Source organism: Rhizobium sp. BR 314 (genome assembly GCF_047445805.1).
Lineage (GTDB): Bacteria > Pseudomonadota > Alphaproteobacteria > Rhizobiales > Rhizobiaceae > Rhizobium > Rhizobium lusitanum_B.
The window spans coordinates 112,949-170,619 of the sequence record NZ_JARWLA010000010.1 but is presented as its reverse complement, the minus strand read 5'-3'; the positions used below and the strand labels follow the sequence as shown (position 1 = coordinate 170,619).

General features: G+C 59.4%; 52 protein-coding genes (2 of these 52 running past the window's edge). 24 read left to right on the top strand and 28 right to left on the bottom strand.

The features are described from left to right. The 4 genes from QD461_RS15865 to QD461_RS15850 form a co-directional block, all read right to left on the bottom strand. Positions 1-879: the 5' portion of a glycosyltransferase family 87 protein gene (locus QD461_RS15865; protein WP_414088572.1), read on the bottom strand. Its footprint begins 336 nt before the window's first position; only the first 879 of its 1,215 coding nucleotides appear in the window; it begins with the start codon at positions 877-879; its stop codon lies beyond the left edge, outside the window. A 40-nt stretch (positions 880-919) separates the two neighbouring features. Then, complete coding sequence (locus tag QD461_RS15860; protein ID WP_414088571.1) at positions 920-1,528, bottom strand: alpha-ketoglutarate-dependent dioxygenase AlkB family protein; 609 nt, start codon at positions 1,526-1,528, stop codon at positions 920-922. Between the two features lie 283 nt (positions 1,529-1,811). After that, positions 1,812-2,246 carry an alternative ribosome rescue aminoacyl-tRNA hydrolase ArfB gene (gene arfB, locus QD461_RS15855; protein WP_184704982.1) on the bottom strand — a complete coding sequence of 145 codons (435 nt, stop codon included), beginning with the start codon at positions 2,244-2,246 and terminating at the stop codon, positions 1,812-1,814. A gap of 216 nt (positions 2,247-2,462) precedes the next feature. After that, positions 2,463-4,073 (bottom strand): phosphoenolpyruvate carboxykinase, encoded by a 1,611-nt coding sequence (locus tag QD461_RS15850; RefSeq protein WP_414088570.1) that lies wholly within the window; start codon positions 4,071-4,073, stop codon positions 2,463-2,465. A 350-nt stretch (positions 4,074-4,423) separates the two neighbouring features. Between QD461_RS15850 and QD461_RS15845 the strand changes: the two genes are divergently transcribed. The 12 genes from QD461_RS15845 (at position 4,424) to trxA (ending at position 22,284) form a co-directional block, all read left to right on the top strand. Continuing rightward, on the top strand, positions 4,424-5,155 hold the full coding sequence (locus tag QD461_RS15845) for a response regulator transcription factor (RefSeq protein WP_414088594.1): 732 nt from the start codon (positions 4,424-4,426) through the stop codon (positions 5,153-5,155). An 84-nt stretch (positions 5,156-5,239) separates the two neighbouring features. Next, entirely contained in the window at positions 5,240-7,033 is a 1,794-nt protein-coding gene (locus QD461_RS15840; RefSeq protein ID WP_414088593.1) for a stimulus-sensing domain-containing protein, read from the top strand. 8 nt (positions 7,034-7,041) lie between these two features. After that, complete coding sequence (locus QD461_RS15835; RefSeq protein WP_414088568.1) at positions 7,042-7,491, top strand: HPr kinase/phosphorylase; 450 nt, start codon at positions 7,042-7,044, stop codon at positions 7,489-7,491. A gap of 153 nt (positions 7,492-7,644) precedes the next feature. Next, entirely contained in the window at positions 7,645-8,046 is a 402-nt protein-coding gene (locus tag QD461_RS15830) for a PTS sugar transporter subunit IIA (protein WP_004127534.1), read from the top strand. Positions 8,047-8,065: 19 nt separating this feature from the next. Then, the gene (locus QD461_RS15825) at positions 8,066-8,341 is read left to right on the top strand and encodes an HPr family phosphocarrier protein (protein WP_199087120.1); all 276 of its coding nucleotides are present in this window, start codon (positions 8,066-8,068) and stop codon (positions 8,339-8,341) included. Positions 8,342-8,520: 179 nt separating this feature from the next. Next, positions 8,521-9,921, top strand: coding sequence for an adenosylhomocysteinase (ahcY, locus tag QD461_RS15820; RefSeq protein WP_184704974.1), 1,401 nt, complete (start codon positions 8,521-8,523; stop codon positions 9,919-9,921). A 449-nt stretch (positions 9,922-10,370) separates the two neighbouring features. After that, complete coding sequence (locus QD461_RS15815) at positions 10,371-12,818, top strand: ATP-binding protein (protein ID WP_414088592.1); 2,448 nt, start codon at positions 10,371-10,373, stop codon at positions 12,816-12,818. Next, the gene (tsaE, locus tag QD461_RS15810; RefSeq protein ID WP_414088567.1) at positions 12,815-14,326 is read left to right on the top strand and encodes a tRNA (adenosine(37)-N6)-threonylcarbamoyltransferase complex ATPase subunit type 1 TsaE; all 1,512 of its coding nucleotides are present in this window, start codon (positions 12,815-12,817) and stop codon (positions 14,324-14,326) included. The genes QD461_RS15815 and tsaE overlap by 4 nt, the downstream gene beginning before the upstream one ends. A gap of 75 nt (positions 14,327-14,401) precedes the next feature. Beyond that, on the top strand, positions 14,402-15,133 hold the full coding sequence (locus QD461_RS15805; protein ID WP_414088566.1) for a nucleotidyltransferase family protein: 732 nt from the start codon (positions 14,402-14,404) through the stop codon (positions 15,131-15,133). A 4-nt stretch (positions 15,134-15,137) separates the two neighbouring features. Next, the gene (gene addB, locus QD461_RS15800) at positions 15,138-18,329 is read left to right on the top strand and encodes a double-strand break repair protein AddB (RefSeq protein ID WP_414088565.1); all 3,192 of its coding nucleotides are present in this window, start codon (positions 15,138-15,140) and stop codon (positions 18,327-18,329) included. Next, positions 18,322-21,888 carry a double-strand break repair helicase AddA gene (gene addA, locus QD461_RS15795; protein ID WP_414088564.1) on the top strand — a complete coding sequence of 1,189 codons (3,567 nt, stop codon included), beginning with the start codon at positions 18,322-18,324 and terminating at the stop codon, positions 21,886-21,888. Before addB ends, addA begins: the two co-directional genes overlap by 8 nt. Positions 21,889-21,963: 75 nt before the next feature. Beyond that, the gene (gene trxA / locus QD461_RS15790) at positions 21,964-22,284 is read left to right on the top strand and encodes a thioredoxin (protein WP_047633967.1); all 321 of its coding nucleotides are present in this window, start codon (positions 21,964-21,966) and stop codon (positions 22,282-22,284) included. Between the two features lie 65 nt (positions 22,285-22,349). On the opposite strand, the gene QD461_RS15785 is transcribed toward trxA, so the two are convergent. From QD461_RS15785 to QD461_RS15735, 11 genes are all read right to left on the bottom strand, one after another. Further along, positions 22,350-23,702, bottom strand: a complete 1,353-nt coding sequence (locus QD461_RS15785; protein ID WP_414088563.1) for a bifunctional folylpolyglutamate synthase/dihydrofolate synthase — start codon at positions 23,700-23,702, stop codon at positions 22,350-22,352. Between the two features lie 132 nt (positions 23,703-23,834). Further along, on the bottom strand, positions 23,835-24,746 hold the full coding sequence (gene accD, locus QD461_RS15780; RefSeq protein WP_414088562.1) for an acetyl-CoA carboxylase, carboxyltransferase subunit beta: 912 nt from the start codon (positions 24,744-24,746) through the stop codon (positions 23,835-23,837). A 108-nt stretch (positions 24,747-24,854) separates the two neighbouring features. Further along, the gene (gene trpA, locus QD461_RS15775; protein ID WP_414088561.1) at positions 24,855-25,694 is read right to left on the bottom strand and encodes a tryptophan synthase subunit alpha; all 840 of its coding nucleotides are present in this window, start codon (positions 25,692-25,694) and stop codon (positions 24,855-24,857) included. Positions 25,695-25,704: 10 nt separating this feature from the next. After that, positions 25,705-26,919: a tryptophan synthase subunit beta gene (gene trpB, locus QD461_RS15770; RefSeq protein ID WP_414088560.1), complete on the bottom strand. Its 1,215-nt coding sequence runs from the start codon at positions 26,917-26,919 to the stop codon at positions 25,705-25,707. Then, complete coding sequence (locus QD461_RS15765) at positions 26,916-27,590, bottom strand: phosphoribosylanthranilate isomerase (protein WP_414088559.1); 675 nt, start codon at positions 27,588-27,590, stop codon at positions 26,916-26,918. The genes trpB and QD461_RS15765 overlap by 4 nt, the downstream gene beginning before the upstream one ends. A 296-nt stretch (positions 27,591-27,886) precedes the next feature. Further along, entirely contained in the window at positions 27,887-28,648 is a 762-nt protein-coding gene (locus QD461_RS15760) for a M48 family metallopeptidase (protein ID WP_414088558.1), read from the bottom strand. Between the two features lie 100 nt (positions 28,649-28,748). Continuing rightward, complete coding sequence (locus QD461_RS15755; protein ID WP_414088557.1) at positions 28,749-29,186, bottom strand: DUF2852 domain-containing protein; 438 nt, start codon at positions 29,184-29,186, stop codon at positions 28,749-28,751. A 318-nt stretch (positions 29,187-29,504) separates the two neighbouring features. Next, positions 29,505-30,782 carry a polyhydroxyalkanoate depolymerase gene (locus QD461_RS15750; RefSeq protein WP_414088555.1) on the bottom strand — a complete coding sequence of 426 codons (1,278 nt, stop codon included), beginning with the start codon at positions 30,780-30,782 and terminating at the stop codon, positions 29,505-29,507. Positions 30,783-31,085: 303 nt separating this feature from the next. Continuing rightward, entirely contained in the window at positions 31,086-31,928 is an 843-nt protein-coding gene (locus tag QD461_RS15745; RefSeq protein WP_414088554.1) for a fumarylacetoacetate hydrolase family protein, read from the bottom strand. A 150-nt stretch (positions 31,929-32,078) separates the two neighbouring features. After that, complete coding sequence (locus tag QD461_RS15740; RefSeq protein WP_414088553.1) at positions 32,079-33,497, bottom strand: pyridoxal phosphate-dependent decarboxylase family protein; 1,419 nt, start codon at positions 33,495-33,497, stop codon at positions 32,079-32,081. Between the two features lie 65 nt (positions 33,498-33,562). After that, the gene (locus tag QD461_RS15735) at positions 33,563-34,516 is read right to left on the bottom strand and encodes a glutathione S-transferase family protein (RefSeq protein WP_414088552.1); all 954 of its coding nucleotides are present in this window, start codon (positions 34,514-34,516) and stop codon (positions 33,563-33,565) included. Positions 34,517-34,676: 160 nt separating this feature from the next. Here QD461_RS15735 and QD461_RS15730 point away from each other — a divergent pair, with 160 nt between their 5' ends. Beyond that, positions 34,677-34,976, top strand: a complete 300-nt coding sequence (locus QD461_RS15730) for a DUF2218 domain-containing protein (protein WP_414088551.1) — start codon at positions 34,677-34,679, stop codon at positions 34,974-34,976. A 156-nt stretch (positions 34,977-35,132) separates the two neighbouring features. After that, positions 35,133-35,732, top strand: coding sequence for a nitroreductase family protein (locus QD461_RS15725; protein WP_414088550.1), 600 nt, complete (start codon positions 35,133-35,135; stop codon positions 35,730-35,732). Between the two features lie 82 nt (positions 35,733-35,814). Here the strand turns inward: QD461_RS15725 and gyrB are convergent, their stop codons facing one another. From gyrB to QD461_RS15700, 5 genes are all read right to left on the bottom strand, one after another. Beyond that, the gene (gene gyrB, locus QD461_RS15720; RefSeq protein WP_414088549.1) at positions 35,815-38,244 is read right to left on the bottom strand and encodes a DNA topoisomerase (ATP-hydrolyzing) subunit B; all 2,430 of its coding nucleotides are present in this window, start codon (positions 38,242-38,244) and stop codon (positions 35,815-35,817) included. A 147-nt stretch (positions 38,245-38,391) separates the two neighbouring features. Continuing rightward, positions 38,392-38,757 carry a helix-turn-helix domain-containing protein gene (locus tag QD461_RS15715; protein ID WP_414088548.1) on the bottom strand — a complete coding sequence of 122 codons (366 nt, stop codon included), beginning with the start codon at positions 38,755-38,757 and terminating at the stop codon, positions 38,392-38,394. Further along, positions 38,754-39,338 (bottom strand): Smr/MutS family protein, encoded by a 585-nt coding sequence (locus tag QD461_RS15710; RefSeq protein ID WP_414088547.1) that lies wholly within the window; start codon positions 39,336-39,338, stop codon positions 38,754-38,756. The genes QD461_RS15715 and QD461_RS15710 overlap by 4 nt, the downstream gene beginning before the upstream one ends. Continuing rightward, positions 39,338-40,456: a murein transglycosylase A gene (locus QD461_RS15705; protein ID WP_414088546.1), complete on the bottom strand. Its 1,119-nt coding sequence runs from the start codon at positions 40,454-40,456 to the stop codon at positions 39,338-39,340. Before QD461_RS15705 ends, QD461_RS15710 begins: the two co-directional genes overlap by 1 nt. Beyond that, positions 40,453-41,154 carry a Tim44/TimA family putative adaptor protein gene (locus tag QD461_RS15700; protein ID WP_414088545.1) on the bottom strand — a complete coding sequence of 234 codons (702 nt, stop codon included), beginning with the start codon at positions 41,152-41,154 and terminating at the stop codon, positions 40,453-40,455. The genes QD461_RS15705 and QD461_RS15700 overlap by 4 nt, the downstream gene beginning before the upstream one ends. A gap of 146 nt (positions 41,155-41,300) precedes the next feature. Between QD461_RS15700 and QD461_RS15695 the strand changes: the two genes are divergently transcribed. Together QD461_RS15695 and secB are read left to right on the top strand one after the other, a co-directional pair. Next, complete coding sequence (locus tag QD461_RS15695) at positions 41,301-41,819, top strand: FxsA family protein (RefSeq protein WP_414088544.1); 519 nt, start codon at positions 41,301-41,303, stop codon at positions 41,817-41,819. 94 nt (positions 41,820-41,913) lie between these two features. Continuing rightward, the gene (gene secB / locus QD461_RS15690; protein ID WP_112339883.1) at positions 41,914-42,396 is read left to right on the top strand and encodes a protein-export chaperone SecB; all 483 of its coding nucleotides are present in this window, start codon (positions 41,914-41,916) and stop codon (positions 42,394-42,396) included. A gap of 81 nt (positions 42,397-42,477) precedes the next feature. Here the strand turns inward: secB and dnaQ are convergent, their stop codons facing one another. The 5 genes from dnaQ to QD461_RS15665 are packed head-to-tail and all read right to left on the bottom strand — an operon-like array spanning position 42,478 to position 46,109. Next, positions 42,478-43,188 (bottom strand): DNA polymerase III subunit epsilon, encoded by a 711-nt coding sequence (gene dnaQ / locus QD461_RS15685; RefSeq protein ID WP_414088543.1) that lies wholly within the window; start codon positions 43,186-43,188, stop codon positions 42,478-42,480. A 17-nt stretch (positions 43,189-43,205) separates the two neighbouring features. After that, a complete protein-coding gene (gene coaE / locus QD461_RS15680) occupies positions 43,206-43,805 on the bottom strand; it encodes a dephospho-CoA kinase (RefSeq protein ID WP_414088542.1) in 600 nt (199 codons plus the stop codon). Further along, positions 43,802-44,662 carry a shikimate dehydrogenase gene (locus tag QD461_RS15675; RefSeq protein WP_414088541.1) on the bottom strand — a complete coding sequence of 287 codons (861 nt, stop codon included), beginning with the start codon at positions 44,660-44,662 and terminating at the stop codon, positions 43,802-43,804. The genes coaE and QD461_RS15675 overlap by 4 nt, the downstream gene beginning before the upstream one ends. Next, positions 44,655-45,254 carry a Maf-like protein gene (locus tag QD461_RS15670; protein WP_414088540.1) on the bottom strand — a complete coding sequence of 200 codons (600 nt, stop codon included), beginning with the start codon at positions 45,252-45,254 and terminating at the stop codon, positions 44,655-44,657. Before QD461_RS15670 ends, QD461_RS15675 begins: the two co-directional genes overlap by 8 nt. Positions 45,255-45,287: 33 nt before the next feature. Beyond that, positions 45,288-46,109 carry a pyruvate, water dikinase regulatory protein gene (locus QD461_RS15665; RefSeq protein ID WP_414088539.1) on the bottom strand — a complete coding sequence of 274 codons (822 nt, stop codon included), beginning with the start codon at positions 46,107-46,109 and terminating at the stop codon, positions 45,288-45,290. 400 nt (positions 46,110-46,509) lie between these two features. Here QD461_RS15665 and hemE point away from each other — a divergent pair, with 400 nt between their 5' ends. From hemE to QD461_RS15625, 8 genes are all read left to right on the top strand, one after another. Beyond that, entirely contained in the window at positions 46,510-47,544 is a 1,035-nt protein-coding gene (hemE, locus tag QD461_RS15660; RefSeq protein ID WP_414088538.1) for a uroporphyrinogen decarboxylase, read from the top strand. Further along, the gene (hemJ, locus tag QD461_RS15655) at positions 47,544-48,089 is read left to right on the top strand and encodes a protoporphyrinogen oxidase HemJ (RefSeq protein ID WP_414088537.1); all 546 of its coding nucleotides are present in this window, start codon (positions 47,544-47,546) and stop codon (positions 48,087-48,089) included. The genes hemE and hemJ overlap by 1 nt, the downstream gene beginning before the upstream one ends. Positions 48,090-48,288: 199 nt before the next feature. Next, entirely contained in the window at positions 48,289-49,554 is a 1,266-nt protein-coding gene (gene rho, locus QD461_RS15650) for a transcription termination factor Rho (protein ID WP_004127423.1), read from the top strand. A gap of 251 nt (positions 49,555-49,805) precedes the next feature. Further along, positions 49,806-51,125, top strand: coding sequence for a tRNA uridine-5-carboxymethylaminomethyl(34) synthesis GTPase MnmE (gene mnmE, locus QD461_RS15645; RefSeq protein ID WP_414088536.1), 1,320 nt, complete (start codon positions 49,806-49,808; stop codon positions 51,123-51,125). 109 nt (positions 51,126-51,234) lie between these two features. Then, the gene (mnmG, locus tag QD461_RS15640) at positions 51,235-53,115 is read left to right on the top strand and encodes a tRNA uridine-5-carboxymethylaminomethyl(34) synthesis enzyme MnmG (protein WP_414088535.1); all 1,881 of its coding nucleotides are present in this window, start codon (positions 51,235-51,237) and stop codon (positions 53,113-53,115) included. 27 nt (positions 53,116-53,142) lie between these two features. Next, on the top strand, positions 53,143-53,760 hold the full coding sequence (gene rsmG / locus QD461_RS15635; protein ID WP_414088534.1) for a 16S rRNA (guanine(527)-N(7))-methyltransferase RsmG: 618 nt from the start codon (positions 53,143-53,145) through the stop codon (positions 53,758-53,760). A 21-nt stretch (positions 53,761-53,781) separates the two neighbouring features. Further along, positions 53,782-54,579 (top strand): ParA family protein, encoded by a 798-nt coding sequence (locus tag QD461_RS15630; protein ID WP_184704904.1) that lies wholly within the window; start codon positions 53,782-53,784, stop codon positions 54,577-54,579. 30 nt (positions 54,580-54,609) lie between these two features. Further along, positions 54,610-55,494, top strand: coding sequence for a ParB/RepB/Spo0J family partition protein (locus QD461_RS15625; protein WP_414088533.1), 885 nt, complete (start codon positions 54,610-54,612; stop codon positions 55,492-55,494). Between the two features lie 30 nt (positions 55,495-55,524). Here QD461_RS15625 and holA read toward each other — a convergent pair whose 3' ends face one another. The 3 genes in view from holA to leuS are tightly spaced (at most 13 nt apart) and all read right to left on the bottom strand, a layout consistent with a single transcriptional unit that may run on beyond the window. Continuing rightward, positions 55,525-56,562: a DNA polymerase III subunit delta gene (gene holA, locus QD461_RS15620; protein ID WP_414088532.1), complete on the bottom strand. Its 1,038-nt coding sequence runs from the start codon at positions 56,560-56,562 to the stop codon at positions 55,525-55,527. A 13-nt stretch (positions 56,563-56,575) separates the two neighbouring features. Beyond that, positions 56,576-57,097 carry a hypothetical protein gene (locus QD461_RS15615; RefSeq protein WP_414088531.1) on the bottom strand — a complete coding sequence of 174 codons (522 nt, stop codon included), beginning with the start codon at positions 57,095-57,097 and terminating at the stop codon, positions 56,576-56,578. Beyond that, positions 57,087-57,671, bottom strand: partial view of a leucine--tRNA ligase gene (gene leuS, locus QD461_RS15610; protein WP_414088530.1) — the 3' portion only. Its footprint extends 2,046 nt past the window's final position; only the last 585 of its 2,631 coding nucleotides appear in the window; the start codon falls outside the window, past its right edge; its stop codon occupies positions 57,087-57,089. The genes QD461_RS15615 and leuS overlap by 11 nt, the downstream gene beginning before the upstream one ends.

The window sequence follows — 57,671 nt, the reverse complement described above, 5'->3', positions numbered from 1 at the left end:
CCAGAGCCACATAGTCGCAACAATGGCCGCCACGGAAGCGATCAGCTGAAATGAGTAGGATGCGGCAAGGCCTAGTCCGAATGACCGCGCGAGCATGAAGATTGTCGCCGCATTCATCTGATAGGCCTGTGGAAACGGAGCTTCCAGGATCGCCGTCATCAGTGGCCTCGTCTCCGTCACGAACAACCACCAGACCTCGAAACCGAACAACAGACCTGTCGTGACCACTAGAAAAACTGCGGTTGCAGCAGTGGAGAGAATGGCGCGGTAGTTGCCGCTGGCAAGCAGACAAAAGGGCACCAGCACCCCCAATTGCGGCTTGACCGTCAGCAGACCAAACAAGATGCCTGCAATGATTGGTCGGCTCGGAGCAAGAAGCAATCCGGATAGCAGCAGGGCCGTGGTCAAGGCGCCATTTTGTCCGAAGATGACGTTTAGGATGGCCGCCGGCGAGGCTATGAGAAGAATACGTAGCCACCAAGCCAGATCGAGCGGTTTTGTTGCCAAGAACAGCAGGAGGAGCGTCGCCGAAGTCCAGACAGCGTATGCGGCGAAAATCGGCAGCCCCGCCAAGGGAATGCCGATCAGTAGCATGGAGGGCGGATAGCTCCATTCCTGGTCGGGCAGTAGGGGCGACAGGATCAGTCGAAGTTCCCGCCGATACGCCTCGGCATCGAACAGATAAGCGACGTTTCCCTTCTCGGCCATCAGCGTGCCACCCCAGAGATTGGTGAAATCCCAATAGGGCAATCGATCGGAAAGGCTGGAGAATCCATCCGGTGTCAGGGTCCACAGACACTTTAGGAGATAGAGGCCGCATGCCAGTCCCAAGGCACCGATCAAAGCCGCAAAAAACTGTTCCGCCCTCGGTCTTGCCACGATGGTCCCTAACGTCCCCGTCTCCGGTCTATTGATCTATTTATGAGGTTACCCGTCTTAAAGTCAGGTTTATCCGGCCGCCGTTCTTCAGCAATGTCGATGTCGCCGGATAGATGCGGTCGACGCCGTGGAAGCAGAGTCTGCCTTCGCCACCTAGGACGATGATGTCGCCGCTCGTGAGCTTGAGGGACAGCGTGCGATCATTGCGGTTGAGACCGCCAACCCGAAAGAGGCAGGTGTTGCCGAGCGAAATCGACAACACGGGCGCATTGAGATCCTGCTCGTCCTTATCCTGATGCAGGCCCATGCGGGCATCGTCGGCATAGAAATTCACAAGACAAGCCTGCGGCGGATTTTCATAGCCTGCTATATCTCTCCAGAGATCGAGCAGTTGCGGCGGCAGGGCCGGCCAAGGTCTGTTGGTGACGGGATGAATCGGTTGATACCGATAACCGCGCTGCTTGTCCGTGACCCAGCCAAGCCCGCCACAATTGGTCATGCGTACCGACATTTCCTTGCCGGTGCCGGGCATGACCGGCGTGAACAGCGGCGCCTGCGTCACGACGGAGCGAACGGCCTCGACGAGCGCCTCCTGTGCAGGGCGATCGAGATATCCGGGCAGGTGGCGAATTCCGTTCGGAAGCAGCATTTGTGTTTTCCTGATGTTGCCAGCCAGGCGAATATGCCGATGCCGCACCTTTGTGCTTGGCCCCTCATCCCAACTCTCTCTGCTGGCGGAGAGAGGGAGCTTATCTTAGCCGAAGCCAGCTTACTGCAAGTGGGAACTTTACTGTCTCGCTCGGTCGTCCCTTCTCCTCCGCATCGTGGGGAGAAGGCTGGGATGAGAGGCCGGGCACAGAGCTGCCGCAACGCAAGACCCGCCTGACAACCACTATCTTTACCCAACCAAACCAAAATCGCAGCCCGAAAACTTAGTCGCCACCGACCTTGCCGCGCATCTTCTTCACTTCCGATCGCCCGGATTTCTCCTTCAGCCGGCGCTCGATGGAGCCCTTGGTCGGCTTTGTCTTCTTGCGCGGCGGCGGTGGCGGGGCTGCGGCCTCGAGGATCAGCTCCTTCAACCGCTCACGTGCATCCTCGCGATTGCGGTCCTGGCTGCGGAAACGGCTGGCCTCGATCATCAGGACGCCGTCCTTGGAGACGCGCCGCCCGGCAAGTCTGGTGGCGTTCGCCTTCACTCGATCGGTCAACGACGGCGAGTTCTGGACGTTGAAGAAGAGCTGGACTGCCGTCGCTACCTTGTTGACGTTCTGACCGCCGGGGCCGCCTGCTAGAACGAATTGCTCCGTCAGCTCCCAGCCGGCGATGGTAATCCGGTCGTTGATGTAAAGCGCTTCGCTGGCCATGGTTTTCTCCGCGACTGCAGAGGTCGAAGAATATCCGGTCGAAGCCGCCTCCCCGCTCTATCGGCAATCTAAGCATTTCCGGGCGGAAAACCGCTGAGCACTTTTCCTGAAATCGCTCTATTCCACATTGCAAAGCGCTTGAAAACATCAGGCGAAACGAAAAACCCGGCGGAATGCCCGCCGGGTTTCACGTGAGTCACTGCTGTTGCGAAAAGTCTACTCCGCCGCAACCCGCATTCCCGGTGCCGCATCGCGGACATTGCCGTCCACATGCGCCTCGAACTTGGCGAAGTTGGTGACGAACATCTGCACCAGCTTCGCGGCCTGGGCATCATAGGCTTCGCCATCGGCCCAGGTCGAACGCGGATCAAGGATGGCGCTCTCGACGCCTTCGACGGCAACGGGCACTGCGAAGCCGAAGTTTGGATCGATACGGAACTCGACATTGTCGAGGTCGCCGTTCAGAGCTGCAGCCAGAAGCGCGCGTGTTGCCTTGATCGGCATGCGACGGCCGATTCCGTAAGCGCCGCCGGTCCAACCGGTGTTGACCAGCCAGCAGCTGGCGCCATGACGGGCAATCTGTTCCTTCAGCAGATTGCCGTACTCTGTCGGGTGACGCGGCATGAATGGCGCACCGAAGCAGGTCGAGAACGTGGCTTCCGGCTCGACAACGCCCTTTTCCGTGCCCGCGACCTTGGCGGTGTAACCCGAAAGGAAGTGGTACATCGCCTGATCCGGTGTCAGCTTGGCGATCGGCGGCATGACGCCGAAAGCGTCGGCTGTCAGCATGATGATCGTCTCGGGGTGGCCGGTAATACCGGATTCCGAAGCGTTCGGGATGAAGTGTAGCGGATAGGCGCTGCGGGTATTCTCTGTCAGCGAACCATCGTCGAGGTCCGGCCGGCCATGCTCGTCGAGCACAACATTTTCGAGCACAGTGCCGAAACGACGCGTCGTTGCGTAGATTTCCGGCTCGGCTTCGGCCGACAGACGGATAGTCTTGGCGTAGCAGCCGCCTTCGAAATTGAAGATGCCGTTTTCACCCCAGCCATGCTCGTCGTCGCCGATGAGCGTGCGGGTCGGATCGGCTGAAAGCGTCGTCTTGCCCGTGCCGGACAGGCCGAAGAAGATCGCTGCATCACCATCCGGGCCGACATTGGCCGAGCAGTGCATCGGCATGACGCCGCGTTCGGGCAGCAGATAGTTCAGCGCCGTGAAGACCGATTTCTTCATTTCGCCAGCATAGGAGGTGCCGCCGATCAGAACGATGCCGTTGACGAAATCGCAGGCGATGACCGTCTCGCTGCGGCAGCCATAGCGCTCGGGATCGGCCCTGAAGCTCGGCAGGTCGATGATCGTCAGCTTCGGCACGAAGCTTTCCAGCGCCGAGCGCTCAGGACGGATCAGCAGATTGCGGATGAACAGCGAGTGCCAGGCGAATTCGGTGATGACGCGTGTCGGTAGAGCATATTCGCGGTCGGCGCCGCCGATGAGATCCTGGACGAACAGGTCCTTGCCGCGCGCATGGGCCAGCATGTCTTCATGCAGCAGCGCAAAGTGTTCCGGCGACATCGGCTTGTTGTTGTCCCACCAGATCTGGTCTTCGGTCGTGGCATCGCGCACGACGAACTTGTCCTTCGGGGAACGGCCGGTGTGCTGGCCGGTGATCGCCCTCAGTGCGCCGTCGGCCGTCAGGTCGGCTTCGCGGCGGCGAATCGCCTCCTCATAAAGGTGAGCCTCCATGAGGTTATAGCGCACGCTGGCGGCGGCTCCCAGGCCGATCGATCCCAGTTCAGTCGCGGGATTACGGACGCCGAATTGCTCCATCACTTTTTTCCTCTGCAAGGGCTTGGACGTTAGAATTGTCTAAAGCGTAGATGTGTCTTTTTAAAAGCACAAGAGCAGAAAGCGAAAAATATTTAATGATATCAGATATTTAATCGATTTAAATAATACGAAGCAATTTTAAATCGTTTGAATGACGGGCATCGGGACGTTTCGTCGCACAACCCTTGAGCAAGCGAATTGCTCCGCGACAATCCTCCCCTTTATCTTTGCCACAATTTGTTCCACCTTTATCCTCATAAGCGCGCCAGGTTATCGCCAACCGAGCTGGCAGACCGCCTGGGCTGGATTCCAAATCCGGGAGACGCGCACTGATGACGGAGACGAACACCATGTTGACAATCGCGCTCGTTGACGACGACCGCAATATCCTGACTTCCGTATCGATTGCCTTGGAAGCAGAGGGATATAAGGTAGAGACTTATACGGACGGAGCTTCGGCGCTTGACGGCCTGCTGGCACGGCCGCCGCAACTGGCGATTTTCGATATCAAGATGCCGCGCATGGACGGCATGGAGCTGCTGCGCCGCCTGCGCCAGAAGTCGGATCTGCCCGTGATCTTCCTGACCTCCAAGGATGAGGAGATCGATGAACTTTTCGGCCTGAAGATGGGCGCCGACGACTTCATCACCAAGCCGTTCTCGCAGCGCCTGCTGGTCGAACGCGTCAAGGCGGTGCTTCGCCGCGCTTCGGCCCGCGAAGCCGCAAACGCTGCCGGCGGCGCCACCGCGGCCAAGCCCGGCGCGGCGCAACAGGCCCGTTCGCTGGAGCGCGGCCAGCTTGTCATGGACCAGGAGCGCCATACCTGCACCTGGAAGGGCGAGCCGGTGACGCTGACCGTGACCGAGTTCCTGATCCTGCATTCGTTGGCCCAGCGCCCAGGCGTGGTCAAGAGCCGCGACGCCCTGATGGACGCCGCCTATGACGAGCAGGTCTATGTCGACGACCGCACGATCGACAGCCACATCAAGCGGCTGCGCAAGAAATTCAAGATGGTCGACCTCGATTTTGATATGATCGAGACACTGTATGGCGTTGGCTATCGCTTCCGCGAAGCTGCCTAATAGTTAACTGGACCATACGGCGCCCAATGGAATAAGAGCATGCGGACGGGATCGCCGATCCCGTTCTTTGAAAGGGCCGTAGGCTTGGCACAGCTGGTGCAGGACAGGGATATAGACGACTCGGAAAGCCCGAGCGGCGCTCGAATCGCGCGCCGCCGATGGACTCATCCGTTCGTTCTGATCCGCCGGATCTTCGGCAATGCCGTCTTTTCCAGCCTGACGCGGCGAATCCTGTTCTTCAATCTCGCCGCCCTCGTCGTGCTTGTCGGCGGCATTCTCTACCTCAACCAGTTTCGCGAAGGCCTGATCGACGCTCGCGTCGAAAGCCTGCTGACACAGGGCGAGATCATCGCCGGCGCGGTCTCTGCATCGGCATCGGTCGACACGAACTCCATCACCATCGACCCGCAGAAGCTTCTGGAACTGCAGGCGGGCCAGAGCATCACGCCCGTTCCGAACGACGAGGATCTGGAATTCCCGATTGACCCGGAAAAGGTCGCTCCGGTGCTGACGCGGCTGATCTCGCCGACGCGCACCCGCGCGCGCATCTTCGATGCCGATGCGAACCTGCTGCTCGACAGCCGCCATCTCTATTCCCGCGGGCAAGTGCTGCGCTACGACCTGCCGCCCGTCGATGACGAGAAGCAGAGCTGGTCCGACTGGTTCAGCGGGTTGCTCAACAAGATGCTGCAGCCGGGCAACCTGCCTGTTTACAAGGAAGCGCCCGGCGGCGACGGCTCGATCTATCCTGAAGTCATGAACGCATTGACGGGCGTGCGCGGCGCAGTGGTCCGCACCACGGAGAAGGGCGAGCTGATCGTTTCGGTCGCCGTACCGGTCCAGCGCTTCCGCGCCGTGCTCGGCGTGCTGCTGCTCTCGACCCAAGCCGGCGATATCGACAAGATCGTCCATGCCGAGCGCCTGGCCATCATGCGCGTCTTCGGCGTTGCGACACTCGTCAACGTCGTACTGTCGCTGCTTTTGTCCTCCACGATAGCCAATCCGCTGCGCCGGCTTTCGGCCGCGGCCATCCGCGTGCGTCGCGGCGGGGCGAAAGAGCGCGAGGAAATCCCCGATTTCTCCGCGCGCCAGGACGAAATCGGCAATCTGTCGATCGCGCTGCGCGACATGACGTCGGCGCTCTACGATAGGATCGACGCGATCGAAAGCTTCGCGGCCGACGTCAGCCACGAGCTGAAGAATCCGCTGACATCGCTGCGCAGCGCCGTCGAAACGCTGCCGCTTGCCAAGAGCGATGATTCCAAGAAGCGGCTGATGGATGTGATCCAGCATGACGTGCGCCGCCTCGACCGCCTGATCAGCGACATCTCGGATGCCTCGCGTCTCGATGCCGAACTCGCGCGATCGGATGCAAGAACGCTCGATCTGGAAGTGCTTCTGCGCGACATGATCGATATTTCGCGGCAGGTCGGGCACAGCAAGAGGGCCGTCGAGATCGAATACGTGATCGACCGCAAGCCGGCCAACAAGGCGAAATTCACTGTCGAGGGTCACGACCTGCGTATCGGTCAGATCGTTACAAACCTCATCGAAAATGCCCGATCCTTCGTTCCAAACGATACCGGCAAGATTACGGTGCGGCTGACGCGCACGCGTACGCGCTGCGTTATCTATATCGAGGACAACGGTCCGGGCATCCAGGCGGAAGATATCGATCGGATCTTCGAGCGCTTCTATACCGACCGGCCGGAATCCGAAGGTTTTGGGCAGAATTCCGGTCTCGGTCTCTCCATCAGCCGGCAGATCGCCGAAGCGCATGGCGGATCACTCCGGGCCGAGAACATCATCGAGAGCGACGGCACGACGCTACTCGGCGCGCGCTTCATCCTCTCACTACCGGCACAAACGACGGCATGAGCGGTCGAATGCCCGACGCAACCAATATTCACGCAACTGCAATCGTCGTCGGCAAGACCGGGCTTCTGTTTCTCGGCCCCTCCGGAAGCGGCAAATCCACCCTCGCCTTTTCCTGCCTGGCAGCTGCCAAACCGCTGGGGCTCAACGCGATGCTGGTCGCCGACGACCGTGTGCTGATAGCAAAGCGTGAGGGCTCCATCATTGCCGAATGTCCGCCCTCGATCGCCGGCTTGATGGAAATTCGCTACACCGGAATCGTTCACATGCCTTACGTTTCAAAGGCGGAGATGCATTTCGCCATCCGTCCCGTCGATCCGGCGACCGCCGAACGATTGCCGCCGGAAGACGAACAGATCGACATTGCGGACTCGATCCAGTTGCCCTTGATCCGATTGTCCGCAGCCTCAGCGAACCCGCTCGCGGCAATAACGGCAAAAATCGGCGCAAGACTGGATTAAATGGCCCATTTGGCCCCGGCAGGCGCTCGAATCCTATATTTTAAGCTTGCACTTCGTCTTTTCATGGCCAAGATGTCCCCCCACCGGTGGACGACATTGCTGCATTGCGATATGGGCCACCTGTTTGCGTAATGCGATGGGAGCAGTAATATCATGATCGGACTTGTGCTTGTCACTCATGGCAAGCTGGCTGAAGAGTTTCGGCATGCGGTTGAGCATGTCGTTGGTCCGCAGAAGTTCATAGAGACGGTATGCATTGGTCCCGAAGACGACATGGACAAGCGGCGGCAGGACATTCTGCAGGCTGTTGCCGGCGCCGATGACGGGCATGGCGTCATCATCCTCACCGACATGTTCGGCGGCACTCCCTCCAATCTCGCAATTTCCGTGATGAACAGTGGCCACACAGAGGTCATCGCAGGCGTCAATCTGCCGATGCTCATCAAGCTCGCCGGCGTGCGCGGTGACAACAATATGGAAAAGGCGCTGGTGGAAGCATCGGAAGCCGGTCGCAAATACATCAACGTGGCCAGCCGCGTGCTCAGCGGCAAATGACGAGACAGCACCGCTTCCAATGACAGAGCTTTCCCGGGAACTCCTCATTATCAACAAGCGAGGCCTCCACGCCCGCGCCTCCGCCAAATTCGTTCAGACCGTCGAAGCCTACGACGCCGCCATCACCGTTTCCAAGGACGGCACGACGGTCGGCGGCACCTCGATCATGGGTCTGATGATGCTGGCCGCAAGCCCGGGCTGCAGCGTCATGGTAACGGCCAGCGGCAATCAGGCCGCCGAAGCGCTCGAGGCACTGGATCAGCTGGTCGCCAACAAATTCGGCGAGGAAATGTAGGCTTTCCGGCCTGCCATCGCCCTGATATAAAGATATAAAGACTTCTTTATATCATCATTGATTTCCGCCCTGAAGCCTGCTACACGGCATCATCCACACGCTATCGCGTGCAATTTTGGTTGCATTCGGCCGAGGCGTTTGTCCTTGGCGCGACTGCATCGTTCAGGCTGGAGACTTTCATGAGCACTGAAAAGGACTACGTCGTCGCGGATATCGGCCTTGCCGATTTCGGCCGCAAGGAAATCTCGATTGCCGAAACCGAAATGCCGGGCCTTATGGCTTGCCGCGCCGAATTCGGCGAAGCACAGCCGCTGAAGGGCGCCCGCATTACCGGTTCGCTTCATATGACGATTCAAACAGCCGTTCTCATCGAGACGCTGGTGGCACTCGGCGCTCAGGTACGTTGGGCATCGTGCAACATCTTCTCGACCCAGGACCACGCCGCCGCTGCGATCGCAGCCTCTGGCGTTCCGGTCTTCGCCGTCAAGGGTGAGAGCCTCGAAGACTACTGGATCTACACCGACAAGATCTTCCAGTGGACCGACGGTGGCGTGTCCAACATGATCCTCGACGATGGCGGCGACGCCACGATGTACATCCTGCTCGGCGCTCGCGCCGAAGCCGGTGAGGACGTGCTCTCCAACCCGCATTCGGAAGAAGAAGAGATCCTCTTCGCCCAGATCAAGAAGCGCCTCAAGGCTTCGCCGGGCTGGTTCACCAAGCAGCGCGACGCCATCAAGGGCGTGACCGAAGAAACCACCACGGGCGTCAACCGTCTCTACCAGCTCAGCCAGAAGGGCCTGCTGCCCTTCCCGGCCATCAACGTCAACGACAGCGTCACCAAGTCGAAGTTCGACAACAAGTACGGCTGCAAGGAATCGCTGGTTGACGGTATCCGCCGCGCCACCGACGTCATGATGGCCGGCAAGGTTGCCGTCGTCTGCGGTTACGGCGACGTCGGCAAGGGTTCCGCCGCTTCGCTCTCCGGCGCCGGCGCTCGCGTCAAGGTGACCGAAGTCGACCCGATCTGCGCACTGCAGGCCGCCATGGACGGCTATGAGGTCGTTCAGCTCGAGGACGTCGTTTCCTCGGCCGACATCTTCATCACCACGACTGGCAACAAGGACGTCATCCGCATCGACCACATGCGTGCGATGAAGGACATGGCGATCGTCGGCAACATCGGCCACTTCGACAACGAAATCCAGGTTGCCGCTCTGCGGAATCAGAAGTGGACGAACATCAAGCCGCAAGTCGACATGGTCGAGTTCTCCAAGGGCAACCGCATCATCCTTCTCTCCGAAGGCCGCCTGCTCAACCTTGGCAACGCCACCGGCCACCCGTCCTTCGTGATGTCGGCTTCCTTCACCAACCAGACGTTGGCGCAGATCGAGCTCTTCACCAAGCCCGACGAATACAAGAACGAAGTCTACGTTCTGCCGAAGCACCTCGACGAGAAGGTCGCTCGCCTGCATCTCGCCAAGCTTGGCGTGAAACTGACAGAGCTTTCCGAAGAGCAGGCTTCGTATATCGGCGTGACGCCGAAGGGCCCGTTCAAGTCGAACCACTACAGATACTGATTGCTAAAACAGTATCCACAACATCTTGTGGCCCTGGCATTGACAAATGCCGGGGCTTATTTTTTAGCCAGCTCCCTTCCCGCAGATTCCCTTAGGCAGTATTGTTTTTAAACTTGATTCGTGACGAACCGGGCGTGCCCGGAGCCATGAAAATGGGATGTCTTGTCAGGATGCGGCACAGTAGAGCCGGATGATTCTAGGTCCGTTCGGCCTAAAATCTGAATTCGCTCTACAATCAGATAAGTAGAGCATGATCTCGTCCGAAAACCGTTTACACTTTTCGGCATCATGCTCTGAAAGACGGAGACAGACCTCTTATGTCTGAAGGGGAAGACAACCTGCATCAGCCAGCGCTAAACCGAGCGGCGGCGCGACTGCGGCAGGGTGGTGCATATTGGCTTTCGGCGAAGGCGAAGCGCGGCAAGGGCCGCTTGGCCTCTTTCAGCCGCATGCTGAGGCTCAGCGTTTTCGGCGGTCTTGTTACCGGCCTTGCGGGACCTGTTCTCGCTCAAAGCGACGTTGCGGCACAGACGACCGTGCGCCTGTTCACTTCTTCCGAAATGGCAGTCTTCTCCGTCATTATCGGCGTCATTTCCGCAGCCCTGCTCTCGACTGTGTGGATGGTCCGGCAGCGCGGCAATCTGGAAAGCGAAAGCCGCGAGATCCGCACGGCGCTCTCCGACGCCAACCAGCGCATCTCCCAATATCAGGCGCTGATCGCCGACAAGAACCGCCGTATCGTCATCTGGGACGGCCAGGATGCGCGACCGGAACTGCTCGGCCAGCTGCCTGTCGAAACCGGCGCACCGCAGGACAACGAATTCCTCGCCTTCGGCCGCTGGCTGAAATCATGGTCGGCGGGCGAACTCGACAAGGCGATCGACAAGCTGCGCGGCAGTGGCCAGAGTTTCGACATGGTCGTCGAAACCAACCGTGATGAAATTCTCGAAGCGCAGGGCCGCATTTCCGGCGGCCGCGCCTTCGTCCGCTTCATCGCACTCAACAATCTGCGCGCCGAACTGGCCGAGCTGAAGATCGAGCGCGATCGGCTGATGACTTCGATTTCGGCGTTCCAGAACCTGCTGGATGCCATCGACCTGCCGGTCTGGCAGCGCGATGCCGAAGGCAAGCTCACCTGGGTCAATCAGGCCTATGGCGAGGCTGTGGAAGCCATTTCGGCGGAAGAGGCCATTCGCGAAGAGCGCGAGTTCCTGACGACGGTGGCCCGCGAGCGCATCCGCGCATCGACTACGCCGGAATCGCCCTTCCACGACAAGATTTCGACCGTCGTGCACGGCAACCGCACCTTCTTCGACGTCGTCGATGTCAAGTCTCCGAACGGTTCCGCCGGCATGGCTATCGACGTTTCCGAGGCGGAAGCAGTTCGGGCCGAGCTGGCGCGGACGCTGAAGAGCCACGCCGAAACCCTCGATCATCTGGCGACACCGGTCGCGATCTTCGACGGCGACCGGCGGCTGCAATTCTACAATCAGGCCTTTGTCCAGCTCTGGGAGCTCGATATCGCCTTCCTCGAGAAGCGTCCTGACAATAGCGAGCTTCTGGACCGGCTGCGCGGCGCCAAGAAGCTGCCGGAACAGCTGAACTGGAAGACTTGGAAGGACGGAGTCCTTTCCGTCTATCGCGCGCTCGATACGCAGACCGATCTCTGGCATCTGCCGAACGGCCAGATCCTAAGGGTGTTCGCAACCGCGCATCCGCAGGGCGGCGCGACATGGGTGTTCGAGAACCTGACCGAGCAGGTCGATCTCGAAACGCGCTACAATACGCTGGTGAAGGTTCAGGGCGAGACGATCGACCATCTCTCCGAAGGCGTCGCCGTTTTCGGTCCCGATGGCCGCATCCGCCTGTCGAATCCGGCTTTCCGCATTCTCTGGAACATTACCGAGGCGCAGGCCAAGCCCGACACGCATATCCAGGCGCTGGCCGAAGCCTGTGCCCCATCCTACGACCGACCCGACGGCTGGAAGCGCTTCGCCGAACAGATCACCAGCTTCGACGACGAACGTCCGTCATCACAGGGTACTCTGGAGCTCTATTCCAATCTCGTGCTCGACTATGCGGTCATTCCGTTGCCGAACGCGCAGACCATGCTGACCTTTGTCAACAAGACCGACAGCGTTCGTGCCGAGCGCGCACTCACCGAAAAGAACGACGCGCTGCTGAAAGCAGACGAACTGAAGAACGATTTCGTCCAGCACGTCTCCTACGAGCTACGCTCGCCGCTGACCAACATCATCGGCTTCACCGACCTCTTGAAGACGCCGGGCATCGGCTCGCTGAACGATCGGCAGGCCGAATATATCGACCATATTTCGACATCCTCCTCGGTGCTGCTGACGCTGGTCAACGACATTCTCGATCTGGCGACTGTCGATGCCGGCATCATGCGGCTCAACTATTCCGAGATCGTGCTCAGCGACCTGCTCGACGAAGTCTCGATGCAGATCGCCGACCGGCTGCAGGAAAGCTGCGTGACACTTGAAATCACCGTGCCGGCCCATCTCGGCTCCATCGTTGCGGATCAGCAGCGGCTGAAACAGATCCTGCTCAAGCTTCTGACCAATGCCGCGAATTTCGCGCCCGAAGGCTCGACCATTTCGCTGAAATGCGGACGCGAAGGCACGGATTTCGTTTTCTCGGTCGCCGACAAAGGCCCCGGCATACCGGAAGATCTGATTCACTCGGTCTTCGATCGCTTCGCCTCCGGCGGCAAGGGTGGCAAGCGCAGCGGTGCAGGCCTTGGCCTTTCCATTGTCGAAAGTTTCGTCAGCCTGCATGATGGCGAGGTTTCCATCGAAAGCCAGCCGGGCAAGGGCACGATCGTCATCTGCCGAATCCCCTCGGCTGAACTGCCCCATTCCGTCGCAGCAGAATGACAGCCTCAAACAGCAGCATTTCCCTCTTCCTCGCAGACGACGCCGCCACGGCTGAGCTTGGCGAGGATCTGGCGCTAGCCTTGAAGGTCGGTGACTGTCTGGCACTATCAGGCGATCTCGGCGCGGGCAAATCCTCGCTCGCACGCGCGCTGTTGCGCGCCATGGCCGACGATACAGAGCTTGATGTGCCGAGTCCGACCTTTACGCTCGTGCAATCCTATGAGCTGCGCATTCCGGTCTCGCATTTCGATCTCTATCGCCTCGGCGATCCCAGCGAATTGACGGAACTCGGCTTCGACGAAGCCCTGCAGATCGGCACCTGTCTTGTCGAATGGCCCGAAATGGCCGAAGGCGAGCTACCGAAGGAGCGCATCGACCTCAAACTCACGCATGAGGGCGAAGGACGGCGAGCCATCATCACGGCACCGGCCAAACAGATGGCGCGCATCGAGCGCGTGCTTGCTATCCGCGCCTTTCTCGATACGCATGGCTATCGCGGTGCGCACAGGCGCTTCCTGACCGGCGATGCCTCGTTACGGGCTTATGAATCCATCCATCCGGCAGATGGCGGCAGCCGTGTGATCCTGATGGATTGGCCGCGCCTGCCGGAAGGGCCGCCCGTGCTCGACGGCAAGCCCTATCCCAAGGTCGCGCATCTTGCCTGGGATACCTATCCGTTCGTTGCGATCGCCAACACCCTGCGCGAAAACGGCTTTGCCGCTCCGGAAATCTTCGCCGCTGATTACGATCAGGGCATCCTGCTCATCGAAGATCTCGGCACCGATGGCGTGCTCGACGCCGAGGGCAAACCGATTGCCGAACGCTATCGCGAAAGCGTCGCCTGCCTCGCGCATCTGCACGGTCTGTCCATTCCACACGATATTCCGGTGACGCCTGACCATATCCATCACATTCCGGATTTCGACCGGACCGCGATGAAGATGGAAGCGCGGCTGCTGCTAGACTGGCATTTACCTTGGAAACGCGGCACGCCTGCAAGCGACGAGGAACGCACCGACTATCTGGCGATCTGGGACAAGTTGATCGATCAGCTTGGAGACACGGAAAAGAACCTGCTGCTGCGCGATATGCATTCGCCCAACATCATCTGGCGGGCGGCAGAAAAGGGCATTCAGCGGATCGGCCTCATCGACTTCCAGGACGCGATGATCGGGCCGACCTCCTACGACGTGGCTTCGCTGGTGCAGGATGCCCGGGTGACGATCGAGCGCGATCTGCATGACCAGCTGATGTCGGACTATCTCGCGCTCCGGCACGCCCAGGGCGGTTTCGACGAGGCTAAATTTCTGAAGAGCTGGGCGATCATGTCGGCGCAGCGCAATTGCAAGCTCGCCGGCCTCTGGGTGCGGCTGCTGCAACGCGACGGTAAGCCGGGCTATCTGAAGCACATGCCGCGCACGCTCGCCTACCTCGCCATCGCCTTCGAACACGAAGCGCTCGCGCCCTTGCGCGAATGGTGCGAGAAGGCCGGTATTGGCCGGACATAACAGCCAGAGACCGGGCGACGGCTTTCCGGCCTTGTGCTAAGGAAAGCAGATAGCGAATCGAGAGTTCGAGACGAGATGACCATCAAACAAGCCATGGTGTTGGCCGCTGGGCTCGGAACCCGCATGCGGCCGATCACCGACACCATCCCGAAGCCGCTGGTAAAGATCGCCGGCAAGCCGATGATCGACTATACGCTGGATGCGCTGGTACAGGCAGGTGTCGAGCGGGCTGTCGTCAACGTCCACCACCACGCCGACCAGATGGAAGCGCATCTGCGCAGCTATCGCGGTCTCGAAATCTTGATCTCTGACGAACGAGACGCCCTGATGAACAATGGCGGCGGCCTTGTCAAAGGCCTGAAGCTGCTGAGCCGCGATCCGGTTTTTGTCATGAATGCCGATCTGTTCTGGATCGGCGAGAAGCCCGGCCATCCAACCAACCTGGAACGCTTAGCCGGATTTTACGATGAGCAACGCATGGATATGGCGATGCTCTGCGTCGATCTGGAGCGAACCACCGGCCACAACGGCAAGAATGACTTCGGTATGGCGCAGGATGGCGAGCTTGCCCGCTATCGCGATGTCGGACGCGACGGCGTCGTCTATGCCGGCGCGATCGCGATGAGCCCGTCCTTCCTCGACGACGCGCCCGATGACGCTTTCAACGTCAACATCTACTTCGACAAGGCCATCGAGCGCGGCCGGCTCTATGGCACCATGCTCGACGGCCATTGGTTGACTGTGGGAACGCCGGAGGCGGTTGGCGAGGCGGAGGAAGCGATCCGGACATTCCGGGCGTTTGCGTGAGCCTATGGCAGGCGGACACCGGCAGCGCATCCTGACGATTCCGGCAGGCCTGCCCTTCCTGAAGACTCTTGCCTCGGCTCTTTGCGACGGCCGGCTGACGGAGCATTTCCGCTATGATCCGGAAGACCCGCTGTCGCTGGCAAAGGTCAGCATATTCCTGCCGACGCGGCGTGCGGTGCGCGTGTTGCGCTCGGAATTCGTCGACCTGCTCGGCGGCCGTTCCGCCATCCTCCCCGTCATTCGCCCGCTCGGCGAAACCGACGACGACAGCGGCTATTTCGAGGAAAACCTGCCTGAGACAGCCGATCTGGCACAGCCGCTCGCGAATACGGCGCGGCTTCTGGAACTGGCGCGGCTGATCCTTGCCTGGCGCAACAGGCTGCCACAGGTCGTGCGCGATATTCATTCCGATTCACCGCTGGTGGCGCCGGCAAGTCCGGCAGACGCCATCTGGCTCGCGCGCAACCTCGCCGAACTCATCGATTCGCTGGAGACCGAAGATCGCGAATGGAGCGAGCTTGCCAATCTCAGCGCCGAAGAACATGCGCTCTGGTGGCAGCTGACGGCCGAGTTCCTGCGGATCGCCAGCGCCTTTTGGCCGGCTCGCCTCGAAGAACTCGGCAAATCCTCGCCCGCCCGCAACCGCAACGCCGTTCTTCGCGCCGAGGTGCAGCGGATATCGACCATGCGGCATGCCGGGCCTGTCATCATCGCAGGCTCGACCGGTTCGGTGCCGGCAACTGCGGAACTGATCGCCGCTGTCGCCTCGCTGCCGCAGGGCGTGATCGTGCTGCCAGGCCTCGATCTTTCAATGCCGGAAGAAGACTGGCAGCTCGTGGCGCCTGAAACAGCCGCCGGCGAGCGATCAGACCCCACCACCCGCAGCCATTCGCAATATGGCCTGTCGCTACTGCTCAAGCGCCTGCACGTCACCCGCCGGGACGTCGAAACCGTCGCAGAGGCGCCTGAAGCCATGCAGATGCGGGCAGAAATCCTGTCGCGCGCGCTGGCGCCGGCGAAAGCGACCAGCGGCTGGGGGGGCTGGCGCAAGACGCTTGCCGCTCACGCCATTGCAGAAGCCTTCGCCGATGTCTCCCTGATCGAGGCATCGAACGAGCGCGAGGAAGCGACGGCAATCGCCATTGCCTTGCGGCTGGCACTGGATAAACCCGGGCGCAACGGTGGCGAGAGCCAGGCGGCGCTGATCACCCCGGACCGCAATCTTGCTAGGCGAGTCACGGCAGAGCTTGCGCGCTTCGGCATCACGGCCGACGATTCGGCCGGCACGCCGCTCAACGCCACGCCGCAAGGCACGCTGCTGCAATTGCTGCTCGAAGCCACGCTTCGCCCTGGCGATCCCGTCGCGGTCGTCGCCTTGCTCAAACATCCCCTCGCCCGTTTCGGCGTTTCGCCGGAAGCGCATGGCCTCGGTATTGATGCGCTGGAAATCCTGGCGCTGAGAGGCGGCGTCGCCAATATCGATGTCGGCTCGCTGGAAAGCCTGCTCGATGGACGTATCGCCGAGCAGGCCAGCGACCGGCACGCGCCGCAATGGCGCAAATCGCTGCCGCCCGAGGCCATCGAATGTGCACGCGAACTGGCACGGCGGGCGACTGCTGCATGTGGGCCGCTTACATCCGCGCTCTCCCTGCGGATTGTCGAGGGCCTGCCGACCCTTTCTGAATGGGCGGAGCGCACTGGCCGGGCGCTGGAGGCGGTGGCCGCCGACGAGCGCGGCAATCTGGCAGCCCTTTGGTCCGGTGAGGCCGGCGATACGCTCGCCAGCCTTTTGAAAGACGTTATCGACACCGAAGGCCAGCTCGAGGCCGATGGCCTGCAGTGGATCGACATCACGACAGCGCTCTGCGTGGGCCAAGCGGTGAAACCGCGGGCACTCAGCCATCCCCGCCTCTTCATCTTCGGTACGCTTGAAGCGCGCCTGCAAAGCGTCGACACGCTGATCCTCGGCGGCTTGAACGAAGGATCATGGCCGGGGCAGACGGCAAATAACCCCTTCATTTCCCGCAGCATGAAGACGGAGATTGGCCTGGAGCCGCCGGAGCGCCGCATCGGGCAGCTGGCCCATGATTTCGAAATGGCGAACGGCACGCGCGACCTGATCTATTCGCGTGCGCTGCGTCAGGGCTCGACGCCGACAGTTGCCTCGCGGTGGCTGCAGCGGCTGATCGCGCTTGGCGGCAAGGAACTGGAAGACGCCATGAAGGCCCGCGGCGACCGGTATCGCCATTGGGCGGCCATGATCGACGAGGGCGAAAACCAGGCCCCGGCGCTGCGCCCGGCACCGAAGCCGCCTGTGGAGTTGCAGCCGAAAAGCTATTCCTTCAGCGAGGTGGGCCGGCTGCGCCGCGACCCCTATGCCATCTATGCCCGGCGCGTGCTGCGGCTCGATCCCGTCGACCCGTTCAACCGCGATCCTGGCCCGGCCGAGCGGGGCACGCTTTACCACAAGATCATCGATCGTTTCGTCCGCGAGGGCCACATTGCCGGCACGCCGGATGCGGCACTGGCCATGGATCGCATCATCGCAGACCTGTTCGATGCCGAACGGCTGCCCGTTCATATCGACAGCGTCTGGCGGCCGAGGTTTCGCGAAGTGGCACGCGCCTTCCTTGATTGGGAAGCGCAGCGGCGACCCGAGGTTCGAAAAACGGCGACGGAAGTGCCTGCCGGAGTCGAAATCGAACCCATCGGCATTCGCCTCACAGGCGTTGCCGACCGCATCGACGTCAAAAGCGACAAGGCAGCCGATCTCATCGACTACAAGACCGGCTACAATCCCTCTCCGCCACAGGCGCGCGCACTGCTCGACCCGCAACTGGCGCTCGAAGCCTATGCGCTGAAGGCGGGCGCCTTCCGCAATATCGGTGCACTGCTACCCGAGAACCTGATTTACGTCCGGCTACGGCCCGGCGATCGTTTCAAGGTGGACCAGGTCAACAACGAACATTCCGCCCGCGGCGGCAAGACGGAAACAAAGTCGGCTATGGATCTGGCGCAGGAGTCGATGGATCAGCTGGTGAAATTCGTCTCGCTGCTGCAATCGGGCGAGAAGGGTTTCTCGTCGCGGCTGATCCCGGCCCAGCAATTCGAATATGGCGGCGATTACGATCACCTCGCCCGCGTATCGGAGTGGTCGACGGCGGAGAGCGAACAAGAAAGCGGCGGCGATGAGTGAGCTTCCCGCCGACGACTTCGCCAACCTGCCCGAAAGCGACGATCCCGGTGTCTGGATCAGCTGGACGACGATCCAGCAATCCATCGCCTCCGACCCCGAACGCTCGGCCTGGGTCTCGGCCAACGCCGGCTCCGGCAAGACGCATGTACTGACACAGCGCGTTATCCGCCTGCTTCTCGCAGGCGCGCGCCCTTCGGCCATCCTCTGCCTTACCTATACCAAGGCGGCGGCATCCGAGATGTCGAACCGCGTCTTCGATCGCCTCGCGGCCTGGGCGACGATGCCGGACGAGGAGCTGAAGACGCGCATAGCCGACATCGAAGGCAAGGAGCCTGACATCTTCAAGCTCGCCGAGGCACGGCGGCTCTTCGCCAAGGCGCTGGAAACGCCCGGTGGTCTGAAGATCCAGACCATCCATGCCTTTTGCGAGGCTCTGCTGCATCAATTCCCGCTTGAGGCGAATGTTGCCGGGCACTTCTCCGTTCTCGACGACCGGGCAGCGGCGACCTTGCTCGACGATGCCCGGCGCGCGCTGCTGGCCTCCGCAACACCGTATGGCGACGCCGAATTGGCTGATGCCTTTGCCTATGTGCTCGATCTTGGCGACGAATCTGGCCTGGAAACGCTGCTCGGCGATATCGTCGCCAATCGCAACGCCATCCGGCGCTTTACCGAGGCAGCCGAGCGGCAAGGCGGCTTTGAAGCGGCCTTGCTGGCGCGGCTTGGCCTCACCGCCAGCGACACGGAAGACGGCGTCGCGGGGCAATATTGGCCGCTTCCCGGCCTCTCCGGCACAACGCTTGAGCTCTATCTGACGCTTGCCGACCAGAAGGGCGGCGCCAAGGCGCAAGAGGTCGCCTRCGCCCTGCGCCTCGCCAAACGCGAGACAGATCCGATCGCCCGTGCCGAGATCCTCGAAAAGACCATGCTGACGGCCAAGGGCGAGCCGAAATCCGACAGTCAGTTCTTCGTCAAGGCGATGCTGGCGGACGCCCCTGCCCTTGCCGAGGCTGTCGCTGAGGCACGCGCCCACGTGGTTGCCTGCCGCGACCGGTTGAAGCTAATGCGGATGTACCGCGCAACGCGGGCAGCGCTCATCCTCGCCGACCGGCTGAACCGGGATTACGAGGAGCTGAAGAAGCGGCGCAGCCAGCTCGATTTCGAAGACCTCATCACCCGCACGGCCGATCTCCTGACCAAGAAGGATGTCGGACCCTGGATTCACTACAAGCTGGATCAAGGCATCGATCATATTCTGGTGGATGAGGCGCAGGACACCAGCCCGATCCAGTGGAGTGTCATCCAGTCGCTGGCGGAGGATTTCTTTTCCGGCGAAAGCGCGCGGCCGACGCTGCGGACGATCTTTGCCGTCGGCGACGAGAAGCAATCGATCTATTCGTTCCAAGGCGCCCGTCCGGAACGGTTTTCCGAGGAAAGCGACCGCACGCGGCGGCGCGTGGCGGCGAGCGGCCAGCAATTTTCGTCGATCCGCCTGCCCCTTTCCTTCCGATCGACAGCCGATGTGCTCGGCGCCGTCGACCATGTCTTCACCAGCCCGGAGAATGCGCGCGGACTCAGCGCGGTCAACGAGCCTGTCGTGCATCGTTCCAGCCGTATCGGCCACCCGGGCGCCGTCGACCTCTGGGAGATGATCGCGCCGGAGCCGGCTGCCAAGGAAGAGGACTGGACCGCGCCTTTCGACTCGACGCCGGAGAGCGCACCCGCTGCCATCCTGGCGCGACGGATGGCGCAGACGATCGGCAACCTTGTCGGGCGGGAAACCATCATCGAGAAGGGCAAAGCCCGGTTCATCGAGGCTGGCGACATTCTCGTTCTAGTGCGCAAGCGCGATAGCTTCGTCAACGCGCTGACGCGCGCTTTGAAACGACGCGGCAATATTCCTGTCGCCGGCGCCGATCGTTTGGTGCTGACCAGCCATATCGCTATTCAGGATCTCCTCGCGCTCGGCCGCTTCCTGCTGCTGCCGGAAGACGATCTTTCGCTTTCTGCCTTACTGAAAAGCCCCTTGTTCGATCTCAGCGAAGACGATGTCTTCGCCGTCGCCGCCTATCGCGACGAAGAGGAAAGCGTCTGGAGCCATCTGCAGCGATTTGCCGAGGATGGCCATGATCGCTTCAAGCAAGCAGCCGAGCAGCTGAAAACCTATCTTGCGCTGTCGAAGACCTTGGCCGTTCACGATTTCTACGCTCGCGTGCTCGGTAGCTTCGGCGGCAGACGGCAGTTTCTGGCGCGACTCGGCACCGAGGTTAGCGATATCCTCGACGAATTCCTGACTTTCGCGCTCGATCACGAGACCAGTGGCCTGCCCGGGCTGCAATCCTTCATCTCGACGCTGGAATTGGAAGCGCCGACCGTGAAGCGCGAACAGGACAAGGGCCGCAACGAAGTGCGGATCATGACGGTGCATGCCTCGAAGGGGCTGGAAGCGCCGATCGTCTTCCTCGTCGACGGCGGCGGCAAAGCCTTCACCCATACGCATCTGCCGAAGATGCGGCTGATCGAGACCGGCCGGGATCAGATTCCGCTGCCGGTCTGGGTTCCGGTCTCGGCGCTTGCCAATTCGCTGACGCAGGCCGATACGGCGCGGCTGCAATCTCTGGCAGAGGAGGAATATCGCCGCCTGCTCTATGTTGGCATGACGCGCGCGGCCGACCGGCTGATCATCTGCGGCTATCGCGGCATCCGCGAGAATGCCGATACCTGGCATGCCATGATTTCCGCGGCACTACGCGGAGACGTGCAGCACTGCACGCCGAAGACCTTCTCCGGGTCTGATGGCGATTGGGAAGGTTTGAGCTGGCGCATCGCGCAGGTGCAGCGCAAGTTCGAAACCATGCGCGAACCGGAAAAACGGACGGAGCGTACAGGCCTGCCCGCCGACCTCAGCCGGCCGCTGCCGCCGCCGCGAAACCTGCCGCGCCCCCTCAGCCCATCCGGCGTCGGCACCGTTGTCGACGATGAGGCCGATAACCTGCTCGTCACGTCGGCACTCTTCGGCGAAAAGGCGAAATCGGACCGCGCCCTGCAGAAAGGCCGCTTCATCCACCGCATGCTGCAGACATTGCCCGATATCGCGCCGGAAGACCGAGCCGATGCCGCACGGCGCTATGCCGAGCGAGCGGCACGCTTCTGGCCCGAAGCCGAGCGGGAAGCCTTGATCGGGGCCGTCATGGCGCTGCTTGATCATCCGGAGCTGCAAGGCACTTTCGGCGCGCATGCACAGGCGGAAGTCTCGATCATGGGAACGCTGAAACTCGGCGGCCAGTCCTATGCCGTGTCGGGCCGTATCGACCGCCTGGCTGACCTTGACGACCGCATCGTCATTCTCGACTACAAGACCAACCGTGTGCCACCGCGCAGCGAAAGCGATATTCCCTTCGCCCACAAAGCGCAGCTTGCCATCTACCGCGCCATCCTCTCGCCGCTCTATCCGGGAAAGCGCGTCGATTGCCTGCTGGTCTACACCGAAAGCGCCTCGATCTACACGCTATCCGAAGAGGCCCTTGCATGGGCGCTTGCGGAGCTCGAGACAAAGTGAAATACCAAATATTGAAATTTTGGCACCGCACCATCACATATTTAGCAACCGCAAATCCTGGTAAAGGAGCAGCCTATGGCTACCGTTAAAGTCGATACCTCCAACTTCGCTGCCGAAGTCCTGCAGTCCGCCGAGCCCGTCGTTGTTGATTTCTGGGCCGAATGGTGCGGTCCGTGCAAGATGATCGCTCCGGCTCTCGAAGAACTCGCAGTGCAGTTCGAAGGCAAGGTCAAGGTCGCCAAGCTCAATATCGACGAAAACCCGGAACTGGCGGCACAGTTCGGCGTTCGCTCGATCCCGACGCTTGCCATGTTCAAGGGTGGCGAAGTTGCTGACATCAAGGTCGGCGCCGCTCCCAAGACGGCCCTGCAGAACTGGATCTCCAGCGCATCTTGATCTCGGTATCGATCGCATGAAAAAAGCCCGACTCGACCGGGCTTTTTTATTGATCTCGATTTGGCTTACCGGGGCGGAGTGCCATTGTCGGCAAGCACATCGCCAACCAGATAGAGGGAGCCGCCGATCAGGATGCGCGGAGGTAGCGAGGCTGGCGCCGCGATGGCGTTGATCGCATCCAGCGCCTCGCCGACATCAGACATCGGTTCGGCCACCAGGCCGGCATCATAGGCGGCATTGGCCAGAATAACCGGATCGATCATGGCATCGCTGCCGCGGATCGGTACGCAATAGACCTTCTCGGCAAGACCGGCGAAGGCCTTGAAATAGCCTATCGGATCCTTGGTGTTGATCATGCCGATGATCAGGAATAGCGGCCGCGGCTGGCGCTCCTCGAAATTGGCCATGGCCTCGGCAATGACTTCGCCGGCGCCGGAATTATGGCCGCCATCGACCCAGATCTCCGCCCCTTCGGGCGCGTGTGGCAGCAGATTGCCTTCCGTCAGCCGCTGCAGGCGGCCAGGCCATTCGACCGAGGTCATCGCCTTTTCCATCATCGCTTCAGTGACGATGAAACCGGCAGCCTTGACGGCGCGGATGGCGGCAGCGGCATTGCCATACTGGTGACGGCCCGGCAGGCGCGGCAGTGGCAGGTCGGCCAAGCCGAATTCGTCCTGATAGACCAGCTTGCCATATTCCTCGTGGGCTGAAAAATCCTGACCGAAAATAGCGGTCGGGCAGCGAAGCCGCTCGGCCGTCGAGATCAGCACATCGAGCGCGGCATCGTATTCCTGATGGCCGATGACGACCGGATGGCCCGACTTCATGATGCCGGCCTTCTCGGCGGCGATCAGCTCGACGCGGTCGCCGAGATAGGGCTGGTGATCGAGCGAAATCGGCATGACGACCGAGACGGCCGGATCGGAAATAACGTTGGTGGCATCGAAGCGACCGCCAAGGCCGACTTCGATGACGGCGGCATCGGCTGAGTGTTCAGCGAAGAGAAGGAAGGTTGCAGCCGTCAGGATTTCGAAGACGGTAATCTTCTGGCCGGCATTGGCAGCACCGATGCGGCGCAGCGCATCGGCAAAGACAGCATCGTCGACGAGTTGACCACGGCCACCCTTGACGCCCATGCGGTAACGCTCGTGCCAGTTCACAAGATGCGGCGAAGTATGGACATGCACGCTGTAGCCGCCGGCCTCTAGCAGGGCGCGGCAAAAAGCTGTGACCGATCCCTTGCCGTTGGTGCCGGCGACATGGATCACCGGCGGCAGCTTCCTGTGAGGATTGCCGAGGATATCGAGCAGCCGGGTTATTCTCTCCAAGGAGAGATCAAAACCCTTGGGGTGCAACTCCAAGAGTTTCTCGATTTCCCGTGCCGCTTCGCTTTTTGCGGATTGATCCATAGCCGTCATCCCGCACCTCCGCCTTTTGGCTATCTAGAGCGTTTCCGCTCTTCTTCAAATCGCGAAATGCTCAGCCTCTTGGTTTCACGCAATTCCGAACGGGAAACCGCTACGCACTTTTCCTGGAAATGCTCTGTGATATCAGGCCTTCGCCGCTACCGGCAATGCGGCGCCGTTCTTGCTCTTGGCGGACACATCGTTTGCCGGCGCCTTGGTCAGGATCTTGAGAAGCGTAGCGAGAGTATCAGGAATGTCGTGCCGCTTCACAACCATATCGACCATGCCGTGCTCCAGCAGATATTCGGAGGTCTGGAAGCCTTCCGGCAGCTTTTCGCGCAGCGTCTGCTCGATAACACGCTTGCCGGCAAAGCCGATCTCCGCACCCGGCTCGGCCATGTGGATGTCGCCAAGCATGGCGTAGGATGCGGTAACGCCACCGGTGGTTGGGTTGGTCAGAACCACGATATAGGGCTGGCCAGCTTCCTTCAGCAGGTCGACGGCAACCGTCGTGCGTGGCAGCTGCATCAGCGACAGGATGCCTTCCTGCATGCGTGCACCACCCGAGGCCGGGAACATGACCAGCGGGCACTTCTCTGCAATCGCGCGCTCGAAGGCCTTCACGATGGCCTCGCCGGCCGCCATGCCGAGCGAGCCGCCGATGAAGTTGAATTCATGGACGACAGCCACGAGCTTCACGCCGCGAACCTTGCCGAGGCCAGCAAGAACCGTGTCTTCCTGCTCGGTCTTCAGGCGGCTGTCCTTCAGACGATCGCTGTATTTCTTCGAATCGCGGAACTTCAGTGGGTCCTGCGCCACTTTCGGCTGCGGCAGGGCTTCGTATTCACCCTTGTCGAAGAGATCGACAAGGCGTGCCTTGGCCGGCATCTTCATATGGAAGCCGGAGGCAGGAATGACCCACTTGTTGTCTTCCAGATCCTTGTGGAAGACCATCTCGCCCGTCTCGGGGCACTTGATCCAGAGATTTTCCGGAACCTCGCGACGGCCCAGCATGGAATTGATCCGCGGGCGGACGTAGTTCGTGATCCAGTTCAATTCGAAACTCCTAATCGACCGAATTATTCGATATCCTAGTCGCCACCAAATGCCCATAGGGCTCTTCCTCAATCCGCGAGGGATTGGGAAAAGGCCTATATGGGAAAACTATTCGGCGGCAACAAGGCGCGCTGAGCGCGTTCCTGTCGACAGGCCGCGCACAAGCGTGGCAACGGCCTGGATGGTATCTGAGGTCGCCTTGCCATCCTTGGTAAGGCTGGTGGCGATCTGGTTGACGATGGCGGTGCCGACGACGACGCCGTCAGCCGAAGCGCCGATCAGCTTGGCGTGCTCGGCCGTCTTGACGCCGAAGCCGACGCAAACCGGCAGCTCCGTGTGCTCCTTGATGCGCTTGACGGCGCCCGAGACCAGCGACGGATCCGGCAGGGCCGAACCGGTGATGCCGTTCATCGAGACGTAATAGACGAAGCCGGTCGTGTTCTTCAGAACCGTCGGCAGGCGCTTTTCATCGGTGGTCGGCGTTGCCAGGCGGATGAAGTTGATCCCCTTGCGGATGGCCGGAATGCAAAGCTCGTCATCCATTTCCGGCGGCAGGTCGACGACGATCAGGCCGTCGATGCCGGCGGCGATCGCATCGTCGAGAAATTTTTCAACGCCGTAAATGTAGATGGGATTGTAGTAGCCCATCATCACGATCGGGGTATCCGCATCCGTCTTGCGGAAGTCGGTGGCGAGCTGCAGCGTCTTCTTCAGCGTCTGGCCGGCCTTCAGGGCGCGCTGGCCGGCAAGCTGGATCGCCGGGCCGTCGGCCATGGGATCGGAAAAGGGCATGCCAAGTTCGATGACGTCGGCGCCGGCTTCCGGCAGCGCCTTCATGATGCCGAGCGAGGTCTCGTAGTCGGGATCGCCGCCCATGAAATAGGTGACGAGTGCCGGGCGGCCTTCAGCCTTCAGAGCGGCGAAGCGTTTGTCCATACGTGCGGTCATGGCGTCTAACTCACATTCCCAGAATCTTGCCGACGGTGAAGATGTCCTTGTCGCCGCGGCCGGAGAGGTTCATCAAGATGATCTCTTCCTTGCCCATCTTCGGGGCACGCTTGATCACTTCGGCGAGCGCATGGCTCGGCTCGAGCGCCGGAATGATGCCTTCGAGGCGCGTCAGCGTCTGGAAGGCATCCAGTGCCTCATGGTCCATGATCGGAACATATTCAGCGCGGCCGATATCGTTCAGCCAGGAATGTTCCGGACCGATGCCGGGATAGTCGAGGCCAGCCGAGATCGAATGACCTTCCTTGATCTGGCCGTCGCCATCCTGCAGCAGATAGGTGCGGTTGCCATGCAGCACGCCGGGCGAACCGGCGGTGATGGAGGCACAGTGCTCGTCGCCCTCAAGACCCTTGCCGCCGGCCTCGACGCCGACGATCTTGACGCCTTCGTCATCGAGGAAGGGATGGAAGATGCCGATGGCATTCGAACCACCGCCGACAGCCGCAACGACGAGATCCGGCAGGCGGCCTTCGGCCTCCAGGATCTGCGCGCGGGCTTCGGTGCCGATCACGGCCTGGAAATCGCGGACCATTTCCGGATAGGGATGCGGGCCGGCAGCCGTGCCGATCAGGTAATAGGTGTCGTCGACATTAGTGACCCAGTCGCGAAGGGCCTCGTTCATCGCGTCCTTCAGCGTGCCGCTGCCTGCGGTCACCGGGATAACCTCGGCACCCAGCAGCTTCATGCGGAAGACGTTCGGCGCCTGGCGCTCGACATCGGTCGCGCCCATGTAGACGACGCAAGGCAGGCCGAAGCGGGCAGCAACGGTCGCCGAGGCAACCCCATGCTGACCAGCGCCGGTTTCGGCGATGATGCGGGTCTTGCCCATACGCTTGGCGAGCAGGATCTGGCCGATGCAATTGTTGATCTTGTGCGAACCGGTGTGGTTCAGCTCTTCGCGCTTGAAATAGATCTTCGCGCCGCCGAGTTCGGCCGTCAGGCGCTCGGCGAAATAAAGCGGGCTCGGGCGGCCGATATAATGCGTGCCAAGAGACTTCAGCTCTGCCTGGAAGGCCGGATCGTCCTTCGCCTTCGCCCATTCCTCCTGCAGATCCAGGATCAGCGGCATGAGCGTTTCGGCAACGAAACGACCACCGTAAATGCCGAAACGGCCGTCCTCATCGGGACCGGAGCGGAAGGAATTGGGTTTAGGCGTCTGGTTCACTTTCTACTCCCTGCTGCCGGTTCCGGCAGACATGCTTCTGCAAAAGCGTCGAAAAATTGGTCGATCTTGCCCAAATCCTTCACACCCGGCGCGCTTTCGACGGCGGAGGAAAGATCGATGCCTGTGGCCTTGGTGGATGCCAGCGCGCGGGCGACATTGTCCTTGTTGACACCGCCCGACAGCATGTAATCCACCCGATCGTCGAGCCAGCTCATCAGGCCCCAATCGAAGGACACGCCGTTTCCGCCCGGCAGATCAGAGCCGGCGGGCGGCTTGGCGTCGAACAGGAAGCGGTCGGCAATGCCGATATAGGATTCCACCCGCTTCAGATCGTCGGCATCGCGCACCGACATGGCCTTCATCACGGGGACATTATAGACCGCTTTGATCGTCAGAACACGCTCCGGGCTTTCATTGCCATGGAGCTGCAAAATGTCCGGCCGCACCAGCGACATGATCTCATCGAGATCGTCATTGCTGGGATTGACCGTGACGGCAACGACCTTCGCCTTGCCGCGAGCACGCTCGGCCAGCAGGCCGGCCATGTCGGGCTCAATATAGCGCGGACTCTTTTCGAAGAAGATAAAGCCGATATGGGTAGCGCCGCGCTCGAGAGCACGATCCACCGCTTCCGGCGTCTTCAGACCACAAATTTTGACATCGGGGTTCATGGCAGCGGAGTGACACGAAAATTGGAAAGAGTCGAGCCTAAAGGCGACGTTGGCGGGATTTTTGCGAGGCTCCAGGACCATTGCGTATGAAATAAAAAGTGCCCCTCACCCCAGCCCTCTCCTCGTCCTGGCGGTGAGAGGGGGCGACAGCGCCAAACTCCTTTGCCCCGCATGCGGGGAGAAGGTGGACTGGAACGGTTGAGCGAAGGGAAACTGTGAGTGGACGGATGAGGGGCTCGCCCATCCCTGGCATTGCCCTAAACACACCTCCCCACTTCCTCCAGAGGAATGTCCGCTCAATCAAAATCGATCGCGTGAAGCTGGCTGCCGTGGCGTTTCAGCCAGGCTTTGGCTTCGTCCATATCGGGGCAGAGTTTGAGGCAGAGCGCCCAGAAGCGCGGGCCGTGGTTCATCTCGCGCAAATGCGCGACTTCGTGGGCAGCGAGATAGTCGATGACCAGCGGCGGCGCCATGACGATGCGCCAGGAAAAGCTGAGGTTACCCTGGGAAGAACAGGAGCCCCAGCGGCTGCGGGTATCCTTCATGGTGATGGAGGAGACAGTCGCGCGGATGGTCCTGGCGTGCATTGCGACGTATCTTTCCAGATCGGCGCGGGCCTCCTTTTTCAAAAAGGTGGCGATGCGGCGGCCAGCATGTTCGGGCATGCCGCTGACGCGCAGCACCGGTCGGCCATCGACGATGACGGCTTCGGTGAGGCCGCGCAGAGTGCCGGTATGCTCGATGTGGTGGCGCACGCCGCGCAGGAGAATTTCACTGCCGCCGCGCAGGCTGTTATCCGCCGTGAATTTCGCGAGCTTAGTCAGAAGCCAGCCCTGATGCCGGTCGAGGAAGGCATTGACTTCGCGGGCAGAAAGGCCGCGCGGAACAGTCATCTTCAGCGCCTTGCCGCCGGGCTCGATCCTGAGTGTAATGCGGGTCGCCCGCTCATGCTGGCGGATCGTCAGCGGCATCAGCCGGCCGGCGACGTCAAGGGTACGTGTTTCCTGCGCAGGCGGCTTGGCTTGCGGTTTGCGGGATCTGGAGAGCAGCGGAAACATGAAGGCAGTTTTATATGATTCGCGGGAGGATCTGGCAAAGAAAAACCGGCACCCCATGATGCCGGTTTCGACTATATGATGCGGTTGCTCTCAAAGCCCATCACGGTGTCTGGAATTCGGTCGGCGAGCCACCATTGTCATTGCGCTTGACGCTGTTGCGTTCGCGCATGAAACGGTCAAACTCTTCCTGATCCTTGGCGCGGCGCAGTTCGCGAGCATAGGCGTCGAAGTCGGCGCGCATTTCGTCCAGCTTGCGGCGTTCCTGCTCGAGGCGCTCAAGCTCTGCCCGGCGCCAGTCGTCGAAGGCGACGTTGCCGGTGGAATAGGAATGGCGATGACGATTGCGATAACGTCCGCAGCCAGCAAACATGCCGTCGGTCCTTTCGTTTACATCCCGTTTGAATTCCCGCAAACGTTCCCCGAAGAGAATGTAGGCGAGCATGGCGAAGCCGAGCGGCCAGAAGACCACGAAGCCTAGCACCATCAGGGCAATAGTAGCCGGAGTCCAATCCGGGCGAAGCAATGCAGATTGGTTCATTGTCAGGTATCCTCGCGCGGCGCATCGCCCTTCGACCGATACCGATCGATGGAAAGGTTTCTGCGCGTTTTCTAAAGCTCTACCTGCATCTCAGCGCGTTCCAAGGACGCGCGGCGCGGTAAACGGCCCGATCTCTGCGGTACCGCTGGAATCGAGATGGTAACCTCTTCGTGAGGCTTCAATGGATCGCCTGGCGGAATCCGACAAGTGCTTGAATCCGGCGGAATAATTCAACAAAAGCTAATATTTTGCTGTTCGGACACGGCTGCAAGTTGCAGCCAACTCCGAATCAATTCATCTATCTGATTTTATTGATGTTTATGCCGATTTCCCGCCTTTGATGACACGCTTGACGACCGGACGGCCGGTGCGGGCATGTTCACGCGTGAAGGCCAGGATGCGCGGCGCGATCTCGCGGCGGAAGCGCGAGCCGTTGAAGACGCCGTAGTGGCCGACATCCGGCTGCAAATAGTGCATGCGCATATGGTCGGGGATATTGGTGCAGATGGTCTGCGCGGCATGCGTCTGGCCAACGCCGGAGATATCGTCGTTTTCGCCTTCGACGGTCAAAAGCGCGACGTTTCGGATGGCCGAGGGGTCGACGCGCTGGCCGCGATGCATGAGCTCGCCCTGGGGCAGCGCATGCTTGATGAAGACCTGATCGACCGTCTGCAGATAGAATTCCGCTGTCAGGTCCATGACAGCAAGATACTCATCGTAGAAATCCCGGTGCTTTTCGGCCGGCTCGCCATCATTCTTGACGAGATGCACGAAGAAATCCTTGTGCGCGATCATGTGCCGGTCGAGATTCATCGACATGAAGCCGGAAAGCTGCAGGAAACCGGGATAGACCGGACGCATGAAGCCGGGCTGCGGCCACGGCACATTCATGACGACGTTGTCGGCAAACCATTCCAGCGGCTTGTCCTTGGCGAGCTGGTTGACGGCAGTCGGATTGATGCGGGTATCGATGGGGCCTCCCATCAACGTCATCGATGAGGGCGCCAGCCGGTCGCCGGTCGCTTCCATGACGGCGGCTGCCGCCAGAACCGGCACCGAGGGCTGACAGACGGCGACGACATGCGTATCCGGCCCGAGGTGATGCAGCATCTCGATGACGTAATCGATATAATCCTCGAGATCGAAGGTGCCCTCGGTCATCGGCACCATACGGGCATCGATCCAATCGGTGATGTAGACATCGGCGCCCGGTAGCAGAGCTTCCACCGTGCCGCGCAGCAGCGTGGCGTAGTGGCCCGACATCGGCGCGACGATTAATATACGCGGATCGGCGGCATGGCCTGCCGGCATGCTGCGCTCGAAACGGATGAGATTGCAGAAGGGCTTCTTCCAGACGATCTTTTCGTACACGGACACCGGCTTGCCATTGATCACCGTCTCATGCAGCCCGAATTCCGGCTTGCCGTAGCGCCGGGTGGTGCGCTCGAAGACCTCCAGGCTTGCCGTCAGCGTACGGCCAAAGGCCGTGTGCGAGAGAGGATTGAGGGGATTGGCATAGGCCAGGCGCATCATATCGGCCGCAACGCGAAAAGGCGCGAGAGCCGCATGATTGAGTTCGTAAAACTGATAAAACATGGGGGCTTTACCTTTCGTGATGCGGGCACCAGCAGCCTCGCAAATCACCTGATCAATAAAACGCACGCGCCTTGCGTGTCGCTTGCCTTCGCCGAGGCGCTCCTCCGGTCGCGCCGTGCAGCAGGATGATCGCGGCTCCTCGGGCGCAATCTTCATCCTTTAAGCTCTTACTATCCAGCCTAACAGCTTTTTGCTGCAGAGCAACATAACCGCGGCCGGTTCTTGCGATAAAAGATGCCGGAGAATCGCTTCTCCGGCATCAACATTGATCTCAAAAAGTTAAAGTTCCTGAGCCTGCACGCCTTAGGCGTCGGCGAGGAAGGTCTGCTTCTGGGTGCCGAGGCCTTCCATGCCAAGCTCGACGACATCGCCCGGCTTCAGGTACTGCGGCGGCTTCATGCCCATGCCGACGCCGGGAGGCGTGCCGGTGGAGATGACATCGCCCGGATGCAGCGACATGAACTGGCTGAGGTAAGAGACGAGGAAGGCAACGCCATAGACCATGGTCTTGGTCGAGCCATTCTGCATCGTCTTGCCGTTGACCTTCAGCCACATGCCGAGGTTCTGCGGATCGGCGATTTCGTCCTTGGTGACGAGCCAGGGGCCGATCGGGCCAAAGGTGTCGCAGGACTTGCCCTTGGTCCACTGCCCGGAACGCTCGGTCTGGAAGGCGCGCTCGGAAACGTCGTGGGAGACACAGTAACCGGCGACGTAATCGAGCGCATCGGCTTCGCTCACATATTTTGCCGTCTTGCCGATGACGACGCCGAGTTCGACTTCCCAGTCGGTCTTTTCAGAGCCGCGCGGAATCAAGACGTTGTCGTTCGGACCGACGATGGCAGAGCTTGCCTTCATGAAGATGATCGGCTCCGGCGGCACGGTGGCGCCGGTTTCGGCGGCGTGGTCGGAGAAATTCAGGCCGATGCAGATGAACTTGCCAGTGCCGGCAACGCAAGCGCCGAGACGGCCTTCCGGCAGCTCGGGCAGGCTCTTCGGATCGAGGGCTGCGATCTTCGCGAGACCGGCAGGCGTGATAGCCTCGCCGCCGATATCGGCAACATGAGCGGAGAGATCGCGGATCTTGCCGTCGCTATCCAGAAGCGCCGGCTTTTCCTTGCCGACTTCGCCAACACGCAACAGTTTCATGGATTTTCCTTCCCTGCATTTTCAAAGACGAGATTGCTTTCAAAGCCAAGATTGATGGCATCACATATGAACGAATTATTCACCAGTGTCATCAAGCGATTTCAAGAAGCATAGCATGTCCAGCGTTCCCGCGCCGGAACAACAGTTTCTCTAGGAGGTAGGCAACGATCTGGCGATTTCGAGGATGACGTTGAACGCTGTGTCGATGTCGTCGGCCGTCGCTTCGAACTGACCGGCCTGGAAACGAATGACGAGACGACCGCCGACGCGGGTCTGCGTCAGGTAGATGCGGCCGTCATTATTGATTGCCGTGATCAGGCGCTGGGTATGCTCCTCCTGCACGACGCCCGCGGGTGCCTTGTGATCGAAAGAGAACAGCGACAGGAATGGCTGGGTGACGATCTCGAAATCCGGTTCCTGCGCGAGGCGCTTAGCCAGATTCTGCGACCAGGTGACGTGATTGCGGATCATCGTCCGCAGCCCTTCGAGCCCGTGATAGCGCAGCAGGAACCAGAGTTTGAGCGCACGGAAACGGCGACCAAGCGGCACAGACCATTCCGAATAGTTGATGATGCCATCGTGACCGTGGGTGCGCAGATATTCCGGCTGGATCGCTAGGGTCCTCACCAGAGCATCCGGTTCGCGGACGAACTGGACCGAGCAATCGAACTGTGCGCCAAGCCACTTATGCGGATTGAAGACGACGGAATCGGCCTGTTCGATACCCTGCCAGAGCATGCGAAATTCCGGGCAGATCATTGCAGAGCCCGCCCATGCGGCATCCACATGCACATAGAGACCGTTTGCATGGGCAACTTCCACGACGGCGGCGATGTCATCGCAAGCACCAACGCTGGTGCCCCCGACGCAGGCAATCACGCCAGCCGGCAACAAACCGGCGGCGCGGTCCCGCTCTATCGCGGCGGCAAGCGCTCGCGGGTCCATGGCATTGTTCGGACCGCTCGAGGGGATGCGAACGAGATTTTCAGCGCCGACGCCTGATATCCAGATGGCGCGATCGATCGAGGTGTGAACCTGATCGGTGGAATAGATCCGCACGGTCTTGTTGGCGACAAGCCCACGGCTGTTCCCCTGCCAGCCAAGCGCCTTCTCGCGCATGACAAGCACTGCCGCAAGAGTTGCCGTCGACGCAGAATCCTGTATGACGCCGGTAAAGCTTTCCGGCAGGCCAAGCGCTTGGCGCAGCCAGTCGACCACCTTGGTTTCAAGCTCGGTGGCGGAGGGCGATGTCTGCCAGAGCATGCATTGGGCGGCGATGGCGCTGACCAGATATTCGGCGACCACGGAGACCGGCGCTGCATTGGCAGGGAAATAGGCAAAGAAGCGCGGATGCTGCCAATGCGTCATCCCGGGAACGAGGATATCCTCAAAATCCTTGAAGATATCCTCCATGGCTTCGCCTGATTCCGGTGGAGAATCAGCAATATGCGCCGATATTTCGCCCGGCGCCATCTTGGCTCGTACCGGCCTGTCGCGAAGCGAGGCGCGATAGTCCGCACCCCAGTTTGCCGCCTTCTCCGACCATTGCCGGAACTCTTCCCAATTCATGACGGTCCTCCCCCGCTTTGTCGATTGAGGCGGACCTTAGACCGGTTTTGGCATAGGGTCGAGTATCAGAAAAGCTCGTCGAGAGCGGGCCCAAGCGGTACGATACCGCTCGGATTGAGCGTCGCTATCGAGTAATATCCGCGCTTTATGTGATCAAAATTGACCGTCTCCGAAATACCCGGCCAATCCAGCATGCGACGGCAGAAGGACTGGAGATTGGCATAGTCCGACAGGCGGCGGAGATTGCACTTGAACAGGCCATGATAGGCGACGTCGAAGCGAACGAGGGTGACGAACAGCCGGATATCGCTTTCCGTGGGATGGTCGGCAAAGAGGAAATCCCTGCCTTCCAGCTCCGTCTCGACCCGATCGAGGCAATCGAACACCTGGTTGAAGGCTTCCTCATAGGCAATCTGCGTTGTCGCAAAGCCGGCACGATAGACGCCATTGTTAAGGGCGGGATAGATCCGGGCGTTGAAGCTGTCGATATCATCCCGTTCGGCTGCCGGGTAAAGATCGATGTCGTGGCGGGCGAGATCGCCGAAACCGTCATTCAGCATCCGCAGGATATCGGATGACTCGTTGTTGACGATGGTGCCGGTCTGCTTGTCCCAAAGCACGGGCACGGTGGCGCGGCCGGTGAAGGCGGGATCCGCCCTGGTGTAAATCTCGTGCATATAGGTGACGCCATTCACGGCGTCATTCGTGGCGCCGGGATAATCACCGAAACGCCAGCCCTGCTTGGAGAGCACGGGCTCGACGACGGAAACGGAAATGGCCTCTTCCAAGCCCTTCAGCTTACGGCCAATCAGCGTGCGCGATGCCCACGGGCAGATCAGCGCGACATAAAGGTGATAGCGGCCGGCTTCCGCCTTGAAGCCACCCTCGCCTGTCGGGCCAGCTCGGCCATCGGGCGTGACCCAATTGCGAAAGCTCGAGGTTTGGCGGACGAAGCCGCCCTTTTCATCCTTGGCCTGGATCGGCTGCCAATCTTCCGTCCATTTTCCGTTCACCAGCAAAGCTCAGTCTCCACGCGCGCGTTTCTTGTTGAGCCACAGCATAGCGGAACAGAATTTCACTGGAATAACGCAAACTTGAAACAGACTGTCTACCTGGCGCATGCAGATGCGGCTATGTATGAAAACCTGCAACTTTTGATCAAGTTCACTGGAGAACCCTATGGCGAAATCCGTTTCCACGGTCCGGACCGATCATGCCAGCCGCTATCTGCAGCAACTCTGCAAGCACTGGAGCCACAAATTTGAGGTGGAGTTCAACGAGACCGCCGGCAAGGTGCCGTTCAGTCCGGAGACATCTCTTGAGCTGGCGGCAGATGCCACCAACCTGATTCTCAAGTTAAACGTCGAAAAATCCGAAGATCTCGAGCGCATGCAGAATGTCGTGGTCGATCATCTCAAGCGCTTTGCTTTTCGCGAGGAACTCGACTTCGTCTGGATCGCGGACGCAAGCGCCGCATAGAGCGTTTCCGCTTTTCTTTGAATCGCGAAAGCGCTCTATCTTTTGCCCTTACGCATTCCGGACGGAAAACCGCTTCGCACTTTTCCTGGAATTGCTCTGAATTTTCACCCAACTCCCAAGACCCGCAACCGGTTCACTTTGACGAAAGAAGCCCCGATGACATCAAGCAACAGCCGCGAATCCCAGTATCCGATCGACAAGCTCTTCCTGGATCGCTGGTCGCCGCGCGCCTATTCCAACGAACCCATGCCCGAAGCCGACCTGCTGACCATCCTCGAAGCCGCCCACTGGGCACCGTCCGCCTCGAACCTGCAGCCCTGGCGCTTCCTTTATGCCCTGCGCGGTTCGGCAAACTGGGACAAGTTCCTGAGCGTTCTGATCGAATTCAACCAAGGTTGGGTGAAGTCTGCGTCCGCGCTGCTTTTCGTCGTCTCCCGTACCCACAGCGGCGAGCTTGGTTCCGACGAACAGAAGCCCAGCTACAGCCATTCCTTCGACGCCGGTGCTGCCTGGGGTTTCCTGGCAGTTCAGGCACACCTAGCCGGCTACGAAGCACACGGAATGACCGGCTTCCACGTCGAAAAGTCCTATGAAGTTCTCGGCATTCCGGATGGCTTCCGCGTCGAGGCCGCGGTCGCGATCGGCAAGATCGGCGACAAGAACCAGCTTCCGGAAAAGCTGCGCGAGCGCGAAGTTCCGAGCCAGCGCAAGCCGCTTTCGGACATCGCCTTCAATGGCACCTTCATCGCCAAGTAATTGACACGAACGGAAAAGGCCCGCCTGGCGCATCCAGGCGGGCCTTTTCTTTTTGACAATTTCGCGCGGAAAGGCGCTGAGATCAGATATCGAGATTGGCGACGTTCAGGGCGTTGTCCTGAATGAACTCGCGCCGGGGCTCGACCTCATCACCCATAAGGCGGGCAAACAGGCCGTCGGCATCCGTAGCATCGTTGACCCTCACCTGCAGCAGCGTGCGGACGTTCGGATCAAGCGTCGTTTCCCAGAGCTGTTCGGCGTTCATTTCGCCGAGACCCTTGTAGCGCTGCATGGTAAGACCCTTGCGGCCGGCGGTGAAGATCGTTTCCAGCAGCTTGCGCGGCCCGGAAATCTCGGTCTCGCCATCACGGCGTACAAGCTTCGGCGGTACAATATAGGTTTCTTTAAGCCGTGCGCCGAGCTGGTCAATAAGTCGCGCGTCCTGCGAACCGATCAACGCCATGTCGAGAAGAATGACTTCCTTGACGCCGCGCACCATGCGCTCGAAGCGCAAACCGCCGTCGCCCGTCACGCTGCCGCTCCAGCCGCGCTCGGTTTCCTCGGCAATGAGGTCGAGCCGCTTGGCGACGTCATCCGCAAGAACCGTCGCCCGTGCCTGATCGCTGACCAGTTCGGCATTGAGCGCACCGGCAATCGCCGCCTGCTCGACGACATTGCGATTGTAGCGTGAGTGCAGATTGTCGATCAGCGAGCGCAGGCGCAGTGCGTCGGAGATCACTTCGCGCAGATCCTGGCCGGCGCGGACTTCACCGCCACCTAACCGCAGGCTCGCATCGTCGAGGCCCTGCCCGATCAGATATTCTTCCAGCGCCTTCTCGTCCTTCAGATACTGAACCGATTTGCCGCGCGTCACCTTATAGAGCGGCGGCTGGGCGATATAGAGATGGCCGCGCTCGATGAGATCAGGCATCTGGCGGAAGAAGAAGGTGAGCAGCAGCGTACGGATATGAGCGCCGTCGACGTCTGCGTCCGTCATGATGATGATCTTGTGGTAGCGCAGCTTGTCGGCGTTGAATTCGTCCTTGCCGATGCCGGTGCCGAGCGCAGTGATCAGCGTGCCGATTTCCTGGCTCGACAGCATCTTGTCGAAACGAGCGCGCTCGACGTTCAGGATCTTGCCGCGCAGCGGCAGGATGGCCTGATTTTCGCGCGAGCGGCCCTGCTTGGCCGAGCCGCCTGCCGAGTCACCCTCGACGAGGAAGACTTCAGACTTGGCGGGATCGCGCTCCGAGCAATCGGCAAGCTTGCCGGGCAGCGATGCGATATCGAGCGCACCCTTGCGGCGGGTCAGTTCACGCGCCCTGCGCGCTGCTTCGCGGGCGGCGGCGGCCTCGACCACCTTGCCGACCAGAACCTTGGCTTCGGAGGGATGTTCTTCGAGCCATGTGCTGAGGGCTTCGTTGACCAAGCTTTCCACGACGGGACGAACCTCAGATGAAACCAGCTTATCCTTAGTCTGCGACGAGAATTTCGGATCGGGAACCTTGACCGACAGCACGGCCGTCAGACCTTCGCGGCAGTCGTCGCCCGTCAGCGTCACCTTCTCCTTCTTGGTGATGCCGGACGTGTCGGCATAGGAGGTGATCTGGCGCGTCAAGGCAGCGCGGAAGCCGGCCATATGCGTGCCGCCGTCGCGCTGCGGGATGTTGTTGGTGAAGCAGAGGACGTTTTCGTGATAGCTATCGTTCCACCACATGGCCACCTCGACCGTGATGCCGTCCTTTTCGCTGCGGATCGATACCGGCTTCTGAACCAACGGCTTCTTGGCACGATCGAGATAGGCGACGAAGGCTTCCAGACCGCCGTCATAGAGCATTTCTTCCTGCCTAACGTCCGAATGCCGCTTGTCGGTCAGGAGGATGCGGACGCCGGAATTCAGGAAGGCAAGTTCGCGCAGGCGATGCTCTAGCGTGCCGTAGTCGAACTCGATCATGGTGAAGGTTTCCGAGCTCGGCATGAAGCTCACTTCGGTGCCGGTCAAGTTGCCGGAATCACCCGTTTCCTTCAACGGCGCATCAGCGACGCCGTGGGTGAAGCTCATTTCATGAATCTTGCCCTGGCGACGAATCTTCAGCTTCAACCAGACGGACAGCGCGTTGACGACGGAAACGCCGACACCATGCAGACCGCCCGAGACCTTATAGGAATTCTGGTCGAATTTGCCGCCGGCATGCAGCTGGGTCATGATGACTTCAGCGGCTGAAACGCCTTCGCCGCTATGGATATCCGTCGGGATGCCGCGACCGTTGTCGGTGACCGTTACCGAGCCATCGGGATTGAGGGTAACGGTGACGATATCGGCATGACCGGCCAAGGCTTCGTCAATCGCATTGTCGACGACTTCGTAGACCATGTGATGCAGGCCCGAGCCGTCGTCCGTATCACCGATATACATGCCGGGACGCTTGCGCACGGCATCGAGGCCCTTCAGAACCTTGATGCTGTCTGCGCCATATTCGGCGCTACCGCCATTTTCGGAAATATCGGTCATTTATTGAAGTCTTTCCAGTGTTTAGAGAATCTCGCCGATCGCTGCCGAATCAGCGGTTTTTCTTGCCCTGAATATAGGATGTTTCACCCCGAACTTCCAAACGGAAGGCCTCCAAATCAGCCATAAAGCAGGGGATTAAGGCGCTTTTCAGCCGGTTTTTCCGGCGTTTTCCAAAACCCGGGCTAGCTCTTGGATCGTTGCGGCGTCAATATTGCGAATCTTGACGGCCAAATGGTTGACGAAGGCCGTGTGCTCGGCCGAAAGCCCTGATGTGTCGACCACGATGCGTGGGTCGGAAAATCGAGCCAGCAGAAACAATTCCTCGGCCTCGTCCCAGATTATGTTGAAGTAACCGGCGATACGTTGCAGCAGATCGAAGGTTGGCGTGCCGCGCTTTCCATGCTCCAAGGCGGATAGATAGGCCGGCGTCACATTCAGGGCGGATGCCATCTGTTTCTGCGATACGCCCTTGCGCAATCTCAGTTTTCTTATCGCTTCGCCGAAGGGGGTCAAGGCTTCTCCCCCTTCCCGCGCGACAGACGAATGTAAAGTGCGCCGTCGCCGCCATGGTGCTGGGCCGCCGTCTCGTAGGACGAAATCAGGAAGCGGAACTCGGGCTTGGAAAACCAAAGCGGCACAGCACGCTTGAGCGCCCCTTCGCTGCCCATCGAGCTGCCTTTGCCTGTTATGACGAGCACATGGCGCAGGCCGCGATTGTGGGCCCGCAGCAGGAAATCCAGAAGCATGCCATGCGCCTCGCTTTGGATCAGGCCGTGAAGATCGATGCGTGCCTCCAGAGCCAGCCTGCCCTTCGCGATCTTGCGCTTTACGGGACGTTCGAACGGATGATGCTGGCCGGAAGGCTGCTTTGCCGGTGTCTGCGTATTTTGAGTGTCGGCAGATGCCGGAGTTGCTGCTGCCTTCGCGGCGCGAGTGCTTTCCTCGTTCTCCGCTTCTGCAGCCAGCGCCGCCTCGAACGCCTCCGGGTCGGCCACTCGACCGGGCATGGGCCGGGCGCTCTTGGCGACCCTGCCCCAGAGGATACGATCCTCCGTGCTGAGCTTTCGCTCCTTATCCTTTCGTTCCGGGGCCATCAGCCAAACCTTCGCGCTGCCGCCTTTGGAATGAATATGTAAAAATCGGCATCATCGCGCACGATGCCGGCGAGCTCGCCGGCATCATAACCCGAGCCGGTGAAGATATCGCCGCGTGCCGGCCCGACGATGGCGGAGCCGGTGTCGAGCGCCAGCATAAGCCGGGCAAATGGCCTGCCTTCATCGAGATGCTTCAGGCTTTCCGAACGGATGAAGAATGGGAAGCCGAAGGTATGGATCAGGCGGTCGACCGCCAGCGAGCGACCGGCAACCAAAGGCACCTTTGCGGCCGCGATCGGGCCGAGAGTCTCATCGCTGACATCGGCCTCGCGGAAGAAAATATAAGATCGATTGTGTGCCAGAACTTCGTCGACCTCTTCCGGATGCGCATAAAGCCAATCGCGGATCGTCTGCATGGAGATCGTCGCGCGATCCAGCAAACCGCGATCGATCAGCAATCGTCCGACGGCTGAGAAAGGGTGCCCGGCCTTGGCGGCATAGGTGATGCGGCCAAGCCTTCCATCCGGATAGCGCAGACGCGCTGCACCCTGCACATGCACGAAGAAGATATCGACCTTGGATTTTGCCCAGGCGATTTCCAGGCCCTTGCCTTCAAGGTAGCCACGATCGATCTCGCCGCGGTCCGGATAGGCGGAGATCACCCCATCGTTGAGGCGCCCGAACATGTAGGAGGCGTCGAGGATCGAGGGTCGGTTGCTGTCATCAAGGTCGATCAGATCGTCCGGCCGGCGATAGAAGGGGTAGCGATAGGTCTCGTCCGCTGTAGCAGAGACTTCGATTTCCGGCTCGAAGAATGCCGTCACGAAACCGCTGCCGCCATCGCCGCGACGAATGAAGAAAGGCTGACAATGCTCCTCGAAGAATGCGCGAGCTTCGGCGGCGTTGCGCGGCTCTTTCCCCTCTGCGGCGTCGAGAAGCGCCAGGAGATCCTCGGCCGTCAATCCGCTATGGCCTGTGCGGTACGGCTTCACGCTGCGAATGTGGGTCCGACAGTCCCTCATGGCGCGAAAAAGGCTGGAAGGATCATCATCCTTCCAGCCCTTCAGTTCAGCGAAGGTTGCCGGCTCAAGCCTGAATTCCTGCGATGGACTTGTCATTGTTCGGATTCGGTCGCCACAAGTTTCCAGTTGGGATCGCGGGAACGCGTGTCGCGGGCAAAGGTCCAGAGATCGCTGACTTCCGCCACAGCCTCAGCATCGCCGTCGATCAACGCGCCGGCCTTGTCGTAGGTTGCGGAGATCATCTGGCTGACGATGCGCATGGTGATGAGCGCTTCTGTTGCCTTCACCTCGGCTGTGACGATATCGGCCTTGTCGATGCCGACGAAGGTGGACTTGACCTTCTCGCCCTTGGCTTCGCGATCGGCGATGGCGGCGTCGAAGCCCTCATAGACTTCGCGCGACAGAAGCCCCTTCAGAGACTTGCGCTCGCCTTCGGCGAAAGCCATGACAATCATCTCGTAGGCCATGCGGGCGCCGTTGACGAACTCCTTCGGATCGAAAGAAGGGTCGGCCTTGCTTACTTCACGCAGCGAATCATTGAGCTGGGTGCCGGCCGGCGTAAAGGCATCGATGGCGGCAAAACGGTCTTCCTCTTCGGTCGCATCGCGGCGCGGCAGGGTCACCACCTTGCCGGCATCCGGCGAGGCTGGGCCACTTGCCGGATCGGCGGAGCCATAGAGATCGCGCGGCGGCTTCTCGTTCCCCGTGCGGCGGCCAAGGACACTGCGCAACTGAAAGAAGATCAGCACCGCCGCCACCAGGAAAAAGATCGTCACAAAGTCGTTTGCACCCATCTCGTATCGGAACCATCGTTAAAATTAAAAGATCAATCCCCATATAGTCCGCATCGATCTATCATTCAAATAGCGGACCAGTTTCTTTATTATATGCGAGAAACCACCGTTTACGCGAATAAACCCGCTCTCAGGACCACCGTAACATGCGCCTATCACTTCTTCCTATCTTCGTTTTTCTGATGCCGCTCGCGGAAATCGCCGGCTTCATCGTCGTCGGAAAGCTGATCGGCGTCTGGGCAACATTGGGGCTCGTCATCCTCAGCGTGATGCTTGGCGCCATGCTGCTCAGGATTCAGGGCATCGGTATCCTGCAGCGCATTTCGGCCGAGAGCCGCAATGGCGGCGATCCCGGCCGCGAAATGGTGCATGGCGCGATGATCGTCGTCGCTGCCTTTTTCCTGATGCTGCCCGGCTTCATCTCGGACATTATCGGCCTTCTGCTTTTCATTCCGGTCGTGCGCGATCTTGCCTGGACGATGCTGCGCAAGCGTATCGTCGTTGTCGGCAATTCCAGCGCCTTTAGACGCGGGCCGGGAACTGGCGCTGGTCCGCACGCACGGCCGCGCGATGCGGGAACGGTGGTCGATCTCGACGAAAGCGATTTCCATCGCGAACCCAAGCGCAACTCGCCATGGTCGGACCAGAAGCGGCTCGAAGACTAGAGCGCCGGCCGGAAAGCGCCGGGGCACAAGGGTTGTGCGCCCCTATTCGAAATGCTAGATGGCGACACCCATCGAGACGTGAGAGGACACCCCCATGGCCAACGAGACCAACGGCAACGGTGCAGCCAGCCCGAGCCTCAGCATCCTTGCTCAGTACACCAAGGATCTTTCCTTCGAAAATCCGGGTGCTCCGCGCTCGCTTCAGGCCCGGGAAAACGCTCCGGACATCAACATCAATGTCAACGTGAACGCCAACCCGCTGTCGGACGAAGATTTCGACGTCGTGCTGACGCTGAATGCCGAAGCCAAGGATGGCGAGCGCGTGCTCTTCCACACCGAGCTGGTTTATGGCGGCGTCTTCCGCGTTACGGGCTTCCCGCAGGAGCACATGCTGCCGCTGCTCTTCATCGAGTGCCCGCGCCTGCTGTTCCCCTTCGCACGTCAGATCATTGCTGACGTCACGCGCAATGGCGGCTTCCCGCCGCTGATGATCGACCCGATCGACTTCGCGCAGATGTTCACGCAGCGCATGGCCGAAGAGCAGGCCCGCGCTCAGGTTTCGGCCGTTCCGAACTAAGTCTGAATTTTCCATTCTGGAAACGAAAATGCCCGGATCGACGTCCGGGCATTTTCTTTTAGTGCCTTGAGATGCGGCCTCTTATTCGGAGGTGCGATACTTGGACCAGATTCCCTTCTCACCGAGTTTGGCAACCAACGCGGCATGGGCTGCCTGCTCTTCCTCGCTCAGCCGGCTTGGCAGAGGACTGGGCCTTGCATAGACATCGGCGACGATCTCATCCGCATCCTCGTTTTGTCTCGATCGTGACGATGAGTTGCTGCCAAGGCCGAGCGCGGTCTGCCGGCCGCCAATCATCTCGATATAGACTTCGGCAAGCAGTTCGGAGTCGAGCAACGCGCCGTGCTGCGTGCGGTGCGAATTGTCGATGCCGTAGCGCCGGCAGAGCGCATCCAGCGAGTTCGGACCCATGGGGTGCTTGCGCCTTGCCATTGCAAGCGTGTCGATCACCATATCCGGAAGAATCGGCGGGCGGCCCAGCCTTGCGAACTCGGCATTGACGAAGCCCATATCGAATGTGGCGTTGTGGGCGATCCACTTGGCGTCGCCGAAGAATTCGAGGATCTGGTCGGCAACCTCCTCGAAGGGCGGCTTGTCCTTCAGCGATTCATCGGTGATGCCATGGACGGCCAGTGCGTCCGGATGAACCTTGCGGTCGCCCGGATTGATATAGAGGTGTAGCGTCTTGCCGGTCGGAAAATGGTTGATGAGCTCGATCCCGCCGATTTCGATGATACGGTCCGCCCTGTTGTCGAGGCCCGTGGTTTCCGTATCGAAAATGATTTCGCGCATGTCGAGGCTCCGCCTTCCTAATTTCCGCCCTGCTGCTTGCGCCGCAGATCCGCAATGATTTCTTTTACCTGCTCGCGTGCCGCATCGATGCTTCCGCCGGTATCGATGACATAGTCCGCACGTGCCCGCTTTTCCGCATCCGGCGTCTGGCGGGAGAGAATCATATTGAATTTTTCTTCCGTCATGCCCGGCCGGGCAAGCACTCTTTCTCTTTGAATCTGTGGATCGCAGCTAACGACAACGATCTTGTCCAACCGCTTTTCCGCCCCGGTTTCGAACAGCAGCGGAATATCAAGCACGATCATGTCGGCGCCGCCCTGGCGATGACGCTCCAGAAACTGGTTTTCGCGCTCACGCACGAGCGGGTGAACGATGGCTTCCAGCCGTTTGAAACCGGAGGGATCGCCCGCAAGTTTTCGGCTGAGCTCCTGCCGATCGACCCTGCCATTGCTGGTGGATCCTGGGAAGGCGGCCTCGACGAGAGGGACGGCTTCGCCGCTATAAAGATCGTGCACCACCGCATCGGAATCGTTCACCGGGATTCCAGCCTCGGCAAAGATCTTTGCCGATGTCGATTTTCCCATTCCGATCGATCCGGTCAGCCCGATCCTGATCATAAATGTTTTTCCATGTCAGCGATGATCAAAGCTCTCAAGGTTTCATCGACCGCTGGACGCTTCCCGAACCACTTTTCGAAGCCTGGCACGGCCTGATGCAACAGCATGCCAAGACCGTCGACAATGGCAAAGCCCTGTTCCTCGGCCTGTGCCAGAAGCGGCGTTTTCAGCGGTACATATACAATGTCGGTAACGACGGCACCTTCCACAAGAGGCGAGAAGTCGATCCGCGGTGCCGCTTCGCCGTCCATGCCAAGCGATGTCGTATTGATGAACAGTCCGGCGCCCCGCATGACCTCGCCGAGCGCTGCCATCGGATGGGCATGAACGCGTTCGCCGAAGCGATCGGCCAATTCTCTGGCACGTTCGAGCGTACGGTTGACCACATGAATTTCCTTGAAACCGCGATCGCGCACGGCTTGGATGATGGCACGGCTCGCACCCCCTGCTCCGAGGATAACGGCGCGATCGCTGCGATCCCACCAGGGATGGCGCTCGTCCAGATTTGCGGTGAAACCGCGGCCATCGGTATTGGTCGCGTGGAGCAGACCATTTTCAACCCACAGGGTGTTGGATGCACCGAGTTCGCCGGAAAGCTCGTCCGGCCGATCCGCCAGTTTGAATGCTGCTTCCTTATGAGGGATCGTCACATTGCCGCCGACGAAGCCGCTCGTGCCATCCTTCAACGAGGCGATGAAAGAGGAAAAATCCTCAACGGAGACTTCATGAGCGCGATAGCTGCCGGCAAGTCCGAGCTGGCGCAACCAGTAGCCGTGGATCAGAGGCGAGCGTGAATGCTTGACCGGATAACCCGTTACGAAAGCGTTTACGCCGTGTGTTTCACGTGAATCATCCATCGATTGTCCCCAACTCGCGCAGTTTTTCCAGAAGCGGCAGCATCGGCAATCCGATGATCGTGAAATAATCGCCGTCGATTTTGGAGAAGAGCTGGATGCCCTCCCCCTCGAGTTGATAGGCGCCAACGCTCGACAATGCCTTATCACCGACACGGTTCAGATACCGATGAATGAAATCCGACGACAGCGCGCGCATCGTCAGATTGGCATGGGACACGTGCTCCCAAATGATGTCGCCGTTGCGGGCGAGCGCCATCGCGCTGTTCAGACGATGGGTCTTGCCCGACAGCGTCTTCAAATGATTTTCGGCGTCCGCCATGCTCTTTGGCTTATGAAAGACCTGCTCGCCGAGCGACATCGTCTGATCCGAACCGATAATGAGTGAGTTCGGGAAACGATCGCTTACCTCCTTCGCTTTCGCCTTGGCCAGCACCAGGGCAACGGCATCGGGGTTCGCGCCATTTTTCTCGAGCGGCGCTTCGATGGCGCGCTCGTCAATATTGGCGGCGATGGCCTGGAAATGAAGTCCTGCATTCTCCATCAGCATTCGACGGAACGGGCTGGAAGACGCAAGGATGAGGGGCAAGGTCATGACGGCTGCCTCTGACATTTGGATGTGGAGCGATTAACGCAGCTTCGGGCGCAGGGCAACAATAGCCGCCGCAGTCTCTTCAATCGAGCGACGCGTGACATCGATGATCGGCCAGTTGTGCCGCGCGCAGAGAGAGCGTGCATATTTCAGCTCTTCCGAGATTGCCGCGCGATCGGTGTAATCGCCGCGATCGAAGCCTGGCGTCGTGCCGAGAATGCGATTTTCGCGCACCTGCGAAATGCGGTCGGTGGTAGCGACCAGACCGACGATCAGCGGTTTGGTTGCTCTGGACAAGCTTTCCGGCAAAGGCACGCCATGGACGATCGGAATATTGGCGGTCTTGATGCCGCGGTTCGCCAAATAGATGCTGGTTGGCGTTTTCGACGTGCGGCTGATCCCGATGATGACCACATCGGCATCGTCGTAATCATCAGGCATCTGTCCGTCATCATGATCCATGGTGAAGTTCAGTGCCTCGATGCGGGCGAAGTAATCGGCATTCATCACATGCTGCGCACCGACGCGACGGCGCGACGCAGTGCCGAGATAGGTCTGGAAAACATTCATGACCGGCTCGAGGACATTGACGCAGGGCACGCCCATTTCACGGCAGCGCTCGTCGATGAAGTCAGCAAGCTCGCGGTCGACGATTGTATAGAGGACGATGCCCGGACTGTGGTCGATCGCCTCCAGAACCGGCAGGAGCTGCTTGCGATTCCGAATCAGCGGGTAGACGTGCTCGATCGGCTGCGTGGCATGGAATTGGACGGATGCAGCCCTGCCGGCCGAGATGAGAGTCTCTCCCGTTGAGTCAGAAATCAGGTGCAGATGAAAGAAGCTCGTTCGGTTTTCCACGCTACTTTCCATTGCCTGTTGATATCTCGGGACAAAAGAGAGGTACGAGAAGGGGCCTATCCCGGGCAAGTGGAAAACCGCCGAGTTTTCCACATTTGGCATTTCTGCGGAGACGTCTTCGCGGTGGCTGTGGGCAATGTGGACAAAGTCGATTGGCTTCGGCAGCTCCCCAGCTTATCCCCAGGCTCGGTTCAAATGGATGGGGCCGTAAACCATTCAAAAGATTGACGGATCGAGCTAGCCATCCACATATCCCCTCTTCCCCGGGATTTATTTGCTCGATTGCTGCCGAACCGCGACAAATTGGACAGGCAATGGATGAACTTTAATCCTTGATAGTCACCGACTCTAAGAAATAGAAACCTTAGATATATGTTTGGTTTTATATAGGACGACGGCTGTGACCGATGAACGCCGGAAGATCATGCGGGTATTGAGCGGTGAAACGCTTTCCCCTCCCCCTCTCTGGCTGATGCGCCAGGCAGGACGCTATCTGCCTGAATATCGTGAGACGCGGGCCAAAGCCGGGAGCTTTCTCGATCTCTGTTATTCCCCCGATCATGCTGTGGAAGTGACTCTGCAGCCGATCCGTCGTTATGGCTTCGATGCGGCTATTCTCTTTTCGGATATCCTCGTCATCCCTGATGGGCTGAAGCGCAATGTTCGGTTCACCGAAGGACATGGTCCGGAAATGGATCCGATCGACGAAGCTGGAATTCTGGCCCTGAAGCCGGAGGGTGTGATTGCGCACCTTGCGCCTGTCATGGAGGCCGTCCGGAGGTTACGGCAAGACTTGCCTGCCGAAACGACGCTGCTCGGCTTCTGCGGAGCTCCCTGGACCGTTGCGACCTATATGATCGCCGGACATGGCACCCCGGATCAGGCTCCCGCCCGTCTTTTCGCCTATCGCCATCCCAAAGCCTTTGAACATCTGCTGATGCTGCTTGCGGAGATATCCGCCTCCTATCTGGTGGCACAGATCGATGCCGGCGCCGACGCGGTGCAGATTTTCGATTCCTGGGCCGGCGTGCTTGGGGAGAGGGAATTCGAAGCCTTCGCCGTCAAGCCGGTTGCCAGAATGATCGCTTCGGTCAAGGCGCAGCGGCCGCAGGCGCGGATCATCGCCTTTGCCAAGGGTGCAGGGTACCAGTTGAAAACCTATCGGCAGAAGACCGGTGCTGATGCGATCGGCCTTGATTGGTCGGTGCCTTTGGCTTTTGCGCAGGAGTTGCAGCAGGAAGGCCCGCTACAGGGCAATCTCGATCCGATGCGCGTCGTTGCCGGCGGCAAGGCGCTAGAGGATGGGATCGACGACATTCTGCAGCATCTCGGTCATGGCCCGCTGATTTTCAATCTTGGGCACGGGATCACGCCGCAAGCCGACCCGGCCAATGTTTCAGCGCTTGTCGAGCGCGTTCGCGGATGGAGAGGCTGATGACGATGGAAAAGCAGACCGACGAAGCGCCTGGCAGAAAAGCCGGCACACGCGCCTATTTCATGATCCTGATTTTTGCCGTTCTGGCGATCGGGCTGTTCGCCTGGCATCCGGTCGATCTCTATCTCTGGATTAAGGCCCTGCACATCATCGCGGTCATTTCGTGGATGGCGGGGATGCTCTATCTGCCGCGCCTCTTTGTCTACCACACCGATGCGGAACCAGGCTCGCAGCAATCCGAGACGTTCAAGGTGATGGAAAAGCGTTTGCTGCGCTACATCATAACGCCGGCAATGATCCTGACTTGGATCTTCGGGCTCTATCTCGCCTGGTCGGTCTATGATTTCCACGGTGGCTGGCTGCACGCCAAGATCGGGCTTGTCGTTATCATGTCCGGTCTTCACGGCTTTTTCAGCCGCGCGGTGCGCGCTTTCGCCCGTGATGAAAACAAGCACTCGGCCCGCTATTGGCGCATGATGAACGAGGCGCCGACGCTTCTGATGATCGTCATCGTTATTCTCGTGGTGGTGAAACCGTTCGCGTGAGATTGGCCCATTTTTGGTGGGGACGTTAAATTTCCTTCATTTCACCGTCCCCCCTTGCGGTTCAGAAAGTGAGTCGCTATTTTCCCGCCATCTCTTCTTCGTGGCATGTATCCATTCTGTCGCCCGCGAGCGCCCCTATCGCGGTTCTGAATACGAGCAACATTGCCTTTCCCCTTCTAAAAAATGAGTAATTCCCTTCATGGCTGAGATGAAGCTTCAGGAACTGAAAAATAAATCCCCGACCGATCTTCTGGCCTTTGCCGAATCGCTCGAGGTCGAAAACGCCAGCACGATGCGCAAACAGGAACTGATGTTTGCAATTTTGAAAGTGCTCGCAAGCCAGGATGTGGAAATCATCGGCGAGGGCGTCGTCGAAGTTCTGCAGGACGGCTTTGGTTTTCTTCGCTCCGCCAATGCGAACTATCTTCCCGGTCCGGACGATATCTACATCTCCCCCTCCCAGATCCGCCGCTTCTCTCTGAAGACCGGCGACACGGTCGAGGGGCCGATCCGTGGTCCGAAGGAAGGCGAGCGCTACTTTGCGCTGCTGAAAGTCAACACTATCAATTTCGACGATCCGGAAAAGATCCGTCACAAGGTTCACTTCGACAATCTGACGCCGCTCTATCCGAATGAGCGTTTCCGTATGGAACTCGACGTTCCCACATCGAAGGATCTTTCTCCTCGCGTCATCGATCTGGTGGCGCCGCTCGGCAAGGGCCAGCGCGGTTTGATCGTCGCTCCGCCCCGTACCGGTAAGACCGTTCTCCTGCAGAACATCGCCCATTCGATCACCGCCAATCATCCCGATTGCTATCTGATCGTTCTTCTGATCGACGAACGTCCGGAAGAAGTGACCGATATGCAGCGCTCGGTGCGCGGCGAAGTTATTTCTTCGACCTTCGACGAGCCGGCCGTTCGTCACGTGCAGGTCGCCGAAATGGTCATCGAAAAGGCCAAGCGTCTTGTGGAACACGGCCGCGATGTCGTGATCCTGCTCGACTCCATTACCCGCCTTGGCCGAGCCTATAACACTGTCGTTCCCTCTTCGGGCAAGGTTCTGACCGGTGGTGTCGACGCCAATGCGTTGCAGCGTCCGAAGCGCTTCTTCGGTGCCGCGCGTAACATCGAAGAAGGTGGCTCGCTGACCATCATCGCGACCGCGCTGATCGATACCGGCAGCCGCATGGACGAAGTCATCTTCGAAGAATTCAAGGGTACGGGTAACTCGGAAATCGTGCTCGACCGCAAGGTTGCTGACAAGCGTATCTTCCCGGCGATGGATATTCTCAAGTCCGGTACGCGTAAGGAAGACCTGCTCGTGCCGCGCCAGGATCTGCAGAAGATCTTCGTTCTTCGTCGTATCCTCGCGCCGATGGGCACGACCGATGCGATCGAATTCCTCATCGATAAGCTTAAGCAGACGAAGAATAATCCAGATTTCTTCGACTCGATGAACACGTAACTCTTGCCAAATTGTCTGGCTCTTTGGCTGAGGCTGTGAAGTAGTATGATCGGGTCGCCTCGTGCGGCCCGATTTCCGTTTAGAACATATCGCGTAAATGTGTTGGGCCGGCTTTCCGTGATCAACATGCGCAAGATCGAAGATTAAAGTGTGGGACAGCGGATCAAAGCAATCGCACTGTTCCTTTAGGGCCGCCGGAGTTTCACGGAAATGTGGGCCGATAGGAATCGATTCGGAACCGGATCAAATTTATGAACGCAGCGAACCAGACAATCTATGCCCTCTCCAGCGGTAGCCTTCCTGCCGGCGTTGCCGTCATTCGCATCAGCGGCAGTGAAACAATGCATGTGGTGAAATCACTCGCAGGATCTGTGCCGGTAGCTCGTCAAGCAACGCTTAAAACGATTCGGACTCGTAACGGTCTTATGCTTGACCGCGGTCTTGTTCTGACTTTTCCAGGGCCTGCCTCCTTCACCGGTGAAGACTGCGCAGAGATTCACATTCATGGGGGCAAGGCGGTTGTTGCTGCCCTCCTGGACGAGCTTTCCATGTTCGAAGGTTGCCGTTTGGCCGAACATGGGGAGTTTTCAAGACGCGCCCTTGAAAACGGCAAAATGGATCTGGTCGAGGTCGAGGGTCTTGCCGATCTCATAGGTGCGGAAACGGAAATGCAGCGGCGCCTTGCGATAGAGCATGCCGCCGGTGGCCTTTCGGCTCTGTATGAGGGTTGGGCCGATAGGTTGACGCGCGCCCGCGCGCTCATTGAAGCAGAACTTGATTTTGCCGATGAGGATGACGTACCGGGATCGGTTTCAGATTTGGTATGGAGCGACATGGAACGCCTCCGTTCCGAACTATCCGAACATTTGGACGGCGCGGACTTCGGCGAGATCGTAAGGGATGGATTGCGTGTCGTTATCGCCGGCCCACCGAATGCAGGCAAATCCAGCCTCATCAATGCTCTGGCAAAACGCGAAGTCGCGATCGTCACCGACATTGCCGGGACGACGCGCGATGTCCTGCATGTGGATCTGAATATCGATGGATATGCGGTCAGGCTCTATGACACCGCAGGCCTGAGAGAGACCGAGGAGGTGGTGGAGAGAGAGGGCATCCGGCGTGCTCTGAAGACCGTAGCGGATGCGGATCTGGTCCTCTCGCTGGCGGAGATCGGTCAACCGGCGCAAACCGATTTTCCGGGGTTTAAAGGTCGAATTCTCAAGCTTGGTACGAAGGCTGATCTTCGCGCCGGGGATGACGGCGCGTACGATCTGCTGATCTCCTCGACATCGGGTGACGGGCTCGCTGAACTGCATCAGCTTATCATCGATGATCTGCGGGATCGCTCGCCATCTCTCTCTCTTGCTCTCCCCAGCCGGCTGCGCCATCGCACACTCCTTAAGCAAAGCTTGGATACATTGAGCGTGGCGGTAAGTTCTGATAATCAAGGCCTCGATATCAGAGCGGAGCATTTGCGCCAAAGTGCCAACAGTCTCGGCCGGATAACGGGCCGGGTCGATGTCGAAGATCTCCTTGATGTGATCTTCTCAGAATTTTGCATCGGCAAATGATTCACGTGAAACATCGCCGATAGAATACTCCTTGCAGCGTTTCACGTGAAACCTTCTTGACTCCGTGGACTGATGTGCCAAACAGGCGGCTTCATCGAGGATCGTGATTGTGCGCGACAATATTTATGATGTGATCGTTGTGGGCGGTGGCCATGCCGGTACTGAGGCTGCGGCCGCGTCGGCGCGCCTGGGTGCGCGCACGGCGCTCGTTACACATAAGCGCTCCACCATCGGAGTCATGTCTTGCAATCCCGCCATTGGTGGGCTCGGCAAGGGACATCTCGTCCGCGAGATCGATGCACTCGATGGACTTATGGGTCGCATAGCCGACGCAGGAGGCATCCAGTTCCGGATGCTCAACCGCAAGAAAGGTCCGGCGGTTCGTGGTCCGCGCACGCAGGCCGATCGCAAGCTCTATCGACTTGCAATGCAGGCGGAGATCGAGGCAACGGCGAACCTTGATGTCATCGAAGGCGACGCTTTCGATCTGACGATCGAGCATGGTCGCGTTTCAGCCGTCGTTTTAAAAGACGGAAGAGTGATCCGCTGTGGCGCCGTTGTCTTGACGACCGGCACGTTCCTTCGTGGCCTCATCCATATCGGTGACAAGAAAATTCCGGCCGGTCGCGTAGGCGAAGAGCCTTCGGTTGGCCTCTCCGGCACATTGCTGCGCTATGGCCTGGCGCTTGGCCGCCTGAAGACAGGAACTCCGGCTCGTCTGGATGGCTCGACGATCGATTGGGAGTCTGTCGGACGTCAAGGCGCCGATGAGGATCCGACGCCCTTCTCCTTCATGACTGATTCGATCGCGAATCCGCAGATCGAATGCGGCGTGACGCGCACGACGCCGGAAACCCACAAGATCATCGCGGAAAACCTGAGACGGTCTGCGATGTATTCTGGTCAGATAGAAGGGGTCGGCCCGCGCTACTGTCCTTCGATCGAAGATAAGATTGTTAAGTTCGGCGAGCGAGATGGCCATCAGATCTTCCTCGAACCTGAGGGACTTGACGATACCACAGTCTATCCGAATGGCATTTCGACATCCCTCCCCGAGGAGGTTCAGGACGCTTTCATCAGAACTATTCCGGGTCTGGAACGAGTCCGTATTCTACAGTGCGGATATGCCATCGAGTATGATCATGTCGATCCACGCGAGCTGAAGTTGTCTCTGGAAGTTGAGAAGATTCCAGGCCTCTTTTTGGCCGGTCAGATCAACGGTACGACCGGCTATGAAGAAGCCGGAGCTCAAGGTCTCGTTGCCGGCTTGAATGCGGCGCGATTGGCCTCTGGTGGCAAGGCCGTCGAGTTTAGCCGCACCGAATCCTATATCGGCGTGATGATCGACGACTTAACGTCGCGGGGTGTCGCCGAGCCTTATAGAATGTTCACCTCGCGGGCAGAGTACCGGCTGTCGCTCCGTGCTGATAACGCCGATGTGCGTTTGACACCGATAGGTCTTGCTATCGGTAGCGTTGGAAGTGCGCGCGCATCACGCTTCAGTGATTATATGGAGAAACTGGAGCGTAGTAGGAGTCAGTTGAAGCAACTGACGATTACGCCTAGCGAGGCTGCGAAGGTCGGATTGCATCTGAACAAGGACGGGCAAAGACGTTCGGCCTATGAGCTGCTGTCCTATCCTGATCAATCCGTATCAACCGTTTCCCGGCTTTGGCCGGAACTAGGCTCCTTGGAGCGCGGCATAGGAGAAGCGCTCGAGATTGAGGCCGCCTATGCCGTCTATATGGATCGCCAGACAGCGGATATCGTGCAGGCTCGCAGGGAAGAGGAACGCGCCATACCGGCCGATTTCGATTTCACTCTTCTCTCGGGATTGTCCAATGAGCTGAAGCAGAAACTGACAGCTATGCGCCCGAAGAACATCGCGCAAGCTTCTCGGATTGATGGAATGACACCAGCCGCGATCTCGCTGCTTCTGGCTCATCTTCGGAAGATGGCGACAATAGAAGCGCAGAAGCTCGTTTCCTAAGTGCTGCAAGGTTTGAGAGTCCAACATATGGAATTGAACGGTGTGCGTGTTTCACGTGAAACACAGGAGCGGTTGCTGCATTTTGCGGAACTATTCCAGAAGTGGGCCAAGACCATCAATCTTGTGGCGCCTTCAACGATTGGCGATCTTTGGAGTCGCCATATTGCCGATAGCGCGCAGATTTTCCAGCTTCATCCACACACGGACCATTGGGTCGACCTAGGCAGCGGCGGTGGCTTTCCAGGCGTGATAACCGCAATTTTGCTGGCCGAACAGGGCGCTGGTCATGTCGATCTGGTTGAAAGCAATCAGAAGAAGGCTGCATTTCTGCGCGTTTGCTTGCGGGAGTGTGAGGCACGCGGTGCTGTTCACGCGATCCGAATCGAGGAGGCACCTGCGGTCATAGAGCATTGCGACACGATCTCGGCACGCGCATTGGCGGAGCTGGACTTGTTGCTCGACTACTCGGAGCCCTGGCTGGAGCGCAATGAAAATTTGCATCTCGTGCTGCATAAAGGCCGGGATTACGCGCGCGAGCTCGAGAAAGCCCGTGGTCGTTGGGAATTCGATCTGGTAAAACATCCAAGTGTCGTCGAGCGAGATTCCGTAATTTTGGAATTAAGTCGTATTCGGCGCCTGATTTAACCGAAATTGGATGTGCGGCAGATGATCGGCGAGCGAAACCGGATTATTACCATCGCAAATCAAAAGGGTGGCGTCGGCAAGACGACGACCGCGATCAACCTAGCGACAGCACTGGCGGCCATCGGTGAGAAGGTTTTGATCGTCGATCTCGATCCGCAGGGTAATGCCAGCACCGGGTTGGGCATCGAGCGGCGCGACCGCAAGCAATCTTCCTATGATCTTCTGGCCGGGACTCATACGATTCTGGAAACCGTTCTGGAAACAGCCGTTCCGAATCTTTTCATTGTGCCATCGACGATGGACCTGTTGGGCGTCGAGATGGAGATTGCGCAGCAGCCGGACAGGGTTTTCCGGCTTCGGCGGGCGCTCAATAGTCCGGATGCCCTGTCCTTCTCCTATATTCTGGTCGATTGCCCACCTTCTTTCAATTTGCTAACCATGAATGCCATGGCGGCTGCACATTCGGTTCTGGTGCCGTTGCAGTGCGAATTTTTCGCACTGGAAGGCCTCAGTCAGCTGCTTGAAACGGTTGATCAAGTGCGCCGTACGGTGAACCCGTCCCTGGATATTCAGGGTATCGTATTGACGATGTTTGATTCCCGTAACAATCTCGCGCAGCAAGTTGTGAGCGACGTTCGTACGCATCTCGGCGAGAAGGTCTACCATACGTTGATTCCACGCAACGTGCGCGTGTCCGAGGCGCCGTCCTATGGCAAGCCCGCGATCCTTTATGATCTGAAGTGTGCGGGAAGCCAGGCCTATCTGCAACTGGCTTCGGAAGTGATCCAGCGGGAGCGGCAGCGCAAGGCTGCAGCCTGATATGTTTTTGTTTTAGAGTGAGTATCGGCGATGAATGATGATCTTTCGAAACGGCGCCTTGGGCGTGGCCTGGCAGCTCTCATCGGAGAGATGGATCAGCCCACGCCGGTGGAAGCGGGAAGGCCGTCGGTAAATCCGGATCGCCTGGTGCCGATCGAATTCATTTCGCGGAATCCACGTAACCCTCGCCGTTATTTCGATGAGACGGAGCTGCACGATCTCGCCAGTTCCATACGGCAGCACGGAATTGTTCAGCCGGTCGTTGCTCGCACGGTTTCGACAGATCGCTATGAAATCATTGCCGGCGAAAGACGCTGGCGTGCGGCGCAGTTGGCGGGGCTCATCGAAATTCCCGTCATCGTTCGTGACGTGGATGACAAGACGGCGCTGGAAATCGCCATTGTCGAAAATGTTCAGCGAGCCGATCTCAATCCGCTGGAAGAAGCGCTTGGGTATGAGCAGTTGATCGCCGAGCATGGTTACACGCAAAACGATCTCGGCGAAATCATCGGTAAGAGCCGCAGCCATGTCGCCAACTCTCTCCGCCTCTTGAAGCTGCCCGATCCGGTTCGCGATATGCTGGCTGCCGGCAGTCTTTCGGCCGGTCATGCCCGGGCGCTGGTATCGACGTCGGATCCGTCCGGCTTGGCGCGCACGATTGTTTCCAAGGGGATGTCGGTCCGTGATGCGGAGCGATTGGCGCAGAATGACATCAAGGCGCAGAACGATCCTCGTCCGCCCGGCGCGCATCGGGACGAAAAAGATTCCGACACTTTGGCGCTGGAGCGTACGCTTTCGGACACGCTTGGGCTGGATGTTTCGATCAATCACCGCGGCAATGGCGGTCAGGTCAGAATATCCTACAAGACGCTGGAGCAGCTTGAGGAAATTTGCCGTTTGTTGGAGCGGCGTTGATCTCAGTATGTTGAAGATTGCCCTTGAAAATCAGCCCTTTCGGGCTGATTGCAGCGTTGTTGCCAGCAAGGTCTGCGTGGCGATCGTGTCTTCAAGGCTGGCGCGCTGGCGTGTCTGAAGAACGGCAGATTGTAGCCTGTTCATTTCACGCGCGATGGCAGGAGCAGTCCAGGTTTTGAGCGCCTGTTCGATGATTGGCTTGCGGCGGAAATGCAGATGGCGTCCAAGTGTCTGCATGACCTGGGCGGGAGCCAATTTCCTTTCGTCCATTTCGGCTCGCATCGTGTCGAGCAACTGAAACTGCTTCAGGCACCCCTGAAGCACGAGGAACATTGGCGTCTTGGACGAGGCGATTTTCTGTATCGCGTGAAGGAAGGTTTCCGCGTCGCCCTTCAGGATTGCGTCGACCGCGTCGTCGGTGGAGACTGCACTTGCATCGCCGATGATATCGATGACGTGGCCTTCCTCAATCGTGCCCTGCCCACGGCAGTAAAGCGCGAGCTTGCGGACTTCGTTGCGCGATGCGATGCGATCACCCCCGAGAAGCTCCAAAAGCGCCTGTCGGGCGGCCGGTGCAATTCGCAGGTTTTCACTCGCCAGCTCAGTATCTATCAGGCCGTTAAGCGCCCTGACGTCGTCGGCGTAGCAGGGTATGGTGGCGATGGCACGGGCGGCTTCGGCAATCTTGCGCAGCCCAGACCCCTTTTTGAGATCGCCGGCCTCTATTATGACGAAACTTGCGTCAGGGGGATTATCGGCAATGATCTGCAGCGAATCGATCAGCGCCTTCTCATTGGCGGCCCCTCGAATCCATACGAGCTTTTCTCCGCCGAAAAGGCCGATTGCATTGACCTCATCCAGAAGACGTCCCGCGTCGTTCTGAAGATCACCGACATCGAGTTTGATAAGACAAAAAGCGTCGTTCAGATCTACGCCGGTCTTGCTCGCTATTTGCGCGGCCCGTTCGGAAACCAGACCGCGATCCGGGCCGTATATGACAAAAACCCGATAGTTGCGCGCGGCATTTTGCAGGAATCCATCAAACTCGTGAGACTTGATTTCCGCCATGCCGCGCTCTCACTCAGCGGCTGAGGGCAGCGGCGATATCGGCTGCAACCATCTCTGCGACTTCGCGGGCGGCGCGATCTTCCGAGTTTAGGATTGCTCGGCTCTTGCCGAATTCCGTTGACTGCAGGTCTACGAGTGAGTTGACAGAACGGCTGCCAGATTTCAGTACTCTACCTGTGCCGACTTCCTTGAGTGTGAAAGATGCAAGGACAGTGGTGCGTGCCGCTCCCGAGGTGTCGGAAGATGGCAGATAAATAACCCCGCTGGTGCTCATTCTAACGCTCAAATCGACAATATATCTCGGCGTTTTCGTCTCACCGGCGCCCCTTCCGGCTATGAAGATCAATTGGTTGCGAACTTCCTGCCCGACCCGCGAATCTGTATCAGAGAAGGAAACTTGCGAAAGTTTCTGTGTCACGCCAGTGCTTACGGCATAGAGCGGCTTGACCTGGCAGGCCGACAAAAGGCCGGCAACTGCCACCAGGGACGCAACGCCGGCGATGCGGGCGAACTTGAAAAGGCTATCAGACGACAATGTTCACGATCCTCTGTGGAACGACGATGATCTTCTTTGGCGCCTGACCGTTCAATGCGCTCTTGACGGCATCCAGGGCGAGCACGGCCTGTTGCACGGCATTCTGATCTGCATCGCGCGCGATTGTCAATTCGGTGCGCTTCTTGCCGTTGATCTGGACGGGATAGATGATCTCGTTTTCGATCACTAGTGCTTCGTCGTAGACCGGCCAAGCGCTTGTGGCGATCATGTTGGTATTGCCGAGCGCGGCCGAGCATTCTTCCGCCAGGTGCGGGGTTATAGGCGCAACAAGCGCAATCAGGATCTCGACAGCTTCGCGGACGGCGGAGCGATAGCTGGCATCGGCTTGGCCTGCTGCAACCTTGCTCAGCGGCGCTGCTAGCGCATTGACGAATTCGTAGATGCGGGCCACGGCCTTGTTGAAGGCAAGCTTGTCGTAATCGCCCTGAACAGCCTTCAGCGTGCGGTGAGCGACCTGCGAGATCACCAGCGCTTCGCCCTCTTTAGCCGGATTCGATTCAACTGCCTTTAGCGCGTCCGCGGCTTCGGACACGAGACGCCACATCCGCTGCGT

What these genes read in the sequence shown, in the direction of transcription:
- QD461_RS15850 (WP_414088570.1), bottom strand. Translation starts at nt 4,073, where the DNA reads ATGGAGCAATTCGGCGTCCGTAATCCCGCGACTGAACTGGGATCGATC.
- gyrB (WP_414088549.1), bottom strand. Translation starts at nt 38,244, where the DNA reads ATGACCGATATTTCCGAAAATGGCGGTAGCGCCGAATATGGCGCAGAC.
- tsaE (WP_414088567.1), top strand. Translation starts at nt 12,815, where the DNA reads ATGACAGCCTCAAACAGCAGCATTTCCCTCTTCCTCGCAGACGACGCC.
- QD461_RS15625 (WP_414088533.1), top strand. Translation starts at nt 54,610, where the DNA reads ATGAATGATGATCTTTCGAAACGGCGCCTTGGGCGTGGCCTGGCAGCT.
- QD461_RS15760 (WP_414088558.1), bottom strand. Translation starts at nt 28,648, where the DNA reads ATGTTTCCGCTGCTCTCCAGATCCCGCAAACCGCAAGCCAAGCCGCCT.
- QD461_RS15750 (WP_414088555.1), bottom strand. Translation starts at nt 30,782, where the DNA reads ATGTTTTATCAGTTTTACGAACTCAATCATGCGGCTCTCGCGCCTTTT.
- QD461_RS15670 (WP_414088540.1), bottom strand. Translation starts at nt 45,254, where the DNA reads ATGACCTTGCCCCTCATCCTTGCGTCTTCCAGCCCGTTCCGTCGAATG.
- QD461_RS15755 (WP_414088557.1), bottom strand. Translation starts at nt 29,186, where the DNA reads ATGAACCAATCTGCATTGCTTCGCCCGGATTGGACTCCGGCTACTATT.
- rsmG (WP_414088534.1), top strand. Translation starts at nt 53,143, where the DNA reads ATGGAATTGAACGGTGTGCGTGTTTCACGTGAAACACAGGAGCGGTTG.
- coaE (WP_414088542.1), bottom strand. Translation starts at nt 43,805, where the DNA reads ATGATCAGGATCGGGCTGACCGGATCGATCGGAATGGGAAAATCGACA.
- ahcY (WP_184704974.1), top strand. Translation starts at nt 8,521, where the DNA reads ATGAGCACTGAAAAGGACTACGTCGTCGCGGATATCGGCCTTGCCGAT.
- QD461_RS15860 (WP_414088571.1), bottom strand. Translation starts at nt 1,528, where the DNA reads ATGCTGCTTCCGAACGGAATTCGCCACCTGCCCGGATATCTCGATCGC.
- dnaQ (WP_414088543.1), bottom strand. Translation starts at nt 43,188, where the DNA reads ATGCGCGAAATCATTTTCGATACGGAAACCACGGGCCTCGACAACAGG.
- trpA (WP_414088561.1), bottom strand. Translation starts at nt 25,694, where the DNA reads ATGACCGCACGTATGGACAAACGCTTCGCCGCTCTGAAGGCTGAAGGC.
- QD461_RS15675 (WP_414088541.1), bottom strand. Translation starts at nt 44,662, where the DNA reads ATGGATGATTCACGTGAAACACACGGCGTAAACGCTTTCGTAACGGGT.
- QD461_RS15630 (WP_184704904.1), top strand. Translation starts at nt 53,782, where the DNA reads ATGATCGGCGAGCGAAACCGGATTATTACCATCGCAAATCAAAAGGGT.
- QD461_RS15835 (WP_414088568.1), top strand. Translation starts at nt 7,042, where the DNA reads ATGCCCGACGCAACCAATATTCACGCAACTGCAATCGTCGTCGGCAAG.
- holA (WP_414088532.1), bottom strand. Translation starts at nt 56,562, where the DNA reads ATGGCGGAAATCAAGTCTCACGAGTTTGATGGATTCCTGCAAAATGCC.
- hemJ (WP_414088537.1), top strand. Translation starts at nt 47,544, where the DNA reads ATGACGATGGAAAAGCAGACCGACGAAGCGCCTGGCAGAAAAGCCGGC.
- arfB (WP_184704982.1), bottom strand. Translation starts at nt 2,246, where the DNA reads ATGGCCAGCGAAGCGCTTTACATCAACGACCGGATTACCATCGCCGGC.
- mnmE (WP_414088536.1), top strand. Translation starts at nt 49,806, where the DNA reads ATGAACGCAGCGAACCAGACAATCTATGCCCTCTCCAGCGGTAGCCTT.
- trxA (WP_047633967.1), top strand. Translation starts at nt 21,964, where the DNA reads ATGGCTACCGTTAAAGTCGATACCTCCAACTTCGCTGCCGAAGTCCTG.
- QD461_RS15830 (WP_004127534.1), top strand. Translation starts at nt 7,645, where the DNA reads ATGATCGGACTTGTGCTTGTCACTCATGGCAAGCTGGCTGAAGAGTTT.
- QD461_RS15765 (WP_414088559.1), bottom strand. Translation starts at nt 27,590, where the DNA reads ATGAACCCCGATGTCAAAATTTGTGGTCTGAAGACGCCGGAAGCGGTG.
- QD461_RS15700 (WP_414088545.1), bottom strand. Translation starts at nt 41,154, where the DNA reads ATGGGTGCAAACGACTTTGTGACGATCTTTTTCCTGGTGGCGGCGGTG.
- QD461_RS15845 (WP_414088594.1), top strand. Translation starts at nt 4,424, where the DNA reads ATGTTGACAATCGCGCTCGTTGACGACGACCGCAATATCCTGACTTCC.
- QD461_RS15740 (WP_414088553.1), bottom strand. Translation starts at nt 33,497, where the DNA reads ATGAATTGGGAAGAGTTCCGGCAATGGTCGGAGAAGGCGGCAAACTGG.
- QD461_RS15710 (WP_414088547.1), bottom strand. Translation starts at nt 39,338, where the DNA reads ATGGCCCCGGAACGAAAGGATAAGGAGCGAAAGCTCAGCACGGAGGAT.
- QD461_RS15825 (WP_199087120.1), top strand. Translation starts at nt 8,066, where the DNA reads ATGACAGAGCTTTCCCGGGAACTCCTCATTATCAACAAGCGAGGCCTC.
- QD461_RS15705 (WP_414088546.1), bottom strand. Translation starts at nt 40,456, where the DNA reads ATGACAAGTCCATCGCAGGAATTCAGGCTTGAGCCGGCAACCTTCGCT.
- secB (WP_112339883.1), top strand. Translation starts at nt 41,914, where the DNA reads ATGGCCAACGAGACCAACGGCAACGGTGCAGCCAGCCCGAGCCTCAGC.
- QD461_RS15725 (WP_414088550.1), top strand. Translation starts at nt 35,133, where the DNA reads ATGACATCAAGCAACAGCCGCGAATCCCAGTATCCGATCGACAAGCTC.
- QD461_RS15805 (WP_414088566.1), top strand. Translation starts at nt 14,402, where the DNA reads ATGACCATCAAACAAGCCATGGTGTTGGCCGCTGGGCTCGGAACCCGC.
- rho (WP_004127423.1), top strand. Translation starts at nt 48,289, where the DNA reads ATGGCTGAGATGAAGCTTCAGGAACTGAAAAATAAATCCCCGACCGAT.
- QD461_RS15745 (WP_414088554.1), bottom strand. Translation starts at nt 31,928, where the DNA reads ATGAAACTGTTGCGTGTTGGCGAAGTCGGCAAGGAAAAGCCGGCGCTT.
- addB (WP_414088565.1), top strand. Translation starts at nt 15,138, where the DNA reads ATGGCAGGCGGACACCGGCAGCGCATCCTGACGATTCCGGCAGGCCTG.
- QD461_RS15785 (WP_414088563.1), bottom strand. Translation starts at nt 23,702, where the DNA reads ATGACGGCTATGGATCAATCCGCAAAAAGCGAAGCGGCACGGGAAATC.
- QD461_RS15730 (WP_414088551.1), top strand. Translation starts at nt 34,677, where the DNA reads ATGGCGAAATCCGTTTCCACGGTCCGGACCGATCATGCCAGCCGCTAT.
- QD461_RS15815 (WP_414088592.1), top strand. Translation starts at nt 10,371, where the DNA reads ATGCTGAGGCTCAGCGTTTTCGGCGGTCTTGTTACCGGCCTTGCGGGA.
- QD461_RS15695 (WP_414088544.1), top strand. Translation starts at nt 41,301, where the DNA reads ATGCGCCTATCACTTCTTCCTATCTTCGTTTTTCTGATGCCGCTCGCG.